The sequence below is a fragment of the Hydrogenobacter sp. T-8 genome, assembly GCF_011006175.1.
GTDB classification, from domain to species: Bacteria; Aquificota; Aquificia; order Aquificales; family Aquificaceae; genus Pampinifervens; species Pampinifervens florentissimum.
Genome location: NZ_CP048795.1, coordinates 163,385 through 218,292 on the forward strand (window position 1 = coordinate 163,385; position 54,908 = coordinate 218,292).

The 54,908-nt window shown below is 45.6% G+C and carries 62 protein-coding genes and 2 tRNA genes (2 of these 64 running past the window's edge); 23 read left to right on the forward strand and 41 right to left on the reverse strand.

Annotated elements, in window-relative coordinates; all coding sequences use genetic code 11:
- The 12 genes in view from G3M65_RS00965 to G3M65_RS01020 are tightly spaced (at most 36 nt apart) and all read left to right on the forward strand, a layout consistent with a single transcriptional unit that may run on beyond the window.
- A protein-coding gene (locus tag G3M65_RS00965) for a hydrogenase subunit MbhD domain-containing protein (protein WP_173832712.1) crosses the window boundary here: on the forward strand, positions 1-559 show its 3' portion. Its footprint begins 308 nt before the window's first position; only the last 559 of its 867 coding nucleotides appear in the window; the start codon falls outside the window, past its left edge; the stop codon is at positions 557-559.
- Positions 556-834, forward strand: coding sequence for a cation:proton antiporter subunit C (locus tag G3M65_RS00970; RefSeq protein WP_173832713.1), 279 nt, complete (start codon positions 556-558; stop codon positions 832-834). The genes G3M65_RS00965 and G3M65_RS00970 overlap by 4 nt, the downstream gene beginning before the upstream one ends.
- Complete coding sequence (locus tag G3M65_RS00975) at positions 834-2,282, forward strand: complex I subunit 5 family protein (protein WP_173832714.1); 1,449 nt, start codon at positions 834-836, stop codon at positions 2,280-2,282. Before G3M65_RS00970 ends, G3M65_RS00975 begins: the two co-directional genes overlap by 1 nt.
- A 1-nt stretch (position 2,283) precedes the next feature.
- Positions 2,284-3,777: a complex I subunit 5 family protein gene (locus tag G3M65_RS00980; protein ID WP_173832715.1), complete on the forward strand. Its 1,494-nt coding sequence runs from the start codon at positions 2,284-2,286 to the stop codon at positions 3,775-3,777.
- Between the two features lie 21 nt (positions 3,778-3,798).
- The gene (gene eno, locus G3M65_RS00985; RefSeq protein ID WP_173832716.1) at positions 3,799-5,082 is read left to right on the forward strand and encodes a phosphopyruvate hydratase; all 1,284 of its coding nucleotides are present in this window, start codon (positions 3,799-3,801) and stop codon (positions 5,080-5,082) included.
- A 28-nt stretch (positions 5,083-5,110) separates the two neighbouring features.
- Positions 5,111-5,353, forward strand: a complete 243-nt coding sequence (locus G3M65_RS00990) for a septum formation initiator family protein (protein WP_173832717.1) — start codon at positions 5,111-5,113, stop codon at positions 5,351-5,353.
- 36 nt (positions 5,354-5,389) lie between these two features.
- Positions 5,390-6,139 carry a tetratricopeptide repeat protein gene (locus G3M65_RS00995; RefSeq protein WP_173832718.1) on the forward strand — a complete coding sequence of 250 codons (750 nt, stop codon included), beginning with the start codon at positions 5,390-5,392 and terminating at the stop codon, positions 6,137-6,139.
- 1 nt (position 6,140) lies between these two features.
- Entirely contained in the window at positions 6,141-6,827 is a 687-nt protein-coding gene (uppS, locus tag G3M65_RS01000; protein ID WP_173832719.1) for a polyprenyl diphosphate synthase, read from the forward strand.
- Entirely contained in the window at positions 6,805-7,515 is a 711-nt protein-coding gene (locus tag G3M65_RS01005) for a phosphatidate cytidylyltransferase (protein ID WP_173832720.1), read from the forward strand. Before uppS ends, G3M65_RS01005 begins: the two co-directional genes overlap by 23 nt.
- Before the next feature lie 3 nt (positions 7,516-7,518).
- Entirely contained in the window at positions 7,519-8,835 is a 1,317-nt protein-coding gene (locus G3M65_RS01010; RefSeq protein WP_173832721.1) for a TldD/PmbA family protein, read from the forward strand.
- A gap of 1 nt (position 8,836) precedes the next feature.
- Positions 8,837-9,442: a hypothetical protein gene (locus G3M65_RS01015; RefSeq protein WP_173832722.1), complete on the forward strand. Its 606-nt coding sequence runs from the start codon at positions 8,837-8,839 to the stop codon at positions 9,440-9,442.
- Positions 9,439-10,749 carry a hypothetical protein gene (locus G3M65_RS01020; protein WP_173832723.1) on the forward strand — a complete coding sequence of 437 codons (1,311 nt, stop codon included), beginning with the start codon at positions 9,439-9,441 and terminating at the stop codon, positions 10,747-10,749. The genes G3M65_RS01015 and G3M65_RS01020 overlap by 4 nt, the downstream gene beginning before the upstream one ends.
- On the opposite strand, the gene G3M65_RS01025 is transcribed toward G3M65_RS01020, so the two are convergent.
- From G3M65_RS01025 to ispE, 9 genes are all read right to left on the reverse strand, one after another.
- Positions 10,742-12,481 (reverse strand): ABC transporter substrate-binding protein, encoded by a 1,740-nt coding sequence (locus G3M65_RS01025; RefSeq protein WP_254426283.1) that lies wholly within the window; start codon positions 12,479-12,481, stop codon positions 10,742-10,744. The two genes, G3M65_RS01020 and G3M65_RS01025, sit on opposite strands and share 8 nt — an antisense overlap.
- Entirely contained in the window at positions 12,478-13,611 is a 1,134-nt protein-coding gene (gene dxr / locus G3M65_RS01030; protein WP_173832724.1) for a 1-deoxy-D-xylulose-5-phosphate reductoisomerase, read from the reverse strand. The genes G3M65_RS01025 and dxr overlap by 4 nt, the downstream gene beginning before the upstream one ends.
- Entirely contained in the window at positions 13,608-14,570 is a 963-nt protein-coding gene (locus G3M65_RS01035) for a KpsF/GutQ family sugar-phosphate isomerase (protein ID WP_173832725.1), read from the reverse strand. The genes dxr and G3M65_RS01035 overlap by 4 nt, the downstream gene beginning before the upstream one ends.
- On the reverse strand, positions 14,570-15,094 hold the full coding sequence (gene ppa, locus G3M65_RS01040; RefSeq protein WP_173832726.1) for an inorganic diphosphatase: 525 nt from the start codon (positions 15,092-15,094) through the stop codon (positions 14,570-14,572). The genes G3M65_RS01035 and ppa overlap by 1 nt, the downstream gene beginning before the upstream one ends.
- 20 nt (positions 15,095-15,114) lie before the next feature.
- Positions 15,115-15,684 (reverse strand): aminoacyl-tRNA hydrolase, encoded by a 570-nt coding sequence (pth, locus tag G3M65_RS01045; RefSeq protein ID WP_173832727.1) that lies wholly within the window; start codon positions 15,682-15,684, stop codon positions 15,115-15,117.
- Positions 15,681-16,250, reverse strand: coding sequence for a 50S ribosomal protein L25/general stress protein Ctc (locus G3M65_RS01050; protein WP_173832728.1), 570 nt, complete (start codon positions 16,248-16,250; stop codon positions 15,681-15,683). The genes pth and G3M65_RS01050 overlap by 4 nt, the downstream gene beginning before the upstream one ends.
- Positions 16,251-16,262: 12 nt before the next feature.
- Positions 16,263-17,198: a ribose-phosphate diphosphokinase gene (locus tag G3M65_RS01055; protein WP_173832729.1), complete on the reverse strand. Its 936-nt coding sequence runs from the start codon at positions 17,196-17,198 to the stop codon at positions 16,263-16,265.
- A gap of 28 nt (positions 17,199-17,226) precedes the next feature.
- Positions 17,227-17,299, reverse strand: a tRNA-Gln gene (locus tag G3M65_RS01060).
- Positions 17,290-18,102, reverse strand: coding sequence for a 4-(cytidine 5'-diphospho)-2-C-methyl-D-erythritol kinase (ispE, locus tag G3M65_RS01065; RefSeq protein ID WP_173832730.1), 813 nt, complete (start codon positions 18,100-18,102; stop codon positions 17,290-17,292). Before ispE ends, G3M65_RS01060 begins: the two co-directional genes overlap by 10 nt.
- A 172-nt stretch (positions 18,103-18,274) precedes the next feature.
- Here ispE and groES point away from each other — a divergent pair, with 172 nt between their 5' ends.
- Positions 18,275-18,568 (forward strand): co-chaperone GroES, encoded by a 294-nt coding sequence (gene groES / locus G3M65_RS01070; RefSeq protein WP_173832731.1) that lies wholly within the window; start codon positions 18,275-18,277, stop codon positions 18,566-18,568.
- A 24-nt stretch (positions 18,569-18,592) separates the two neighbouring features.
- A complete protein-coding gene (groL, locus tag G3M65_RS01075) occupies positions 18,593-20,230 on the forward strand; it encodes a chaperonin GroEL (protein WP_173832732.1) in 1,638 nt (545 codons plus the stop codon).
- Between the two features lie 26 nt (positions 20,231-20,256).
- On the opposite strand, the gene G3M65_RS01080 is transcribed toward groL, so the two are convergent.
- Positions 20,257-22,314 (reverse strand): SulP family inorganic anion transporter, encoded by a 2,058-nt coding sequence (locus G3M65_RS01080; RefSeq protein ID WP_173832733.1) that lies wholly within the window; start codon positions 22,312-22,314, stop codon positions 20,257-20,259.
- Between the two features lie 67 nt (positions 22,315-22,381).
- On the opposite strand from G3M65_RS01080, the gene G3M65_RS01085 reads away from it, so the two are divergent.
- Together G3M65_RS01085 and pyrG are read left to right on the forward strand one after the other, a co-directional pair.
- Positions 22,382-23,116, forward strand: a complete 735-nt coding sequence (locus tag G3M65_RS01085; protein WP_173832734.1) for a carbon-nitrogen hydrolase family protein — start codon at positions 22,382-22,384, stop codon at positions 23,114-23,116.
- A 27-nt stretch (positions 23,117-23,143) separates the two neighbouring features.
- Positions 23,144-24,721: a CTP synthase gene (gene pyrG / locus G3M65_RS01090; protein ID WP_173832735.1), complete on the forward strand. Its 1,578-nt coding sequence runs from the start codon at positions 23,144-23,146 to the stop codon at positions 24,719-24,721.
- On the opposite strand, the gene G3M65_RS01095 is transcribed toward pyrG, so the two are convergent.
- From G3M65_RS01095 to guaA, 8 genes are read right to left on the reverse strand one after another with little or no spacing between them, the layout of a single operon-like run.
- Positions 24,693-25,835, reverse strand: coding sequence for a metallophosphoesterase (locus G3M65_RS01095; protein WP_173832736.1), 1,143 nt, complete (start codon positions 25,833-25,835; stop codon positions 24,693-24,695). The two genes, pyrG and G3M65_RS01095, sit on opposite strands and share 29 nt — an antisense overlap.
- Positions 25,832-26,503, reverse strand: a complete 672-nt coding sequence (locus G3M65_RS01100) for a response regulator (RefSeq protein WP_173832737.1) — start codon at positions 26,501-26,503, stop codon at positions 25,832-25,834. Before G3M65_RS01100 ends, G3M65_RS01095 begins: the two co-directional genes overlap by 4 nt.
- Positions 26,500-28,335, reverse strand: a complete 1,836-nt coding sequence (gene oadA / locus G3M65_RS01105) for a sodium-extruding oxaloacetate decarboxylase subunit alpha (protein WP_173832738.1) — start codon at positions 28,333-28,335, stop codon at positions 26,500-26,502. Before oadA ends, G3M65_RS01100 begins: the two co-directional genes overlap by 4 nt.
- 7 nt (positions 28,336-28,342) lie before the next feature.
- On the reverse strand, positions 28,343-29,269 hold the full coding sequence (gene thiL, locus G3M65_RS01110; RefSeq protein ID WP_173832739.1) for a thiamine-phosphate kinase: 927 nt from the start codon (positions 29,267-29,269) through the stop codon (positions 28,343-28,345).
- A complete protein-coding gene (locus G3M65_RS01115; RefSeq protein ID WP_173832740.1) occupies positions 29,266-29,508 on the reverse strand; it encodes an NIL domain-containing protein in 243 nt (80 codons plus the stop codon). The genes thiL and G3M65_RS01115 overlap by 4 nt, the downstream gene beginning before the upstream one ends.
- Positions 29,509-29,521: 13 nt before the next feature.
- Positions 29,522-30,769, reverse strand: coding sequence for an EAL and HDOD domain-containing protein (locus G3M65_RS01120; RefSeq protein WP_173832741.1), 1,248 nt, complete (start codon positions 30,767-30,769; stop codon positions 29,522-29,524).
- On the reverse strand, positions 30,735-32,021 hold the full coding sequence (glyA, locus tag G3M65_RS01125) for a serine hydroxymethyltransferase (RefSeq protein WP_173832742.1): 1,287 nt from the start codon (positions 32,019-32,021) through the stop codon (positions 30,735-30,737). The genes G3M65_RS01120 and glyA overlap by 35 nt, the downstream gene beginning before the upstream one ends.
- A 10-nt stretch (positions 32,022-32,031) precedes the next feature.
- Positions 32,032-33,561, reverse strand: coding sequence for a glutamine-hydrolyzing GMP synthase (gene guaA / locus G3M65_RS01130; RefSeq protein ID WP_254426284.1), 1,530 nt, complete (start codon positions 33,559-33,561; stop codon positions 32,032-32,034).
- Positions 33,562-33,632: 71 nt separating this feature from the next.
- Between guaA and G3M65_RS01135 the strand changes: the two genes are divergently transcribed.
- Positions 33,633-34,826 (forward strand): class I SAM-dependent methyltransferase, encoded by a 1,194-nt coding sequence (locus G3M65_RS01135; RefSeq protein WP_173832743.1) that lies wholly within the window; start codon positions 33,633-33,635, stop codon positions 34,824-34,826.
- On the opposite strand, the gene G3M65_RS01140 is transcribed toward G3M65_RS01135, so the two are convergent.
- From G3M65_RS01140 to G3M65_RS01155, 4 genes are all read right to left on the reverse strand, one after another.
- Positions 34,805-35,569 (reverse strand): ABC transporter ATP-binding protein, encoded by a 765-nt coding sequence (locus G3M65_RS01140; protein WP_173832744.1) that lies wholly within the window; start codon positions 35,567-35,569, stop codon positions 34,805-34,807. The genes G3M65_RS01135 and G3M65_RS01140 overlap by 22 nt on opposite strands.
- Positions 35,569-36,003: a pyridoxamine 5'-phosphate oxidase family protein gene (locus G3M65_RS01145; protein ID WP_173832745.1), complete on the reverse strand. Its 435-nt coding sequence runs from the start codon at positions 36,001-36,003 to the stop codon at positions 35,569-35,571. Before G3M65_RS01145 ends, G3M65_RS01140 begins: the two co-directional genes overlap by 1 nt.
- Positions 36,004-36,006: 3 nt before the next feature.
- Complete coding sequence (locus G3M65_RS01150; protein ID WP_173832746.1) at positions 36,007-36,582, reverse strand: CDP-alcohol phosphatidyltransferase family protein; 576 nt, start codon at positions 36,580-36,582, stop codon at positions 36,007-36,009.
- Between the two features lie 12 nt (positions 36,583-36,594).
- A tRNA-Ser gene (locus tag G3M65_RS01155) sits at positions 36,595-36,682 on the reverse strand.
- 25 nt (positions 36,683-36,707) lie between these two features.
- Between G3M65_RS01155 and G3M65_RS01160 the strand changes: the two genes are divergently transcribed.
- Entirely contained in the window at positions 36,708-37,835 is a 1,128-nt protein-coding gene (locus G3M65_RS01160; protein ID WP_173832747.1) for an O-antigen ligase family protein, read from the forward strand.
- A gap of 216 nt (positions 37,836-38,051) precedes the next feature.
- Here G3M65_RS01160 and G3M65_RS10445 read toward each other — a convergent pair whose 3' ends face one another.
- The 8 genes from G3M65_RS10445 to G3M65_RS01195 all read right to left on the reverse strand — a co-directional run bounded on the left by G3M65_RS10445 (position 38,052) and on the right by G3M65_RS01195 (position 44,900).
- Entirely contained in the window at positions 38,052-38,171 is a 120-nt protein-coding gene (locus tag G3M65_RS10445) for a restriction endonuclease subunit S (protein ID WP_217422978.1), read from the reverse strand.
- A 25-nt stretch (positions 38,172-38,196) separates the two neighbouring features.
- Complete coding sequence (locus G3M65_RS01165) at positions 38,197-39,072, reverse strand: RpnC/YadD family protein (RefSeq protein WP_173832748.1); 876 nt, start codon at positions 39,070-39,072, stop codon at positions 38,197-38,199.
- 89 nt (positions 39,073-39,161) lie between these two features.
- The gene (locus tag G3M65_RS01170) at positions 39,162-40,094 is read right to left on the reverse strand and encodes a dihydroorotate dehydrogenase (protein WP_173832749.1); all 933 of its coding nucleotides are present in this window, start codon (positions 40,092-40,094) and stop codon (positions 39,162-39,164) included.
- Positions 40,087-41,031, reverse strand: coding sequence for a complex I NDUFA9 subunit family protein (locus G3M65_RS01175; RefSeq protein ID WP_173832750.1), 945 nt, complete (start codon positions 41,029-41,031; stop codon positions 40,087-40,089). The genes G3M65_RS01170 and G3M65_RS01175 overlap by 8 nt, the downstream gene beginning before the upstream one ends.
- Positions 41,028-41,786, reverse strand: coding sequence for a twin-arginine translocase subunit TatC (gene tatC / locus G3M65_RS01180; protein WP_497707018.1), 759 nt, complete (start codon positions 41,784-41,786; stop codon positions 41,028-41,030). The genes G3M65_RS01175 and tatC overlap by 4 nt, the downstream gene beginning before the upstream one ends.
- Positions 41,716-42,045: a Sec-independent protein translocase subunit TatA/TatB gene (locus tag G3M65_RS01185; RefSeq protein ID WP_173832751.1), complete on the reverse strand. Its 330-nt coding sequence runs from the start codon at positions 42,043-42,045 to the stop codon at positions 41,716-41,718. Before G3M65_RS01185 ends, tatC begins: the two co-directional genes overlap by 71 nt.
- Positions 42,046-42,068: 23 nt before the next feature.
- A complete protein-coding gene (locus G3M65_RS01190; RefSeq protein ID WP_173834638.1) occupies positions 42,069-43,196 on the reverse strand; it encodes an aspartate aminotransferase family protein in 1,128 nt (375 codons plus the stop codon).
- An 18-nt stretch (positions 43,197-43,214) separates the two neighbouring features.
- Entirely contained in the window at positions 43,215-44,900 is a 1,686-nt protein-coding gene (locus G3M65_RS01195) for an NAD+ synthase (RefSeq protein ID WP_173832752.1), read from the reverse strand.
- Positions 44,901-44,979: 79 nt separating this feature from the next.
- Here G3M65_RS01195 and hfq point away from each other — a divergent pair, with 79 nt between their 5' ends.
- The 4 genes from hfq to G3M65_RS01215 are packed head-to-tail and all read left to right on the forward strand — an operon-like array spanning position 44,980 to position 48,158.
- Positions 44,980-45,183: an RNA chaperone Hfq gene (gene hfq / locus G3M65_RS01200; protein WP_438616890.1), complete on the forward strand. Its 204-nt coding sequence runs from the start codon at positions 44,980-44,982 to the stop codon at positions 45,181-45,183.
- Positions 45,183-46,289: a GTPase HflX gene (gene hflX / locus G3M65_RS01205; RefSeq protein WP_173832754.1), complete on the forward strand. Its 1,107-nt coding sequence runs from the start codon at positions 45,183-45,185 to the stop codon at positions 46,287-46,289. Before hfq ends, hflX begins: the two co-directional genes overlap by 1 nt.
- Positions 46,286-47,578, forward strand: a complete 1,293-nt coding sequence (locus G3M65_RS01210; RefSeq protein ID WP_173832755.1) for an adenylosuccinate synthase — start codon at positions 46,286-46,288, stop codon at positions 47,576-47,578. The genes hflX and G3M65_RS01210 overlap by 4 nt, the downstream gene beginning before the upstream one ends.
- A 22-nt stretch (positions 47,579-47,600) precedes the next feature.
- Positions 47,601-48,158 (forward strand): CDP-alcohol phosphatidyltransferase family protein, encoded by a 558-nt coding sequence (locus G3M65_RS01215; protein ID WP_173832756.1) that lies wholly within the window; start codon positions 47,601-47,603, stop codon positions 48,156-48,158.
- Here the strand turns inward: G3M65_RS01215 and G3M65_RS01220 are convergent.
- Genes G3M65_RS01220 through G3M65_RS01260 form a run of 9 tightly spaced genes read right to left on the reverse strand, consistent with a single transcriptional unit; the run spans position 48,091 to position 53,907 of the window.
- The gene (locus G3M65_RS01220; RefSeq protein WP_173832757.1) at positions 48,091-49,179 is read right to left on the reverse strand and encodes an MGDG synthase family glycosyltransferase; all 1,089 of its coding nucleotides are present in this window, start codon (positions 49,177-49,179) and stop codon (positions 48,091-48,093) included. The two genes, G3M65_RS01215 and G3M65_RS01220, sit on opposite strands and share 68 nt — an antisense overlap.
- Positions 49,176-49,907 carry a metal ABC transporter permease gene (locus tag G3M65_RS01225; RefSeq protein ID WP_254426285.1) on the reverse strand — a complete coding sequence of 244 codons (732 nt, stop codon included), beginning with the start codon at positions 49,905-49,907 and terminating at the stop codon, positions 49,176-49,178. The genes G3M65_RS01220 and G3M65_RS01225 overlap by 4 nt, the downstream gene beginning before the upstream one ends.
- On the reverse strand, positions 49,904-50,788 hold the full coding sequence (locus G3M65_RS01230) for a metal ABC transporter solute-binding protein, Zn/Mn family (RefSeq protein ID WP_173832758.1): 885 nt from the start codon (positions 50,786-50,788) through the stop codon (positions 49,904-49,906). Before G3M65_RS01230 ends, G3M65_RS01225 begins: the two co-directional genes overlap by 4 nt.
- Positions 50,789-50,828: 40 nt before the next feature.
- Complete coding sequence (locus G3M65_RS01235) at positions 50,829-51,035, reverse strand: hypothetical protein (RefSeq protein ID WP_173832759.1); 207 nt, start codon at positions 51,033-51,035, stop codon at positions 50,829-50,831.
- A gap of 57 nt (positions 51,036-51,092) precedes the next feature.
- Positions 51,093-52,514 (reverse strand): hypothetical protein, encoded by a 1,422-nt coding sequence (locus G3M65_RS01240; protein ID WP_173832760.1) that lies wholly within the window; start codon positions 52,512-52,514, stop codon positions 51,093-51,095.
- Positions 52,515-52,527: 13 nt separating this feature from the next.
- Positions 52,528-52,866 carry a DsrE-related protein gene (locus G3M65_RS01245; RefSeq protein ID WP_173832761.1) on the reverse strand — a complete coding sequence of 113 codons (339 nt, stop codon included), beginning with the start codon at positions 52,864-52,866 and terminating at the stop codon, positions 52,528-52,530.
- Positions 52,867-52,915: 49 nt separating this feature from the next.
- The gene (locus tag G3M65_RS01250; protein ID WP_173832762.1) at positions 52,916-53,182 is read right to left on the reverse strand and encodes a hypothetical protein; all 267 of its coding nucleotides are present in this window, start codon (positions 53,180-53,182) and stop codon (positions 52,916-52,918) included.
- Positions 53,183-53,217: 35 nt separating this feature from the next.
- The gene (locus G3M65_RS01255; RefSeq protein WP_173832763.1) at positions 53,218-53,499 is read right to left on the reverse strand and encodes a nucleotidyltransferase domain-containing protein; all 282 of its coding nucleotides are present in this window, start codon (positions 53,497-53,499) and stop codon (positions 53,218-53,220) included.
- 12 nt (positions 53,500-53,511) lie between these two features.
- Positions 53,512-53,907, reverse strand: a complete 396-nt coding sequence (locus tag G3M65_RS01260; RefSeq protein ID WP_173832764.1) for a nucleotidyltransferase substrate binding protein — start codon at positions 53,905-53,907, stop codon at positions 53,512-53,514.
- An 18-nt stretch (positions 53,908-53,925) separates the two neighbouring features.
- On the opposite strand from G3M65_RS01260, the gene mog reads away from it, so the two are divergent.
- Positions 53,926-54,456 carry a molybdopterin adenylyltransferase gene (mog, locus tag G3M65_RS01265; protein WP_173832765.1) on the forward strand — a complete coding sequence of 177 codons (531 nt, stop codon included), beginning with the start codon at positions 53,926-53,928 and terminating at the stop codon, positions 54,454-54,456.
- A 2-nt stretch (positions 54,457-54,458) separates the two neighbouring features.
- Here mog and G3M65_RS01270 read toward each other — a convergent pair whose 3' ends face one another.
- Both G3M65_RS01270 and G3M65_RS01275 read right to left on the reverse strand, forming a co-directional pair.
- The gene (locus G3M65_RS01270) at positions 54,459-54,698 is read right to left on the reverse strand and encodes a PepSY domain-containing protein (RefSeq protein WP_173832766.1); all 240 of its coding nucleotides are present in this window, start codon (positions 54,696-54,698) and stop codon (positions 54,459-54,461) included.
- Positions 54,699-54,731: 33 nt separating this feature from the next.
- A protein-coding gene (locus G3M65_RS01275) for a DUF3276 family protein (protein WP_173832767.1) crosses the window boundary here: on the reverse strand, positions 54,732-54,908 show its 3' portion. It continues 36 nt past the right edge of the window; 177 of the gene's 213 nt are visible here — the last part of the coding sequence; the start codon falls outside the window, past its right edge — the gene reads right to left on this strand; its stop codon occupies positions 54,732-54,734.

Here is a 54,908-nt window from a genome sequence, read left to right on the forward strand (position 1 = left end):
TACGGTAAGAGAGGAAGAGAGGGTAGGTGGTCTTGTTTTTGAAAAACTTAGTCTCAGCGGTGTGGAGAGCCCTGTAACTGCGGTCCTTCTTAACTTTAGAGGATACGACACGCTCTTAGAAGTTGGTGTTATAACCCTTGCGGTAATTGGTATATTAGCCCTTGAGCCAAAGAAAAAAAGCTATGAGTGGAACGATATAGTGGTGTGGCGCTTTTCTAAGATATTCCTTCCCGTGATAGCCCTCTTTTCTCTTTACATAACCTATCTTGGAGCTTTCTCTGTGGGTGGTGCCTTTCAGGGTGGCTCTCTCTTGGCAGGTGGTCTTGCCTTTTTGAGCCTCTCTGGACAAAAATTGCCAATAAGAGAGAACCCTACCCTTTTCCTCGCCATGCTTAGCCTTGCGGTCTTTGTAGCCTTTGCCTTTGCATACGCCCTTGTAGGACATGGCTTTCTTACCTACCCCCTTGAGCTTTCAACCTTGTCTATAATGCTTATAGAGATTTCCATATGTATTTCCACAGGAATGCTACTATACATAGCCATAAGAGGTAGACTATGAAGGAACTGTATTATCTGCTCTCCTTTCTTCTCATAAGTATGAGCACCTACTACTTTATCACCGCCATAAACTTTGTTAAGAGGCTTATTGCAGTCAACATCTTAGGCTCTGGCGTTTTTCTCTTTTTTGTGGCAACCGCAAGAAATACTCCCTCTGAAAACCCAGACCCCGTGCCACATGCTCTTGTGTTAACGGGCATAGTGGTGGCGGTAAGTGCCACAGCCTTTGCGGTTTCCTTACTTTTGCACCTTAGTAAACAAAGAGAGGAAGAGTGATGCTTGGCTTTGACCTTGGCTATCTTGTGGCAGTGCCTCTTATAGGTGCTATCCTCTCTCTCCTATCTCCTATTAGGCTTTTTGTTGCGGTTGTTTTCAGTCTGCTTTCGCTGACCCTTTCCTTGTATGCCTTTTACATAACCTTAAGCATGTATGAACCCATCTATCAATGGGTAGGAGGCTGGCCTGCACCACTTGGAATTGGCTTTAAGTTAGATGGAGTTTCAGGCTTTTTCCTTATGATGAGCGGGGTGGTGAGCTTTGCGGTGGGAGTATACTCTCTGGGTTTTTTCAAAGAAGGCTACAAGAGACAAGGAAGGTTTTTCTGGTTTTTCTTCTTTTTCCTCTGGACGGGGCTTAATGCTTTTTTCCTCTCTGAAGACCTTTTTAACCTATATGTTGCCCTTGAGGTGCTTTCCCTTACTGCGGTGGTGCTTGTTGCCCTTCCAAGCCACAGAAAAGCCATAAAGGCTTCTGTGAATTATCTGTTTTTGTCTCTGTTTGCTTCCATGTTTTACCTCTTTGGCGTTGCCATGCTATACACCAATTACGGAACTCTTAGCATGTCCTTGCTTGCCCAAAGACTTGCAGGAACTGAAGAATTTGTCTTTGCCCTTTTCCCTCTCCTCTTGGCTCTTTCTATAAAGTCTGCCCTTTTCCCCTTTCACTTTTGGCTTCCACCAGCCCACTCAAGCACGGTGGCACCTGCCAGTGCTCTTCTTTCCGGGCTTGTGGTAAAACCACCTGCATACCTCATACTTAGACTTTGGCTTGATGTTTTTCCAGACAATCTGAGCCTTGAATACCTGAGCTGGGTTTTGGGTGGGCTTGGTGCTCTTGCAGTGCTTTTTGGCTCCTATTACGCCATAAGGCAGAGAACCATAAAGATGCTCTTGGCATACTCTACCGTTGCACAGATGGGATACCTTTTCCTTATGGTCCCTATATACTACAAAGCCCAAAGCCTTGAGGTTAAAACCATTGTCCTTCAGGGTTTTGCCCTTCAGGCTCTTTCCCATGCCTTAGCAAAAGCCAGCATGTTCCTATCCTCTGGAAACGCTATATATGTGGCTAGGAGGGATGAGCTTTCCTACATGCCTGGCTTTGCCCATAGTCATCCCTTTACCTTTTTCGCTCTCTTTTTCTCAGGTGCAACCCTTATAGGTCTGCCACTAAGCGGTGGCTTTGTTGCCAAGTTTCTACTTTTGAAGGCTTCTATACAGATAGGTTTTGTGTTTCAAGGTGTTATATTTCTTCTGGGAAGTTTGCTTGCGGCTATGTATATTTACCCTATCTGGAAGGAGAGCTTCTCTTCTAAGCCAGAAAAACTTTATGACCATCCCATTCCACGCTCTATGGAGCTTTCCGCCTTTATGCTTGGGTTTATTGCCTTTTCCATAGGGCTAATCTCAGGCTTTTTAATACAAGGAATTACGGGAAGAGACTAACATGGACCAGTTTATGGTGCTTAGTTTACTCTTTAGTTCCTTTGTGGCGAGCCTTGTGATAGCGTTTTTAAAGGAGGAGTGGTATACCCTTAGAACCCTTGTAAACATAGGTGCTGCGGTATACAAGCTCTTTGTAATAGGCTACCTTCTTTTAGCTGTGTATCAGGATAGGGTTTTTGAAATAAGCTATCCTATGGTATCCTTTGCGGACTTTCACCTCAAAATAGACCCCCTTGGGCTTTTGTTTGTGAGCCTGTCTTCCTTCTTGTGGCTTCTCACCACCTTCTACGCAGTTGGTTATCTTGAGGGTTCTCCAAACCGTAGGAGGTTCTTCACTTTCTTTAACCTTGCGGTTACTTCTACCATGGGTATTGCTCTCGCAGGTAACCTCTTTACCTTCTTCCTCTTTTATGAACTTCTTACTCTAAGCACTTATCCTCTCGTAGTCCACAGGGGGACAAAAAAAGCTCTAAGTGCAGGTGGTGTTTATCTGCTTTATACCCTTCTTGGTGGAAGCCTTTTCCTTATATGTGTGGTTATCCTCTATGTTTTAGTAGGTGATGGAAACTTTAGTGTGGGTGGTAACACCCAGCTCAAGGCTTGGGCTACTGAAAACACGCATCTTGCAGGTTTGCTTTTCTATGGTCTTTTCTTTGGAATGGCGGTAAAGGCCGCAGTTTTTCCGCTTCATGGTTGGCTAACAAGGGCTATGGTGGCACCGGCTCCAGTTAGTGCCCTCTTGCATGCGGTGGCAGTGGTAAAGGCTGGTGCCTTTGGTGTGGTCAGGCTGGTTTACGACCTATATGGTGTGGAAACGGTTCAGTCTTTAAGCCTTTGGCAACCCCTTGCTTACCTTGCAGGCTTTACCATAGCCTTTGGCTCCCTTATGGCTGTCTTTCAAAAGGAGTTAAAAAAGAGGCTCGCCTACTCCACCATAAGTCATATCTCCTATATAATCCTTGGCACGCTTATACCAGGACCCACTGCCACCATGGGAGCTCTCTTACATTTGGTAAACCATGGTATAATGAAGATAACCCTCTTTATGTGCGTAGGGAACTACTCAGAAGCCTACGGAATACACAGGGTAGAAGAGACAAGGGGCGTGGGCAAAAGAATGCCTCTGACTACCCTTGCCCTTACTCTCGCATCCTTGGGTCTTATAGGACTTCCCTTCACTGCAGGCTATCTTACAAAGGAATACCTACAAAAGGGTGCACAGCTTGCAGGGGCTGAATGGGCGGTCTATTTGCTGTATGCAAGCTCTCTGCTAAGTGCTCTTTATCTACTACCTATAGTCTTCAGTGCATGGTTTGGCAAGAAGGAGTTTAAAGAAGAGAGAAAAACAAGGTTTGAAACAGGACTCCTTATGCTCCTTCCGCCGCTTATAACGGGACTTTTAACCATACTGATAGGTATATCTACGAACACGCCCATAAATCCCTTAGTTTGGGTAAGGCTCATAGCCAAAAGAGAGTATGGAGAAGTGCCATAGGCTATGCTATAATCTATAGCCATGTCTTCCATAGCAAAGGTAAAGGCAAGGGAAGTTTTAGACTCAAGGGGAAATCCTACAGTTGAGGTGGAAGTGGAGCTATCCTCTGGTGCAAGGGGAAGGGCTATAGTGCCCAGCGGTGCATCCACTGGAGAAAAGGAAGCCCTTGAGCTAAGAGACCATGACCCCAAAAGGTATCTTGGAAAAGGCGTCCTAAGAGCGGTGGATAATGTAAACTCCATAATAGCAAAAGAGATAGTGGGGCTTGATGCCAGCAAGCAGTCCCTTATAGACAAAGTGCTTATTGAACTTGACGGAACACCCAACAAAAGCAAACTCGGTGCAAACGCCATACTGGGTGTAAGTATGGCGGTAGCGAGAGCGATGGCACAAGAGCTTGGAATAAGCCTTTACAGATACATAGGGGGTCTAAGAGCCAAAAGGCTACCAGTGCCTTTGATGAATGTAATAAACGGTGGAGTTCATGCGGACAACCCTCTTGACATACAGGAATTTATGATAGTCCCCGTGTGCGGAGGGAGGTTTTCAGAGGCACTAAGGGCGGGAGTGGAAGTCTTTCACCACCTAAAGGCAACTTTAAAGGAAAAGGGATATTCTACCAATGTGGGAGACGAAGGCGGGTTTGCACCCAACTTGAAAAGCACAGAGGAAGCCTTAGATATGTTAATGTATGCCATAGAAAAGGCGGGATATAAACCAGGTGAAGATGTGCTTTTGGCTCTTGACTGTGCGTCTTCTGAGTTTTACTACGAGGACGAGCTGTATCACTTTGAAGGTAAAAAACTTAGCTCAGAGGAGCTGTGCGGTTTTTATGCTAAACTCTTAGAAAAATATCCGATAGTATCCATAGAAGACCCCATGGCGGAGGGTGATGTGGAAGGTTGGAAGCTTATTACACGAGAGCTCGGTGACAAGGTTCAGCTTGTGGGAGATGACCTTTTTGTAACAAACCCAAGCATCTTCCAAGAGGGTATAAGAGAGGGGCTTGCCAATGCCATACTTGTCAAGCTAAATCAAGTGGGGACTCTTACAGAAACACTACAAACCGTAGAAATAGCCCAAAAGGTAGGGTACAAGGCGATAATTTCCCATAGGTCTGGAGAAACGGAGGATACCTTTATCTCACATCTTGCGGTAGGAACGGGAGCAGGACAGATAAAGACCGGCTCTGCATCACGCACAGATAGGATAGCAAAATACAACGAGCTTTTGAGGATAGAAGAGGAGCTTGGAGATGAAGCGGAATTTGGAGGGAAGGGAGAATTTTCGGTTTTTAAAGCCTGAAGGGTTTTCAAAACTATTCTTTTTCCTTATGGTCCTTTACACCTTTTATAATCTTTTCCTTAGCCAGTATAATGTATTTAGGGTCTTTGAACTAAAAAAAGCCAGCGTTGAGCTTAATGCCAAGATATCTCGCCAAAGGGCGGAAAATAGTAATACAGAACAAGTCCTTGAGCTTATAAGGGAAAACCCTGAGCATTTTAAGGATAAATTCGCTCGCGAATACATGCAGTTACAGAGAGAAGGAGAGTATATACTTCTCTTCAGACATTAGAGGGATTACTCCCTTTAGTGTTATAATTTAGAGATTATGAGAAGGACATTTACAGCCTTGTCTTTGTTTTATTTAATATGGTTAGCCTCCTGTGGTGGTATAACAAAAGAGGAGTTTGACAAAAGAATTGCAAGCCTTGAGGGCAGGATATCACAGCTTGAAGAAAGGCAGAGGTCTTTAGAGGAAAGGAACCTTAGGACAGAAGCCAGGGTAGACAACATCTCTGAAAGCCTTGCAAGGACAAGGCTTGAACTGGAAAGGCTTAGAGTTGAAAGACATGGCACTGGTCAGGCTACCAAGTTGCCAGAGCCCGTAAGGGAAGTGCCACAGCCTTCACCAAGTGTTCCAGAAAGGCTCCAAGAAACTCCTCAGGCTCAACGCGACAATCCACAGCAGGCAACTGAAGAGTATCAAAGGGAGTATGATGAAGCCCTAAAGCTTTACAACTTAAGACAGCTACACCAAGCAAGAGACAAGCTCATAGATTTTATAAAAAAGTATCCGAGAACACCTCTCACGGACAACGCCTATCTATGGCTTGGTGTGGTCTACAGAGACCTTGGAGAAATGAACAAAGCGGAAGCGGTTTGGCTTACCTTAGTGGAAAGGTGTCAAAGGAAAGAGATGGTAGACTGCAATAAAGCACCCTCTGCCCTGCTTCAATTGGCAAGGCTTTACGAACAAAGAGGAGACAATCAAAAGGCAAGGGAATACTACGAGGCTATATTGAGAGATTACCCACTTTCTGAAGAGGCGGGGATAGCAAAGACAAAGCTTGGAAGGTGATATGAAAATACCAAAACACTTAGCGGTCATAATGGATGGAAACGGAAGATGGGCGAGGGAAAGAGGTCTACCAAGGATAGCAGGTCATTATGAAGGGGTAAAGAGGGGAGAAGAGCTTGTGGATGCATGCATAGAGCTTGGAATAAGGTGGCTCACCCTTTTCACCTTTTCCACAGAAAACTGGAAAAGACCAGAGCTTGAGGTAAAGGCTCTGATGAAGCTCCTTGAGGGATATCTCAGAGAAAGAAGTCATTTGCTACTGGAAAAGGGTATAAGGGTTTCCTTTATAGGAAGGCGGGACAGATTACCCAAAGGTCTATCAATGGAAATGGAGAGGGTTGAAAAGTTAAGACCCTCTGAAGAAAAAATTCATGTTATCCTTGCCATTGATTACGGTGGTAGAGACGAGATACTCAGAACCTTCAAGAAAATAAGTGAAGCGAGTCTTGAGCCCACAGAGAAGAACTTCAAGCTACTTTCAGACCTGCCAGAAGTGCCAGACCCAGACCTTCTTATAAGAACCGGTGGAGAAAAGAGAATATCCAACTTTCTTCTCTGGCACTTAGCCTACACAGAGCTTTACTTTACGGATACCTATTGGCCAGACTTTAGGAAAGAAGAGCTTATAAAAGCCCTTGAAGACTTCTCAAGGAGGGAAAGAAGGTTTGGAGCTGTCCTTAAGGAGTAGAGAGGCTATTGGAATACTTGTGGGTGGGCTTGCCATAGCCTTGGTTTTGTCTCCTTATCCAATTTTCTATGCGGGTGTGCTTGCCTTGTCCTTGCTTATAGGCTACGAGATTTCTAAGGCTCTAAAGTTTGAACTTTTCTACATGCCACCTATTGCCTTTCTGATTAGCTCCCTTTCCCTTGAACTTGGTCTTGTATCTGTTATGCTTTTGTCCCTTTACGCTGGGTGGAGAGTATGGTCTATGGATGAGCTTTTCAAGGCTCTTTTAATATGCGTGTATGCTGGGGTTCTTCCTGCGTTTTTACTCGGTTTGAAAGAGGACTACGCTCTACTAAAACTTTTGGTTTTTGTTTGGTCTGTGGATGTGTTTTCTTATTATGTGGGGAAAAACTTTGGCAGAAGACCTCTTTCTCCTCGCCTCTCTCCAAAGAAAACATGGGAAGGTCTTGTAGGTGGTGGCTTTGCTGGTGTAATAACCATGTTGGTCTTTAATGGCTTTAAGGGTATTCTTTGGTCTTTACCTCTCATAGCTATAGCCCTTATGGGAGACCTTTTCAAGAGCTTTATAAAGAGACAGGTAGGTATAAAGGACTTTTCCAACGTGCTTGGAGAACATGGAGGGTTTACAGACAGGTTTGATTCTCTACTTTTTACAGCACCAGTTTACCTGTTTCTTTTAAAATTTTGAAGCATGGAAAAGATTAGGGCTTGGATAGAAGAGGCTATTTCCCCGGGTTATGAGTATGAAGTATATATGGAGCATAGGAAAAAGACAACCCTTGAAAGTGCTGATGAGAGCTTAGAAAATCTTCTGAGGGCGGAGGAGGCAGGAATTGGCATAAGGGTCTTCAAAGATAGAAAAATGGGTTTTTCTTACACTACAGACCTTGATAAAGAAGCAATAAAGGAGTGTGTAAAAGTTGCCACACAGGTATGTGATATAACACCAGAGGATTATGGATTTTCTCTTGGTGCTTGTCAGGATTTTGGAAACTTGGAAACATACTACGACAAGGAGGGTCTCAAGAGACCTCTTGAGGAAAAGATAGACTTAATAATTAGCTTGGAACGGAGAGCAAAGGAGCTAGACCCGAGGGTAAAGGGTGTAAGAAAAGTAAGCCTTAAAGAAACAGAGCTTGAAGTAGTTTGTTTTAATTCCTGTGGGCTTTTTTATGAGTATAGAGGAACATGGTATACACTTATTATGGCAGTGCTTGCGGAAGAAGGGGGAGATTCTTCCATATCCTACGAGTATTCTGGTAACAGGTTTCTCTCTGACTTACCTTTTGAGAAACTCGTGGAGGATGTGGTTTTTAAAGCCACCGCAAGCCTTAATCCTTCGCAGATGGAAACCATAAAAATGCCTGCGGTTTTCTTCAGAGAAGCATCTGCGATGCTACTTGAAGCCTTTAGCACTCTATTCCTCGGCGACGCCCTCGTGAAAGGCAAGACCTTCCTAAGGGGTAAAGAAGGGACAGAAGTTTTCTCACAAAAGCTCACCATAGTAGACGATGGCACTTTAAATGGTGGTTTTATGAGCCTTCCAGTAGATGCGGAAGGTTACACTATGAGTAGAAAGGTTTTGGTGGATGAGGGTGTATTTAAGGGTTTCCTCCATAGCACCTACACTGCCCTCAGGTCAGGAGCAAAGCCCACTGGCAACTCGGTAAGAGAGAGTTTCAGAAGCTTACCTCTCTCTGGCATAACAAACCTCTACATAGACCCTGGAGAGAAAAGCCTTGAAGACCTACTCCAGGGAGATGTTTTCCTTATTACAGACCTCATGGGCTTGCACACAGTAGACCCAGTATCTGGAGACTTCTCTCTTGGCGCCTCTGGTATAATATACAAAGGAGGAAGGAGGTTAAAAGGCGTGAGGGGGGTCGTTATAGGAGGAAACATAAGGGACATTTGGAGCTCTGTGATAGAGGTGGGTAATGACCTAAGATTTTATGGAAACGTGGGCTCACCCTCTATTCTTGTTGAAAACATAACCGTGGGAGGTTAAGATGGGAAAAGCCTTATCACCCTTACTGATGGTGCTTGGAGCTCTGATTTTCTTCGCAGGGCAGTGGATAGCCTTTGAAATATATGCAAATACAAAACTTTCAAGGATAGGCGAAAACCTATCTCAGTTTGTGCACGGTCTTTACTCTGGAGATACTCTGATAAAGTTAAACAGGGGGGACGAAAGCATATTTATACTCAGGACAGCAGGAGGTAAAGTCATAACCACGAATAACGCTATGGGTCCTCTTAAGGTAGAGGATTTTATAAGCGCAGGCTATAGCAAAGGCGGGAACCATGCCTATGCCTACATAAAGAGGGTAAGCTTCTCAGAGTATTTGAATGTATTTATTGAAAGACCCTTTGCCTTAGGGGTCTCCATCTCGGGGCTCATCTTATTTTTATCTGGGATAGTCCTGCTACTTAAGAGGGATGTGGGGATTGAAGGGAAAGAAAGATCAGAATTTCTAACGCGGGAAGAGCTGGCAAGAAGGTTAAAGGCTTTGAAAGTAGCCTTTGCCATGAGTGGGGTTATACCTAAGGAGAGTTTGTCTGAAGCAAAAAAAATACTGGACGATATAATTAAAAGAATGGAGGGTAAAACATGAATATACTCATAGTCTCCTTTGATAAAAACTTGGTCAACAAAATTAAAGAGGTCTTAGGTGAGCATAACGTGGTTGACGTAAAAAACGGCGAGGAGGCAATAAACACAGTCTCCTCTTACATGGATGTGGTTATCTACGATGCGGTCTCTGGCTCTATATCGGAAGAAGATATAAACAACATGTATAGACAGAAATTTAAGGATTCAAAGTATATAATCTTAGTGGACGACCTATTTCCCGTAGATATGAACAACATAATGCCCCCAAGAAAAATAAAGTTGATGAGGGATGAGGCAATAGCTAAAGTTAAAGATGCAATACTAAGTGAGCCAGAAGCGGTGGTGGAAGAACAACTTCAGGAGATGTTTTGGGCTAGAGAGTTTGATATTGAACTGCCTACAGAACCTACACTGCCCCGAGAAGAGGAGATATTCCAGGAAGGTGAGAAGGAGAAACTACTTAAAAAATTACTCTTAGTTTCTTTTGATACCACCCTTATAAACAACATAAGAGAAGCTCTCTCAGAGAAGGTGGAGATATTAGAGGCAGGCAACATCAAGGAAGCTCTTGAGAAGGCAAAAGAGGCGGACATAATCCTTTTTGACACTATATCTGGGATGCTTGCCCACAGAACTCTTATGGATATGTCAAAGGACGAATCCCTTGCAAAAAAGCCCTATGTTCTTCTTATAGACGAGCTTTTTACCATAGATGTAGGAAGTATTCCACTTGAGAGGAAATACAGCTTTGCAAGAGAGGCTGAATTGAGTAAGGCGATAGAAAAAGTTATAGAGCTTGTGGAAGAATCTCCTACAGAACAATTTGAAGAAGCAGAGCTGGAAATACCATCTCTTGAGGAGCCCCTGCCTACAGAGCCTCAGCCAGCAACTCTGCAGGAAGAAGAAGGGGGGATTATGAGCCTGCTTGAAGAGATAATAGGGTCTGGTCTTGAGGAAGAGAAACCACCAACTTCCATAAAGGAAGAGACCTCGGAGATTGAAGTGCAAGAAAAACCTGTAATTTCTGAGGGCATAACTCATGTGGAAAACATAGCGGAAAGCCTTGCCACAGCTATAAAGGACGTGATCAGAGAACAGCTATCCCAGGAAAAGCTCTTTTCCGCCCTATCCAATATTCTAAGCCCAGAAGAGATAGGCAGACAGTTGGCTTCTGTTCTTGAAAGAAAACTGGAGGAGGTTTTAAAGGAAAAGGTCAGTGAGGCTTTTTCAAAAATTGATGTGAGCCAGATAGTGAGAGAGGAAGCCTATAAGGTCCTAAGGGAAAGGATAAACGAGCTCATCACCTAAGAAATAAAGCCTCTTCCCTATACCATCCCCAAACGGTGGGAAAGAGGTTTTCAAACTTATTCCTTACCGCAAGCATGCTCTTGGGAGTAGCGAGGAATATCATAGGCTGTTCCTGCGCTATGATACGGTAAGCTCTTCTGTATATATCTACTCTTTTTTCAAAGTTTGTTTCTCTTGCCCCCAAGTCAAAAAGCTCGTCAATATTCTTTTCCCAATGAGTTTGTGGTTTGCCTTGTCTTGGGTTCCACATATGAAGCGTTCCCGAAGAGTGCCAGACGTTTCTTCCAAAATGAGGGTCCATTGAGCCTGTAAGTCCTATTATAACCGCCTCCCAGTCATAGGGTTGAGATGTGAGCCTGCTTACAAGGCTGTTGAAGTCTATGGGTCTGAATATGACCTTTATTCCTATTTTCTCAAGGTCCTCCTTTATCATGTTTCCTATGGCTTCCCTTTCCTTGTTGCCTGCATTGGTAAGAAGCACTATCTCAAGGGTATTGCCTTCTGGGTCTTCAAGCCATCCATCACCATTTCTGTCTTTGAAACCAAGACTTTCAAGTATCGCCCTCGCCTTTTTTAAGTTGTATTCGTAAACTGGGAAAAGCCCTTCTGTGTAGTAGGGTCTGTTGGCAGGGGTTATGGGTCCATATAGTGGGTCTGCCAAGCCGTTGTAAACAAGGTAGCATATACCCTCTCTGTCTATGGCGTGTGATATGGCTCTTCTGAAGTCTCTGTTTTGAAACCATTTGAGCTTATAGTTTGGAACGCCAGAGCTGGGGTTTTGATTAAAGACCAAAAAGGTAGTGGACGGTGTTGGTCCAAGGTCGTAGAGGGTGGTGTTCTTTACTCTGCTCATAAAAAGCACATCCTGAGGTCTTACACCCATGTAGTCAATCTCTCCCAGGGAATACTTCAAAAGGGCAGTGTCTGGGTCTTGCACTATGTATCCTATTTTTCTCTTTATGTAGGGTAGTTGCCTGTTAGAGTTGTCATATTCGTAGTAGTAGGGGTTTGCCTCGTATTCCACCATAACACCCTTTATATACCTTTTGAGCCTGTATGGTCCTGTTCCCACTATCTCCTTTGGGTCTGTGTTCACGTTCCATGCGGTCATAAAGTTTCCTTCTTTTACGAACTTCTCCAACTTGTGCTTGGGAAGTATGGGTGCGGACAGGGCATTCAAGAAGGGTGCAAAAGACTCTGGCAGTCTAAACTCCACTGTGTAGTCGTCTATTTTCTTTACGAAGTTCCCTATGTCCTCTCGGCTTTTTAGAATACCTTTAAACATATCTCCAGTGGAGTTAGGTATTTGAGGATTGAGGTATATATCCCTGTAGGTAAAGACCACATCCTCCGCAGTAAATGGCTCACCATCGCTCCACCTTACATTTCTTCTAAGATGAAAGATATACACTCTTCCACCCTCCTTCTCTTCCCACCCCTCCGCAAGGTCTGGGACTACCCGCATGGTTTTGAGGTCTGTCTTGGTGAGACCTGTAAAGAGGTCAGAAAGCACCGCAGTGGAAGAAGTTTCCTGAGCCAAGGCTGGGTTTAGTGTTCTTGGGTCAGAGCTTAAGACAAACCTTAGCTCTCCTCCTTCTCTACCTTCCCTTATATGGAAGTTCTCTGGCTTTAGCCTCACGAAAGAAACCTCCCCACCCCTTGGTGAAGAGGTCAGATAAAAGGGCAAAAAGGATAAAACTATAAAGCCCAAAGCGAAAACAAAGGACTTCACCCTACCACCTCCAAAAGCTCCAAACCCTTCTTGTATGCCCAATCTATTGCGGAGAGCACGTCTTCAAGGCTTTGTGGGTCTTTTAAACTTACAGAGCTGAGGATTTCTTCCACAAGGTTCACAATATCCAAGAAGCCTATCCTGCCCTGCAGGAAAAGCTCCACCGCTATTTGGTCCGCACCCACCAAAACCGCTGGATACACACCACCCATAAGGGCAACCCATTTACACAGTGGAATGCTCCTAAACTTTTCTGTATCCACCCTTTCAAAGGTTATGGGTGAAAGGTCTAAAAGGCTCTTCCTCTCAAAGGGAAAGGGTTTCCTCTCTGGATAATACAGGCTGTAGAGTATGGGTATCCTCATGTCTGTCTGCGAGGTATGAAAGATAAAGCTACCGTCAATAAGCTCCACAATTCCATGCACTATGCTCTGAGGGTGGATAACCACGTCAAGGCTTTCCACCTCAAGGTCAAAGAGGTTTATAGCCTCTATAAGCTCCATGCCCTTGTTCATGAGGGTGGCCGAGTCTATGGTTATCTTTGCCCCCATCTTCCATGTGGGGTGCTTAAGGGCATCCTCTACGCTCACATGCTTTAGGTCTTCAAGGCTTTTATCTCTAAAGGGTCCTCCAGAGGCGGTTAGATAAACCTTCTTTATCTCTTCTCCTTTTAGTCCAAGCATTATCTGGAAGAGGGCATTGTGTTCGCTGTCTACTGGCACGATTTTTTCTCTGTTTTCCCTCACAAAGTCTCGCAGGCATATGAGGGATTCCTTGTTACTTGCCAGTAGTCTTTTACCCTTCTGAAGGGCAAGGTATGTGGGCAGGATACCGTCCGTGCCAGATATGGCGTTCATAACCATGTCTGAGCCTTCTATAACCGCCACAAGCCCCTCTTCACCCTTAAGAAAGGTGGTGCCCTCTGGCAGTTTAGAGAGCCACTCCTCTGATGGCTCTTCGTAGCAAGATACGAACTTTGGCTTTAGCTCCACCGCCTGGAGCAGAAGCCTTTCTGAAGCCCTTTTTGCCAAAATACCCACAAGCTCAAAGTCTTCTCTGTATGCCTTTACCACCTCAAGGGTTTGACTTCCTACAGAACCTGTAGAACCAAGAACGCCCAACTTTTTCATACTATGCCTGCCCTAAGTATATCGTGCATGTGTATGATGCCAACAGGCTTGTTTTCCTTGTCAACCACAATAAGGACTGTTATTTTATAGTCCTCCATCCTTTTTAGTGCCTCCACCGCAAGCTCCTCCATGCGTGCTGTCTTTGGATTCCTTGTCATTACATCCCTGGCTACACTTGTGTCAAAGTTTCCACCTCTGTTTACAAAACGCCTTAGGTCTCCGTCAGTTATTATGCCTGTGAGCTTTCCCTCTTGGTCTACCACCGCAGTAGCACCAAAGCCCTTGCTGGTCATCTCAATTATCGCCTCCTTCATAGGGGTGTCTTCCCTTACTATAGGAACTTCCTCGCCTTTATGGCAAAGGTCTGCCACCTGTCTTAGCCTTCTTCCAAGAGAGCCAGCAGGATGCCTCAAGGCAAAGTCTTTGTGAGTAAAACCCTTGAGCTCCAAAAGAACCATAGCTAACGCATCTCCAAGCACCAGAGAGGCGGTGGAGGAACTTGTGGGTGCAAGCTGTAGGGGGCATGCCTCTTTTTCCACAGAAAGGAATATATGCACTTCCGAGTGCTTTGCCAGAGTGGAGTTTGGATTGTTGGTTATGGATATAAGGGGCACACCAAGAAGTTTTATGTAGGGAATAAGGGAGTTTACCTCGGGAGACTCACCGCTGTTGGAAAAGGCAAGCACCACATCTCCAGAGTCTATTACTCCAAGGTCTCCGTGAAGAGCCTCCGCAGGGTGCAAAAAGTGGGCTGGCGTGCCAGTGCTTGAGAGGGTAGAGGCAACCTTACGGGCTATATGACCAGATTTGCCAACTCCTGTAGTTATTACCTTTCCTTGACAGTTTAGAATAAGCTCTACCGCCCTTACAAAGTTATGGTCTAGGTTGTCTCTGAGCCTCCCTAAGGCTTGAATCTCTATGTCAAAAACCCTTTTAGCCTTCTGGAGTATCTCATCCATCACTTCTTGTAGTTTTCAATACCCTTCCTTATCTCCTCGTAGGCAAAGTCCACCCCCTTAAAACCTTCCACCTTTACCCACTTGCCCGGTTCAAGCTCCTTATAGTGTTCAAAGAAATGCTTTATCCTATCAAGGAGAGCCTTTGGCAGGTCTTCGTAAGACTTCACATCTTCGTAAGTGGGGTCTAACTTGCTGTGTGGAACCGCAAGTAGCTTTGTATCTACGCCTTCTTCGTCTCTCATCTCAAGCCCACCTATGGGTCTGCACCTTATAACGCTACCGGGTGCCACAGGATAGCGAGATATTACCAAAACATCCACTGGGTCTCCATCATCCGCAAGGGTCTGTGGCACAAAGCCATAGTTAAAAGGATAGTGCATGGCGGTAAAGAGAAACCTATCCACGAATATAGCCCCGCTCTCCTTGTCAAGCTCATACTTTATAGGGCTGTCTTGGGGTATTTCCACCACCACGTAGATGTCCTCTGGTGGGTTTTTGCCTGGGGGTATGTTCCTTATGTCCATCTTCCACCTCCTTTTTTATTTTACACTGGGGCATTGCAGAAGTTCATGCTCTCCTCTATGCCGTATTCAACGCACCTTTGCAAGCATTCGCTTGCCCTCTTTAACACCCTTGCAAGTACTTGCTCCTCCTCTCCGCTAAAGGGCGAAAGCACATAGTCCACCACCTTGTTCCTATCCTTCGGTCTGCCTATACCCACCCTGAGCCTTGGAAACTTCTCTGTTTTTATCTCCCTTATAATGGATTCTATGCCGTGATGGCCTCCGCTACTTCCCTCAGACCTGAGCCTCAGCCTTCCAAGGGGTAGGTCCAGGTCGTCGTAGACCACCAGCATCTCCTCTGGGCTTATGTCATACTCCTCAAGAAGGTTCAGAACCGCAAGCCCGGAGTTGTTCATGTAGGTCTGTGGTTTTACCACGAGAAGCTCCTTGCCTTGAAGCCTTACCCTGTAGAGGTGAGAGAGGCATTCCTCCGAATAGTCCTGAACCCTCAACCTTCTGAGAAACTCATCCACCACCATAAAGCCCACGTTATGACGAGTTTTTTCGTATTTTTTACCGGGGTTGCCAAGTCCAACAAGAAGCCTTATCATTCAGCTGGTGTGGTCTCCTCCACCTCAGGCTCAAGCACCACAGCCACGGTTTCCTCTGGGGAGTCCATGATTACACATCCTTCTGGTGGGACAATATCCCTTACGTGGATGGCATCGCCAAGACCTAAACCGCTTACATCAACAGTTATCTTATCAGGGAGCTTGTCCACCCTTGCCTTTACAGTAAGGCTGTGCATAAGAGGCTCAAAGGTTCCACCAAGGGACACACCCGCAGGCGTGCCAACAAACTCTATAGGCACTTCCACTTCGATTTCGCTCACATGGGTGATGTCCTGCAGGTCCACATGAATGGGATTGTCCCCAAGCCAACCCATCTGCATTTCCCTGAGGAGGCAGACCCTTTTATCTCCGTCAATCTCTGCCTCAATGAGAAAGGTTTCACCCTTCGGAAAGGCTTTTAGGTCCTTTATGCTTATGTATGCATGCCTGTTTTCCACATCTTTGCCATATACTTCCACTGGCACGTAGCCTTGCTTTCTGAACCTCTTTATCTCGCTCTTTTTCCCTATGGCTCTTGGTATGAGCCTTACCTGAACCCTTTTCATCCTTTACCTCCTTTATACAAAAAGTGAACTTATGGACTCGCCCTCATGGGCTCGCTTTATTGCTTCCCCTATAAGCGGTGCCACAGAGACCACCCTTAGCTTTTCAAGGGGCTTATCTTCCATGTTAAGGGTGTTTGTCACTATAACCTCTTCAACTGGGGATTCTCTGAGCCTATCTATTGCAGGACCTGAAAAGATTCCATGGGTCGCAGCCACCAGAACACCTTTTGCACCCTTTGAAATCAACATATTGGTGGCAGCGACCACTGTGCCTGCAGTGTCTATAATATCGTCCACTATTATGGCTTTCTTGTCCCTCACATCACCTATTAGGTCCAGCACCTCCGCCACGTTTGGCTCTGGTCTCCTCTTGTATATTATGGCGATACCACAGCCCAACTTGTTGGCAAGAAGTCTTGCTCTTTCTACACCCCCTGCGTCTGGCGAGACTACAACAAGGTCATCCTTTACCCTGTCCTTTATGTATTCATATAGCACATTCAAGGCGTATAGGTTATCCACCGGTATATTGAAAAAGCCCTGAATCTGAGGAGAATGAAGATCCACCACTATAAGCCTCTGAGCCCCTGCAGTGGTTATAAGGTCTGCCAAAAGCCTTGCACTTATTGGCACCCTCGGTTTATCCTTTCTGTCCTGCCTTGCATAGGCATAGTAGGGAATAACCGCAGTTATTCTTCCTGCGGAAGCTCTCTTGAGAGCATCCAGCATAAGAAGGAGCTCCATTATGCTCTCGTTTACAGGATAACCCAGGGACTGTATAACAAAGACATCCTCACCCCTCATAGACTCGTTTATCTTCACCCTTACCTCTCCATCGCTGAAGCGCCCCACCACCACATCGGAGAGGGGAATGCCGAGATATTCAGAAACCTCCTGTGCGAGCTTTGGATTACTGGTGCCTGTCAGAAGTTTTATAGAGCCGAGCATGTGTCACCTCTTTTATTGTAGTGGAAAGCTGGGGTGCCTGGATTCGAACCAGGAGCCCCCGGATCCAAAGTCCGGTGCTCTGCCAGTTGAGCTACACCCCATAACTTTCCACTCTGTATAGCCTCCAACCTCTTGCCTTGCAGGCAAGCTCCAACTCCTGCGTGGGCTCGCCTGGGCTAAAGACGCTGGAGCCACTACCGCTCACAAGGGCTAACCTACCCAAACCTCTCAAAAATCTGAGCACTTCACCCACCTCTGGGTAAAGCTCTCCAGCCAGCTCACCCAGCCTGTTCTGGAGAACACCAAAGTCTCCAGCCTTTAGGCAATCTATTATTTTATCACCTTCTATATTCTCTGTCAAGATATCCTCTCTTACCATACTGTAGACTCGTGAGGTGGAACACCTAACGCCGGGATGTATAAGCGTAAAGACCATCTTTGGCAGTTCAACCCTCTCAAGAATTTCACCCCTACCCCTCCCTATGGCGGAGCCACCCATGAGGAAAAAGGGTGCATCAGAAGACACCTGACCTGCTATCCTGTAGAGGTTTTCATCGCCCAATGGCTTGCCCATAAGTTCATTCACTGCCCTTAGCACCACCGCTACGTTGGAAGACCCACCACCAAGGCCTCCGCCTTCGGGTATGTTCTTCTGTATGAAGACCCTAAAGGGGACCTCCTCTCTGAGAAGTTCTTCCATAAGCCTTAGAGCCTTGTAGACAAGGTTTTCCTCCATGGGTATGCCCGTGCTGGTTTCAACCTTCAGAGGACCTTCCTCTATAAAGACCTCATCAAAAAGGTCTATAGCTTGATAGATGGTGAAAAGCTCGTGGTATCCGTCAGGTCTCTTTCCAAGAAGCCACAACCCAAGGTTCAGCTTTGCTGGCGAGAGAAGCCTAAGCATGGGTATAAATCATAAGCCTTTTGGAGGCTGTCCGCAAGTCTAACACATTATGCTTATAGGCTCAATAAATTTTAGTCTACATGGCTAAAGATTTTCTCAATAACCTCTTGACAAAAGCCCAAGATGTTAATATAATATCTACCCGTAAAAATCCCTTAGAAGGAGGTGGAACATGGCAAAGCTCAAACCCCTTTATGACAAGATTGTGGTCAAGAGGTTTGAAGAGCAGGAGCAGAGGACTGCCTCTGGCATAATCATACCAGACACCGCCAAGGAAAAGCCCCAAGTGGGTGAGGTGGTGGCGGTAGGTGAGGGAAAGCTCCTTCAAAACGGTCAGCAAGTTCCACCCAAGGTAAAGCCCGGGGACAAGGTGGTCTTTAACAAGTATGCGGGCACCGAGGTGGAGCTTGATGGAGAGAAGTTCCTTATCATGTCTGAAGATGAAGTGCTTGCAATAGTTGAGTAAAAAACTTTTAAAGGAGGTGGTAGCATGGCAGCAAAGAAGGTCATCTATGGAGAGGATGCAAGGGCAAGGCTCAAAGCAGGCGTTGACAAGCTCGCTAACGCAGTTAAGGTCACCCTTGGACCAAGGGGTAGAGAGGTCATCATTGAGAAAAAGTGGGGAACGCCCCTGGTCACAAAGGACGGTGTGACCGTTGCCAAAGAGATAGAGTTTAAAGACCCCTATGAGAACATGGGAGCCCAGCTTGTCAAGGAAGTAGCCTCCAAGACCGCCGATGTGGCTGGCGATGGAACCACCACCGCTACCGTGCTGGCACAGGCTATATTCACAGAGGGTCTAAAGGCAATAGCCTCTGGTGCTAACCCCATGGACCTCAAGAGGGGTATAGATAAGGCGGTAGAAAAGGTCATAGAAGAAATTAAGGCTCTCTCCATACCCGTAAGTGGAAGGAAGGAGATAGAGCAGGTAGCCACCATATCCGCCAACAATGACCCCGAGATAGGAAAGATAATCGCAGACGCCATGGAGGCGGTTGGCAAGGATGGTGTTATAACAGTTGAAGAGTCCAAGTCCGCCCAGACAACCCTTGAGACAGTCCAAGGTATGCAGTTTGACAGGGGATACCTCTCTCCCTACTTTGTGACCAACCCAGACAAGATGGAGGCGGTTCTGGAAGACCCATTCATACTCATCTACGAAAAGAAGATTTCCAACGTAAAAGACCTCTTACCCGTGCTTGAGCAAGTAGTCAGGGCAGGAAAGCCCATCCTCATAATAGCGGAGGACGTAGAGGCGGAGGCACTTGCAACCCTTGTGGTCAATCACATAAAGGGAGTCATTAGAGCATGCGCAGTAAAGGCACCTGGCTTTGGTCAGAGGAGAAAGGACTACCTGCAAGACATAGCCATACTCACCGGCGGAACCGCCATAACTGAAGAGCTTGGTATAAAGCTTGAGAGCGTCACCCTTGATATGCTCGGAAGGGCAGATAAGGTCATAGTGGACAAGGATAACACCACCATAGTGGGCGGTAAGGGCTCAAAGGACAATATAAACGCAAGGATAGAGCAGATAAAGAAGCAAATTGTGGAAACTACCTCTGACTACGACAGAGAAAAACTTCAAGAAAGGCTTGCCAAGCTAGCTGGTGGCGTTGCCATCATAAGGGTTGGTGCGGCCACCGAGGCGGAGCTCAAGGAGAAGAAGGCAAGGGTTGAGGATGCGGTGCATGCCACAAAGGCTGCGGTGGAAGAGGGTATAGTGCCTGGCGGTGGTGTAGCACTGGTGAGAGCCTCAGAAGCCCTTGAAAACCTCAAGGTAGAAAACCCAGACCAGCAGGTGGGTGTGGACATAGTAAAGAAGGCATGTAGGACACCTCTCAGGCAGATAGCTTTCAACGCAGGATTTGAGGGTTATGTGGTGCTTGAAAAGGTTCTACAGCTTGGCAAGGAAAAAGGCAAGAACTGGGGCTTTGACGCGTCGGTGGGTGACTACAAGGACATGGTGGAAGCTGGGATTATAGACCCCACCAAAGTGGTAAGGACTGCTATACAGAACGCAGCTTCTGTGGCAGGAACCATGCTCACCGCTGAAGCTCTCGTGGCAGAAATACCCGAAGAGAAGAAGGAAAAGGCACCAGCACCTGAAATGCCAGAGCTTGACTAAAGAACCGCCCCCGTAAGGGGGCTTTTTTATTTTAGAATGCTTAAGAGCTTTTCCACTATCTCCTTCGTATCCTTTCCAAGATAAACAAAACCGTTCTTCATCTCACAACCTTTATTACTACATAACCCACCAAAGGAAACAACTTTACCGTCATACTTCATATACTTTGTAGCAGGCACATATATACCCTTTCCATCTGTGTAGAAGTCTTCTGCTTTAAGGTCTATTTCTTTTCCCTCTAACCTGAGAAGAAGATGCTTGTATGCTCTTCCTACATAGACCTCTATATCTTCATAATTGGAGAATGCTTCGTATATTTCTCTTATGGGGTTTTTAGCGGGCTCAAACTTCACATAATCCTTAACCGTATAGCACTCGTTAAAGACCGCATAAGGACATATCTTTGCACAGTATCCATGGTCTATACTCTTGAAAAGTTCGCCAACCGCATAACCCTTGGATGGCATGAGGTTTTTCTTGCCAAGTTTTTCAAGGAATCCAGACCGCCTCATAACCTCCTCAACAGGAGCCTTTGCGTTCACAAGGACTAAGTTCACTCCCTTCTTTTTCATGTCTTCAAGAAAATCGCTTAGGGCATCAAGAGCGGTCCCATCCATGTAGTTTACAGACTCGCAGTCTATTACAAGGTGTTTTAGGGCTGGTTTCTGACTTACTATCTCCCTGAGCTCCTCAAGGATGTTCTCCGTGTTGGCGTAGTAAAAGGATGCCTCCGGTCTAACCATCTCAATCTGTGGACAGGTGGGTAGGCTGTTGGTCTCTGCGTTCACAAAGGTTTTGCTAACGGGGTCCCTTGACATTCTTACTATCCTGGGGTATAGGCTCCTCCAAAGGAAGAGGGAGAGAGACAGAAACATACCTATAAAGATGGCATAGTCTGGCTTCATGATAAAGGAGAGGGAGAAGGTGGTTATGGCAGATATTCCATCGTATCTATTGGTCTTCCAAAGATGGGTAAAGTAGTGGGGCTTTACGAGACCCACTACCGCGGTTATAACCACCGCAGAAAGCACAGCCCTGGGAAGGTAATACAGAATGGGTGCCACCAGAAATATGGTAGCTATCACAAAGCTGGCACTTATGATGTTTGCCATACCAGTTTTTGCACCTGCTTGGAAGTTTACCGCAGAGCGGGAGAAGGAACCGCTAACGGGGAAGCTCTTAAAAAAGGAACCCACAAGGTTGGCAAGCCCCTGACCCACAAGCTCCTGGTTCACATCTATCTTCTGCTTTGTCTGGCTTGCTATAAACTTGGCTATGGCGTAGGCTTCCATAAAGCCCACAAGGGCTATGATAAAGGCTTTGCCCAGTATCCTGTCAAGGAGATCCCAGTTCACAGAGGGCAGAGAGGGCAAGGGAATGCCCCGAGGTATATCCCCGACCACCCTTATGCCGTAGCTCTCAAAGGCAAGGAAGTAAGAAAGGGCGGTAAAGAGAGCCACGGTGAGCAGTGCGGAGGGGAAGTTTTTGTTTATCCTTTTGAGCCCCACTATAAGCACTATAGACACCAACCCCACCGCAAGGGTGTAGGGATTGGTCTGAGAGATGTTCTTTGCTATCTCATAGAGGTTCTGGAATATGAGCTCCTTCTGTTCCACCTTTATACCGAGGAGCGCCGGAATTTGAGTGGTCATTATTATTATGGCGGCGGCGTTGGTAAAGCCTATAATCACCGAATGAGACACAAAGTTTACAAGAAAACCCAGTCTGAAAAGCCCGATTGTTAGTTGTATGATACCCACAAGAAAAGCCATAAGGATAGCAAGCTCTATGAATTTTTCTTCTCCCGGCTTTGCGTAGCTTGTAAGAGACACGAAGGTAAGGAAAGCCACTATAGCAACGGGACCTGTGGCGAGCTGGGCGGAGCTTCCAAAAAGTGCAGCAACTATGACCGGTATGGAGGCAGCGTAAAGTCCATACACAGGCGGAAGCCCCGCTATAAGGGCGTAAGCCATAGACTGGGGGACGAGCACTACTGCCACAGTAAGACCAGCAATAAAGTCAGAAGTGAAAGTCTTTCTGTCGTAGCCTTTTAGCCACCTGAGAAAAGGGAAAAACCTCTCCATAGTTCTAAAATGCTAACATAAATCATAAAAACCTCTGCTTAGTTATTCCCTTATAATCTTATAAGTTATGCTTAATCTTGCGGTCTTGCAGTTCAGTCCCCTATTGGGAAAGGTAAAAGAAAACCTAAGAATGGTCTTGGAAATGCTCTCTCATGTAAAGGAGGGTTCTTTGGTGGCACTGCCAGAGATGTGGCAGTGCGGTTTTGACTACGAAAACATGGAAAGGCACGCACAGGCAACCGAGGAGGTTTTGCAGGAGGTCATAAGGATATCCAAAGAGAGGAATTTAACCATCGTGGGCACCTATCCCATAAGGACCGAGGGTGGCATACACAACTCTGCGGTGGTGGTGGACAAGGGGAAGGTTGTAGGCAGGAGGCATAAGATAAAACTATTCCCACTCTATGAAGAGCCAAGGCACTTCCTACCGGGATATGAAAACCCAGTCTTTGAAACCTCTTTGGCAAAGGTGGGCATTCTTATATGCTTTGAGCTAAGGTTTCCAGAGCTTTCTTGGGCTTTGAGAGATGCACAGCTTTTAGTTGTTCCCTCTATGTGGGGGAAGAAGAGAAAGCTTCACCTTATGACCCTCTCAAGGGCAAGGGCAATAGAGAACCAGTGCTTTCTCATGCTTTCCAACACATGGGGTGATGTGGGAGGGGAGGAATACGCAGGCTCTTCCGCCATATACGGACCTTGGGGGCATGTGCTTGCCTTCTCAGAGAGGGGCGACAGCATACTTCAGGTGGGGGTAGACTTAGAGGAGGTACAAAAGGTAAGGAGACATATTCCCGTCCGATAACGGTGGGCTGTTATAAAATATCCATACATGGCATATTACATCTTTGTGACGGGTGGTGTACTTTCATCCCTTGGAAAGGGGGTAGCCTCCGCTTCCATAGCCTCCCTCCTTGAAGAGCAAGGTCTTAGGGTGAACATACAAAAGCTGGACCCATACCTTAATGTAGACCCAGGGACTATGAGCCCCTACCAGCATGGAGAGGTCTATGTGACAGAAGATGGTGCGGAAACGGACTTAGACCTGGGACATTATGAGAGGTTTACAGAGACAAAAATGAGTAAAAAAAATAACGTAACCGCGGGAAAGGTTTACTACAATGTCATACAAAGGGAAAGAGAGGGAGGATATCTCGGTGCTACCGTTCAAGTTATACCTCACATAACCGACGAGATAAAAAGGCTAATAAGGGATGTGGAAGATGGGTATGATGTGGTGATAGTGGAGGTGGGTGGGACTGTGGGAGATATAGAGGGTCTTCCTTTTCTTGAGGCGGTCCGTCAACTATCAGTAGAGTTAGGTAGAGACAAGGTTCTTTTCATACACATCACATATGTTCCCTATGTAAAAAGTGCAGGTGAGTTAAAGACCAAACCCACACAGCACTCGGTCAAGGAATTAAGAGCCATAGGTATTCAGCCAGACATAATCCTGTGTAGGTCTGAGGTGGAAATCCCAGAAAGCATAAAAGAGAAGATAGCCCTCTTTACCAACGTGAAAAAGTCTGCGGTCATATCCGCACAAGACGTAGAGTATATATACCAAGTGCCTTTGATACTCAAAAGTCAGGGTATAGATAGGCTCATTATTGAACACTTTGGTTTTACCTATAAGGAAACAAGGAGCAAATGGGAGGACATAGTCCAAGTTTTAAAATCCGCAGAGAGGAAGGTAAGGATTGCTATCGTAGGAAAGTATGTCTCTTTAAAGGACTCCTACAAAAGCATAATTGAGTCTCTTACGCACGGTGGAATAGCCAATAGGTCAAAGGTGGATATAATCTGGGTAAACTCAGAGGACTATCAAGAGGATATTTTAGAGCAAGCGGATGGCATACTTATTCCAGGAGGCTTTGGAGAGAGAGGAATAGAAGGCAAGGTTAGGGCTTTGAGGTATGGAAGAGAGAGGAAAAAACCTACCTTTGGTATATGCCTTGGCATGCAACTTATGTGTGTGGAGTTTGCAAGGAATGTGCTTGGTCTAAGAGATGCCAACTCCACTGAGTTTGACCCCTTTACGCCTCATCCTGTAATAGACATAATGGAAGAGCAGAAAAATATAAGGCATCTCGGTGGGACTATGAGGCTTGGCTCTTATCCCTGCAGACTTGTGGAGGGAACAAAGGTAAGAGAAATATACGGACAAGAGATGGTTTACGAGAGACACAGGCACAGATATGAGTTTAACAACCGTTATAGAGAAGTTTTTGAATCCGCTGGTATGGTTTTCTCGGGGCTTTCGCCAGATGGAAAACTTGTAGAGATAATAGAACTAAAAGACCATCCTTGGTATATAGGCTGTCAGTTCCATCCAGAGTTCAAAAGCAAACCCTATAAACCACATCCTCTTTTCGTGTCTTTTATTTCCGCTTGTTTACAAGTTCAATGATCGCAACATCTGGCGGAGAAAAAAGTCTCATAGGTGGTCCGCCAGTTCCTACCCCCTTGCTTATGTAAAGGTAAGAGTCTCCTAACTTATGAAAACCTCTATCGCTGATAAATAGCCTTGTAAGTATGAGCTTTCCTACAGGGTAATACACACCACCATGAGTGTGCCCCGAGAGCATAAGGTCAAAGAGCTTTTCCGCACCCTCTTGTAGGCGCGGTTTGTGTTTGAGATATAGGACAAAACTGTTAGGATTTGCCTTTTCTAATAGTTCCCTGTCGGAAAGAGTGCCTTGGCACTTTTTGAAAAACCTACAGTCATCGTCGTCAATTCCAACCACAGTTAAGTTTACTTCCCTTATCTGTGCCAAGTCTCCCCTTAAGAGCCTAAAGCCAGCCCTTTGGGTAAATTCTATAGCCTGTTCCAGACCTCTATAGTATTCGTGGTTTCCCAAAACCGCATACTTTCCCAAGGGTGGTTTCATCTCAGACAAAGCGTCAGCCAAGTGGAGTTTGTCCCTCATATTCCCATCCACTAAATCTCCCGTAGAAACCACAAGGTCTGGCTTTTCCCTTTCATACACCTCAAGCACAAGCCTTATTTTGTCCATCCCCATTACAGGACCAAGATGTATATCCGATATGTGGAGCACCTTTAGCCTTTGGACATTTTCTGGAAGTTTATCGGTGTATAGAGTATATCTTTCCACTTTGAGATTGAGGGTTTCGTAATAGCTATATGCAGACAAAGTTATGGAAAGTAGCAGAATGGTTATGGTTGTGGCTTTTGTGGGTGGCACAGGCAGGGGGTTTATCTTAAAAACCTTCTTAGAAATGTAAACTACGCCTTTGTATAGGTCCAAAGTCAAGCCTAACACAACCAAATACACGAGAAAACCCATCCAAATTAGACCACCTAAAGCAGTTATATAGGCAATGTGAGAGTTCATATTAGCATCCGCATAACGCCATATAAAGGGTGAGAAGAATCCAAAAGAAAGCAACAAGGCAATGACCCATCTTCCCCTTTTTCCAAGTGCAGGTTTAAAAACCCTTGAGTAAGCATAAAGATGCATAAGGGCAAAAAGGGTTAGAAAGACCAATATAAACCATCTCATATTTCCAGCTTATACCCAAAGCCCCTCACTGTCTGAATCGCTTTTCCCTCTTCACCGAGTTTTTCCCTTAGCTTCTTTATATGCACATCCACCGTTCTATCGTATACATCTCTCTTTAGCACCCTTTCTATAAGGTATTCTCTGCTCACGGGCTTGCCATAATTTTCAAGCAAGGCGGACAATATTAGAAACTCTGTGGGTGTAAGTTCAATGACTTCTTCGCCCCTTTTAACCTCTTTTTTTTCCAAGTCTATATGAATGCTTCCGAGCTTGAATTGGGTTTGTTTTTTCTCCTTCCCTACCCTTCTTAGCACCGCCTTTACCCTTGCAAGGAGTTCCTTTAAGGAAAAGGGCTTGGTTATGTAGTCGTCCGCACCGAGAGAGAAACCCTTTAGCTTATCCTGTTCCATGTCCCGTGCGGTTACGAATATTATGGGTATATCCTTAAGACCTTCTTTTCCTCTCACATACTGGGCTATCCTAAAGCCATCGTAGTCTGGAAGCATCACATCAAGGAGCAAAAGGTCTGGCGGGTTTTCTTCAAGGTATTTTATGGCATCCGCACCCCTAAGACAAACAAGGGCTTCGTAGCCTTCTTTCCTTAGATTGTAAGCTATCAACTCCGCAAGGTCATTCTCATCTTCTACCACAAGTATCTTCAAGCTCATATCTTTATGGGTTTTATCTTTACAGCCACCTCATCTGGATTTATCACATCACCCACAGATATAAGCACTTCCTCCACTATACCTTCTACAGGACTGTGAACCTCATTTTCCATCTTCATGGCTTCCACCACAAAGAGCACATCACCCTCTTTCACAGTCTGTCCTATACTTACCTTCACGTTTACCACCTTGCCGGAGATGGGTGAGGTTATGTCTCCAACACCCACAGGTCTTGGTCTTTTTGGCTTTACCTCCATGGCAGAGGTTATTTCACCGTAGGGCGATGGTATGCTTTCCACCTCCTTGAGAGGTCTGAGTATCACCTCCTCTAACTTTCCATCAAGCCTGATAAAGAAAGGTCTCCCTTCCGCAGTAGGCTCTCCCCTTCCTGCTATCTGAACATGATACTGTTCTCCATGAACCGTCACTATAAACTCTACTGGTATGTTTTCTCTTTTTTCTTCAATAAACTCTTCTGGAGGGAGCTTTTCTCCTTTTTCTCTGAATTCAAAAAACTCTTTGGCAACGAGAGGAAAAAGAGCATAAGAAATGATATCCTCCTCGCTCTTTGCACCAGCCTTTATAGCCTCTTCTCTGACCTTTGGTAATTCTGGCTCAAGTAAGTCCGCTGGTCTTACATGATATATAGGCTCTTCCTCTCCGAGGATTTTCTTTATAAGCTCTTCACTGATGGGTGCGGGTGGTCTGCCATATAGCCCCTTTACATAGTCCTTTGTTTCCTTTGTAACCACTTTGTATCTTTCTCCATGTAGCACATTAAGAAAAGCCTGAGAGCCTACTATTTGGCTTGTGGGCGTAACAAGAGGTGGATATCCAAGGTCTTGACGGACCCTGACAACCTCCTCAAGCACCTCTGGTAGTTTTTCCTCCATACCCTGCTCTCTTAATTGGCTTATAAAGTTGGATATCATACCCCCGGGAACTTGATGTAAAAGAACTCCTACGTCTGGATAAGGTGGCAGAACATCGTATTTCTTATACTTTGTCCTTATACTTGCAAAGAGGTCTCCAGCCTTTTGATAGAGCTTTTCGTCCACCTTAACCTCATAGCCAAACTCCCTTAGCACATAGATCATGGTCTCGCCGGGTGGGTGAGAGGTTTGACAAGAAAGGCTATAAAAGACCGTATCTATCATGTCCGCACCCGCTTCTATACCCTTGAGCTGTGCCATCTCTGCAAGGTCCGCAGTGGTTTGAGTATGGAGATGGACAAGATAGTTTGGAAACTCTAACTTGAGGGCTTTTACCAATTCGTAGGCTACCTTTGGAGACAGCAGTCCTGCCTGGTCTTTTATGGAAATAATGTCTATTCCCATATCCACCAGTTCTTTTGCAACATTAACGTAATACTCCACCGTATGCACTGGGCTTATGGTATAAGAGAGCACTCCTTTAACTATTGCCCCCACCTTCTTGGCGGTTTCTATGGATTTTCTCATATTTCTTGTATCGTTCAGAGCGTCAAAGATCCTAAAGACCTCTATACCATTATCGTATGCCCTTCTTACAAATTCCTCTACCACATCATCAGGATAGTGCCTGTAGCCTACTACATTTTGTCCTCTTAGGAGCATTTCAAGTTTTGTGTTTGGAGCATGCTTTTTGAAAAGTCTTAGCCTTTCCCACGGGTCTTCTTTTAGATACCTGAGACACACATCGAAGGTCGCCCCACCCCATACCTCAAGAGACCAGAAACCACACTTGTCAAGTATGCTTACTATTTCAAGCATATCCTCCGTTCTTACCCTTGTGGCAAGCAATGACTGAATACCATCCCTCAGAGAAACATCTGTTATGAAAATCTCTCGCATAGGAAAATTATACCACCCTAAAGTGGTCAAAACCTGTAGGCTTGAGGGGTTTACCGTCAATGAAGATACCTTCCCCTTCCTCCACAAAACCTATTTGAACCATACTGAGAAAGGGGTTCAACCTCTCAGGAGGATGGGTAAACAAAAGCTCATAGTCTTCCCCACCAGAAAGTGCATACTCAAGTGGGTCCTTGCCATGTCTTTTGCAAAAGCTCACAAGTTCTTGAGATATGGGTATCTTATCAGAAAAAAGGCTAATCTTTACTTGGCTTGCCTTTGAGAGTTTTTCCACATCCGAGGAGAGCCCATCGCTTATATCCATGCTGGCATTGGCGTATTTGGATATGTGTTTTATAAAGTCTATCCTTGCGGTGGGTCTTAGATGTTTCTCTATGAGCCTTAGTTCAAAATCTTCGTAGTGCTTTTTCTCCATTTGAAGAAGTTCAAGCCCAGCCTTTGAGTCTCCCAAGGTTCCAGAGACAAAAACTCCATCCCCTATTTTTGCACCACCTCTTCCCACAAACCTTTCTGCTTTCCCCACCATAAAAACGTCTATACATAGCTTATCGCCCTTGCTTACATTTCCACCCACAACCTGACAGGAATAAAATTCACAGGCTTTTTTTATTCCCAGGTATATCTCCTCCACATACCTCACCTCTAAATCTGGCAAAGTTAAAGAAACAAGGCAGTAAATAGGCTCTCCACCGTTTGCTACCACATCGCTCACATTGATGGATATGGCTTTCCAACCCACTGCAGAGGGTGGATAGTGGAGTTTAAAGTGTCTGTCTTGGAGAAGAAGGTCGCAGGTAAGTAGGAGCATACTTTTGCCAACGGTGATGGGAGCGGTATCGTCCCCTATTAGCTCACTCTGCAATATGCTTTTGAGCCTCTCTATAAGACCGAACTCCCCTATATCTGAAATTCTCATTCTGTGAATATCTGACCCTCTATAGGTTGGACCATAACACCTTTATCCTCTATAAACTTCATAGCTTTTTCTATTTCCTCTGCTTCACCATCCATTTCAACGGTAAGTATGCCCGTATCCTTTGTAACCTTTGCGGTTCTTATGTTTACTACCACATCAAAGTTTTTGCAGACCATACATAGAACAGGCTCTTTCACCTTTTCCTCTGGGTATATGAGCTGAAGCCTTATCAAGTTCATGAAAAGTATTATATCAGACCTTCAGGATATAGTCAGCCATATCAAAGGAAGACTTAGCTATGGAAATCAAAACCTGACGGTCTATACCTGTTAGCCTTTCTAAGTTCACAAGGATATCACTCTTGGTTGGGTCTTGCATGTTCAACAATTCTGGAAATTTTTCCTCCAACATGATGGAGTAATCCAGTATACTCCTAAGGTGCACATTCTTTCCAGTATAACCATCAATAATTTCCTGCTCTATCTTGACATCCTTCAAGAAAGCTATCTTATCCATGCCGAGGATTTCATCTATAAGAGAAAAGAGACCGATTAAGTAGGCTTCAGATTCGTATTGAGGATGTATAAATTCTGCAATTTTTTGAGCTATTAGAGCTCTTACGAGTGATTTCTTCCATAATTCTGGGTTTTCCACAGATACATAATCATTCATGGCGAGAACAAGCAGAAAATTCCTTAAATTCCTCAAGCCTATCATGGCACAAGCCTGCTCCACGCTCCTTATCTCCTTTATAGGAGAATAGTAAGCGGAATTTACAAGCCTAAGAATCTTTGCAGTCATGCCAACATCTGTGGCTATTAGGTTCGCAATTTCTTTTGGACTCTGGGCGGAGTGGGCTACCGCTATGAGTTTGAGCAAGGTATTCTTTAGGTAGGGTGCGGTCTGGAATTCCTTTAGTATAAAGGGACCTTCTAAGTATTTACCTTGAAAGAGGTCCCCCACTCTACTGACTCTACTATACTCTTCCGCATCCTCTATCTTTGAGATTAAAAGGGTTTTTGACTTAGACTTTGAGAGGTCTAGGATCCTCTGATTGAGTCTCTTTGCATCCACGGAAATTATGCTTATCTTATCCAGAAGACCAGCTATCTTTTCATTTTCCAAATTCCTTTCACTTATACTGAACAGCACACCCCGTTCCGTGTATTTATCAACAGCATTTAGTATCTGTCTATAAACCATCTCACCCACTGGCACTTGAGGTTCTATTATCTCTATTATCAATTTTTTAGGGTCAAGGGCCTCAATGGCTTTGTTTATAAGGGAGTCAAGGGATACATTTATCATCACTCTCTTCCCTTCCCCTACTCTCTCTATGCCTTGTTCTAGTATTATTTCTATTACTATGTATGTTGCCCTGCTGTAGGGAACTTCTTTAGGATACTCATACATATTATCTCTTTTTCTAAGGAAAACTTCAAAGGCAAACCTCCTACCCTCTTTGTTAAATATGGGTTGCTTTGCTATAAGAAAGCTCATCCATAACCTCTCTCAGTTCGGGATATAGGGGAAATTGTTGACAGAGCTCTATAACCTCCCTGCCCACTCTTTCAATCACATGGGAGTCCTCTATGTTCTGTATCACTTGGGCTATAAGTCTTGCGATCAGCCTCATTTCCTCTTCCTTCATGCCTCTGGTGGTCATGGCGGGCGTTCCAATCCTTATACCGCTTGTCTTTGTAGGGGGCAGTGGATCAAAGGGAACTGCGTTCTTGTTTACCGTTATGTTTGCCCTGCCGAGAGCTTCCTCCGCCTGTTTACCAGTTATGCCCTTGTCTCTCAGGTCAAGAAGCACTATATGGCTGTCTGTTCCATTAGAGACCACCTTAAAGCCAAGCCTTATGAATTCTTCCGCCATAGCTTGAGCGTTTCTGACCACCTGCTTTGCATACTCTTTGAACTCTTCTGTCATTGCTTCCTTAAAGGCTACCGCCTTGGCTGCGATTACATGCATAAGGGGTCCGCCCTGTATCCCTGGAAAGACGCTTTTGTCTATCTCTTTGGCAAACTCCGCCTTGCAGAGGATAAAGCCTCCTCTTGGACCTCTTAGGGTCTTGTGGGTTGTGGAGGTAACGAAGTGTGCATATGGCACGGGGTTTGGGTATACACCGCCAGCGATAAGCCCCGAGTAGTGTGCCATGTCCACCATGAGGTATGCACCGACCTCCTGGGCTATATGGGCAAACTTTTCCCAGTCTATGACCCTTGGATATGCGGACGCACCTGCCACTATAAGCTTTGGCTTGTGTTCTTTTGCCAACCTATAGACTTGGTCGTAGTCTATAAGCTCTGTCTCGGGGTTTAGCCCATAGTAGACCACGCTATATATCTTTCCAGAGAAGTTTACCTTTGCACCGTGAGTAAGATGTCCTCCGTGAGCGAGGTCCATACCCAGTATGGTATCTCCCGGCTTTAGGACCGCCATATATACCGCCATGTTTGCCTGAGAGCCAGAATGAGGCTGGACGTTGGCATGCTCCGCTCCATAGAGTTCTTTTACTCTCTTTATGGCAAGGTCTTCCGCAATATCCACAAACTCACAACCACCGTAATACCTCTTGTGTGGCAATCCCTCCGCATACTTGTTGGTAAGCACAGAGCCTTGTGCTTCCATAACCGCAAGTGATGTGAAGTTTTCTGAGGCTATAAGCTCCAAGTGGTAGAACTGCCTTTTGTATTCCTTTACTATGGCTTCGTATATCTCTGGGTCTGTATGCCTAAGGTGTCTCATTTTTAATATTTTACTCCCATTCTATGGTCGCTGGTGGTTTTGAGGATACGTCGTAGACTACCCTGTTTATCCCCTCTACCTCGTTTATTATCCTTCTCATCACATGGTCAAGGAACTCATAGGGAAGTCTTGACCAATCTGCAGTCATTCCGTCAGAGCTGTCCACAGCCCTGAGCCCCACTACCCTTTCGTATGTCCTCACATCACCCATAACACCCACACTTTTTACCGGCAAAAGTACCGCAAAAGCCTGCCAAACCTTATTGTAAAGACCCCACCTCTTTAACTCTTCTATGAAGATGTGGTCTGCTTCCCTTAGTATTTCCAGGTCCTCCCCTTTTACCTCACCCAATATCCTTATGGCAAGACCCGGGCCGGGGAAGGGATGTCGCATGAGAAGCTCCTCTGGCACTCCCAAAAGTCTTCCCACCTGACGCACCTCGTCTTTAAAGAGTTCCCTGAGGGGCTCAAGAAGCCTCAGTCTCATCCTTTCTGGAAGACCTCCCACATTGTGATGGGTCTTTATGACTTTGGCACCGGGGACGCCGGCGCTCTCCACCACATCTGGATATAAGGTTCCCTGAAGGAGAAACTCCGCTCCAGATTTCTGTGCCTCTCTTTCAAAAACCTCCACAAAGGTATGCCCCACTATTCTCCTTTTCTCCTCTGGGTCTTCTACACCCCTCAGCCTTTCCAAAAACAACCCATCCGCATCTACCCTGTAAAAGGGTAGCTCCATTCTCCTAAAATAGCCCTCCACCTCTTCCGCCTCTCCCTTTCTCAAAAGCCCGTGGTTCACAAACACGCAGGTGAGCTGGTTTCCTATCGCCCTATATGTAAGAAGCGCCGCCACCGTTGAGTCCACACCTCCAGACAGAGCGCATATGACCTTTGCATCTTTGACCTCCTCCTTTATTTCCTCTATCTTTTCCTCAACAAAATTACCCATGCTCCAGTTTCGCTGGGCTTGAGCAACCTTAAAGAGGAAGTTTCTCAGAAGCTCCTTCCCATATTGGGTATGGGCCACCTCTGGGTGAAACTGCACACCATATATGGCTTTGTTTCTATGTCTTATGACCGCATAGGGAGAGTTTTCTGAGCTTGCGAGAGCTTCAAAGCCCTCAGGAAGCCTTACCGCCTTGTCCGCATGGCTCATCCATACGTCAAATTCCTTTGGTAAACCTTCAAATAGTGGGTCTTCCTTTAGAACTTTTAGCTTTGCTCTTCCGTATTCTTGTTTTTGAGACCTTTCCACCACACCGCCAAGTTGATGCACTATAGACTGAAGCCCATAGCATATGCCCAGGATGGGAATGTTAAGGTTGTATAGCTCTGGGTCTGGAAGGGGTGCGTCCTGCTCGTATACAGAGGCGGGACCGCCGGAGAATATAAGGCAGTAGGGGTTTCTCTCCCTTACCTCCTTGTGGCTTATGTGATAAGGCACGATTTCGCTGTATACACCAAGCTCCCTTACCCTTCTGGCAATAAGCTGAACATACTGAGAGCCGAAGTTTAAGATAAGGGTTGGTCTCTTTATCACAATATTAATTATACATTGCCTTGACAGATAAAGAGCATGTACCTATACTAACAATTGAGGAGGGCTATCAAATGGTAGAAAAAATCATAGCAAAGATAAACGAGGGATTTAGTGAAGGCTTATGTGTGGAGCTACCTGATGGGGTTTGCATAGGAAAAGGACAGCATAGGATAAGGGTCTTAAAGAAGAGCGTCTTAGGGGAAGTTTTGAAAGACCCTGAGATGGGTTTCTGCGAAGCCTACATGAGGGGTGACATAACTATTGAGGGTGATTTAGAGAAGGTCTTGATGGCATGCATGGAGTATGTGGAATCTGAGGGCAAGAAGGAACCTAAGGCTATCTTTGCTTCTCTCCTCAGAAGTATTTTGAAGGGCATAGGGCTTATAAAAAGGCTTGAAGGTAAGGAGGTAAGAAGGCACTACGACCTGGGTAACGAATTTTATCAGCTTTGGCTTGATAAGTCAATGACTTATTCCTGTGCCTTCTTTTCAGACCAAAACATGAGCCTTGAGGAAGCACAAAGCGAAAAGAGAAAGATAATATACGAAAAACTCCAGCTAAAAGAGGGAGACAGGCTCATAGACATTGGCTGTGGATGGGGTTCTATAATTCTTGAAACCGCCCTAAACTATGGAGTCTATTCCGTAGGCATAACTTTGGCAAAAAATCAATATGAATATGTAAAAGAGAAGATAAAAAGCCTTGGTCTGGAGGGAAGGGCTGAGGTGTATCTTATGCACTACGAAGACTTGCCAAAGATCGGTAGAAAGTTCAATAAAGTAGTGTCAGTAGGTATGTTTGAGCATGTAGGAAAGGGAAGGCATAGGAAGTTTTTTGAAGTGGTCCGTGAAATAATGGAAGATGGCGGACTTTTCCTGCTCCATACCATAGGAAAGGTTCACACCTCAAGCCAGAGCAGGTGGATAAGAAAATACATATTTCCAGGTGGCTACCTGCCCTCCATAGAAGAGGTGATCGGAGCTTCCAAAGGGCTTGGTTTCAACCTTATAGACATAGACAACTGGAGGCTTCACTATTATCTAACTCTGAAGGAATGGAAGAAGAGGTTTTTGACTGTTAAGGACTGGGTTGTTAAGCGGTATGGGGAGGAGTTCTATAAGATGTGGGAGCTTTATCTTACCGCTTCTGCGGTTTCCTTCTACTTAGGTAGCAATCATCTTTTCCAGTTTCTCTTCTCAAAGGGTGTGCTAAACACCTACCCAGTTATGAGAAGATGCTTAGGTCAACCGCTTTTTGCCTCGTAAAGCTCACCTAGACCCTTTTTTATAAACTCCCTTACAAAGGGTATGTGAGAGTTCAGGATTTCTTCTTTTGTGCCTGTTTGAACCACTTGACCTTCTTTTATTATCATTATCCTGTCTGATATGGAGAAGGCGGACACAAGGTCGTGAGATACCACTATAGCGGTAGAACCTGTCTTTTCTCGGAGGTTAAGGATAAGTTCGTCAATGAGCCTGCTGGTGATAGGGTCAAGCCCTGAGGTTGGCTCGTCGTATATGATAAGCTGTGGCTCTGTGGCTATAGCCCTTGCTATTCCCACCCTCTTCTTCATACCGCCCGATAGCTCGGAAGGATAGAGGTCAAGCTCTTCTCCCGATAAGCCCACCATGCTTAGATACTTGAGGGCGGTAGCCCTAAGCTCTTCTCTCTTGTGCTTTCCATGTTCTAAGTGATAAAAGACCACGTTTTCCCAGACGGTGAGGCTATCAAAAAGGGCCGCTCCCTGAAAGACATAGCCTATGCCCTTTCTTACATCATCCAGCTCCATCTGGGTAAGGGATGAAACATCTTTGCCAAAGACCTCCACTTTACCGCTCGTTGCCCTCAAGAGACCCACAAGACACTTGGTTATTGTGGTCTTACCGCTACCGCTCCCACCCAGTATGGTAAAGACTTCGCCCTCATACACCTCAAAGCTCACATCTTTGAGGATGGGTCTTCCATTCAGCTCAAGGCTCAGGTTTTCTACCGAGACTACCTTCTTCATCAAATCTTTAAGGCATCAAGCACCAATTGATCAAGCTCTCCAGCCTTTTGGAGGTCTCCAGTGTGCATAAAGGGTATGGTGCCAGTTATTGTGCCACCCGGGAAGAGGTTGTTCTCCACGCTGTTTATCCTTATCTCAAACACGGAGACGGGAAACTTGACTTCCTCTATTCTGTCCTGAAGGAGGCTTGCGGTGCCATAGCAGGCAAGGGCTTTGTCCTGAGCTATGAGCATAAGGCATGCCTGCCCAGTCTGTTGCATGTTTTTAGAGCTTTTGGCGTTGGAGCTGAGGGCAACCCTTATGGTTCTCTCGTCAATAGGGTATACCCATGTGATAAAGGTAAGGTGTATATTACCCTCTTTGTCAGAAGTGGCAAGCACCACAGGGAAAACGCCCAGATTACGCATAAGGTCCATAAGCTCCTTTGGAAGCATCTTTCACCTCCTGGTTAGTTTTCTAAAAATATAAACCCTCTGCAGGGTAGTAATCAAAGACCCCACCGCTATGAGGACAACCGCAGGAAAGACAAGGTCAAGGGCTATGCCCGCCAGAAGGATAAACCACCTTTCGGGTCTTTCAAAGGTGCCCACCTTTAGCTCATAGCCAAGCCCCTCCGCCCTTGCTCTGGAGTAGCTAACTGTAAAGGAAAAAAGCATTGCCATGAGGGCAAAGAGGGACAGAAGTTTGTCTTCAGAAGACAGGGCTATGGCTATGAAGGGGAGAGCATCAGAGAGCCTGTCTAACAAAGAGTCAAGAAAGGCTCCAAGGTCTGAGTTTTTGCCAAGCCTTCTCGCAAGACTTCCATCCAGTGCATCAGACAGAGCTCCCAAGAGGAGAAGCACAAAGCTCAAGAGCAGATACCCAGAGTACAGAGCTAAGGAGCCAAAAAGCACAAAAACAAGCCCCATAAAGGTTATCATGTTTGGAGTAGCACCAATCCTCTCCAAGAACACAAGGAAGGGCTCTGTTAACTTCTCAAAGGTAGGCTTTAGCTCTCTTACAATATAGCTCATACTCTTCTCCTACGGCGAGGGAGGGATTCGAACCCCCGGTGGGCTCTGAACCCACAGCGATTTTCGAGACCGCCCCGTTCGACCACTCCGGCACCTCGCCTCTTTTATAATTATAAGGCTTTGCCATGCTTATAGTCCTCTTTGCTTTGGGCTTGCTTTCCATAAGCCTCTTTGAGGCTTTGGTGGTCCTTATTCTTTTCTACCTTCTGTACAAGGGTTTTAAGGGTTTTCGGTGTAGGGGAAGTCTGCTTTTGCCTCTCACTTTGCATGCCCTTGTGGTTTTGGTCTCTACTACTCTTTTTCATACCTCTCAGATAGGCAAGGCTATAGAAAGGGGCGTGTTTTTACTCTCTTACTGCTATGGTGGACTGCTTAGGGTGGACGAAGGAAGTCTATATAGGTTTAATCTCTTTTTGGTGCTTTCTGGTCTGGCTCTTTTACCCTTGGTGTTTTACAGATACAGCCAAACAGGTCAACCTGCCATGTTTTGGGGTGGGTGGTTTGAGGTAGGAGCCTTTTACAGCATCTTTGCGGTCGCAAGCCTTTCTCTGCTCTTTTATTCAAAAAGGGTCTACTACCTTTTGCCCTTTCTACTTTTTGTGGGCGTGGTCTTTTTTACCATGAGAAGGTCTGCCATGCTGGGGCTTGCCTTTGCCCTTTTGGTTTTTGCCCTCCTTGTGGGACAGAAGGTTTCCAAAAAAGCCTTTTGGGGTATTTTGCTTACCCTTTTTGTTGGCTTTGCGGTAAGCACTGCCATTCTTGCACAAAAGGATATAAGGTATAAGACCATGTATGAAATGGTGCTGGGACGAAGACCTATAAATGACGAGACGCTAAACCACATATCCAGCTACCGTTGGGAGATAGCAAAAGCAGGCGTGCAGGTAGTAAAAAAAGACATACAGGAAAGAAACTGGCTTGCCCTTGCCATAGGTCATGGCATAAATTCTGGCTACTACCTTGAGCCAAAGAGCCCTGTGGGTGGGGTCTACGAGTCGGTATTCTTGCTTTCAGAGCTTATTGAGAAGGGTCTTTTGGGGCTTTTTGCAGTCCTTTGGGTTTATTATGCATACTTTAAGTTTTTGTTGGGCTTTAGGATAAGGGAGAGCATGGACTACCTTCTTATGCCCCTTTTACTTGCTCTTGGCTCTCACCTTGTGGGGACGGTCTTTACCTTTTTCTGGGATGCTATGCTACCCTTATATCTTGTGCTTTTTATGGTGGTAGAAAGGTTTAGGTCTTACAAACTGTGATTTTTTGAAAATCCGAAAAAAAAGTAGATACTACAAAATATTTAAACATATGGTTTTTGGCTTACGCATGCTTAAAAGTCAGTTAATTTGTTTTTCTCCTCACCCTTATCTTACCGCTCATAAGATGGCGAAGTAGGCTCTTAAATAGGTTCTGAAGTGCTTTCTTATACTCTTCTTCTTTTTGAAGTTTGTCGTCTATGGCTCTTAGGACTTCCGCTATGGCTTTTTGCTCTTCATCTCCGCCACCTCCCCCAATCTCACCACCTTCCAATCAACAGGCAAAGGACCCAGCTCTGTATCTTTGAAATCCCTCTCCTCGTAAAACTCAAAACCCATAGCAGAAAATTATAAAACTTTGGCTTTATATACCAAGCTCTTCCTTCAAAACTTTCAATACATCCTCTGCAACTACCAACCTTTTAGCCAAAGCACGCAAAAATTCCCTATCTTTCACAGACCTTATCTTATCGCTTACACCCTCTGGCACATACCCAAGTCTACCTTCTATAAGGGTCAACACCATCTCCTGTGCAGACCTCAATAGCCCCTCCTCAAGCCCAATCTGCTTACCCTCTTCAAGACCAAGCCTATATAGAATGTCCTTTTTCAGTTCTTTCTTTGGCAATTTTATATCTTCAGGTCTGACCACTATAGGCATATGCCTAACCTCCTCCGTGAACCTTATCCTTAAGTTAGGTCTTAGCTCCGTCAATGTCAAGGCTTTCAGAAAATACTCCTTCCTTTCCTCTTCACTCATACCCTCCATAGTCTTTATTATCCTGTATATCAAATAATCCTCATCCTCTACTTTACAAAGACACGCCAGCAGTATATCCATGGGGTCTGAGCTTTCTAAAAACAGTTTGCAGTCTATCTGTCTTATGTCAAGTACTTCATAGCTAAAGGTCAGGTTTTTGAGCTTTAGTTTGGACTTCATCCTTAGTTTTTTGTTTCCCACATAAACGAGAAGTTGCTTTATGTTGTGGGTTTGGTATTTTTCTGCGATTAATGTATAATAGCGTAGCATTCTCCAAGGCATAGTAGGGTCGTTAAAGGATTGGAATTCCATATGCAGTATGCTTTCATCTTGAAGTTTTGCCAAGAAGTCTACCCTTAGCTCTGTGGATGGCAGGTTAGTAGGCAGTAGTTCCTTTATAGGTTTGGGTGAGAGAAGTTTACTGAACCTATAAGGGACTTCTTCAAAAATATCTTTCAAAGCTATGTCTTTTGAAGACACAAGGAGATTATAGCATAATCCTATGTTATAAATTTTAGACTTTCCTCGTAAAACTCAAAACCCATAGTGGAAAGTTATAGCAAAAGACATCAAGCGCGCACCACAAGGCGGTGAGCCCTACCCACAAGGTCGGTAAACCTTTCTATAGACCTCTCTCTCATGTAGTCTTCTACGCCTTCTATGACCTTAAGGGGTGCATAGGGGTCAAAGAAGTTAGCGGTTCCCACTTGAATGCATACCGCACCTGCAAGGATATGTTGTAAAGCGGAATCCGTGTCGTATATGCCACCAACGCCTATTATAGGGACAGAGTGTCCAAGCTCTGAAAAAACCTCCCAGACCATTCTTACCGCTATGGGAAGTATGGCAGGACCAGAGAGACCTCCCATAAGTGTAGAAAGTTCAGGTCTTTGGCTTTTTGTGTCTATTTTCATACCAAGAAGGGTGTTTATGAGAACGAGCCCATCCGCACCCGCATCTACACAAACCTTGGCAAAGCCCTTTATATCTCCCGTATTGGGTGAGAGTTTTACAAGCACTGGCTTTTTTACCTTGGCTTTTACCCTTTCCACAAGCCTTGAGAGCACCACAGGGTCATGTCCAAAGAGCATACCTCCCTTTTTCACATTAGGACAAGACACGTTGAGCTCATAGGCTACCACCTTCTTGGCATCTTCAAGTGCAAGGCATACCTCCACATACTCTTCTTCTGTTTCTCCAAAAACATTGGCTATAAAGTGGGTGTCTATCTTCTCAAGGTTTGGGTATATCTTTTTCAAAAAGCCTTCCACTCCCGGGTTTTGAAGTCCTATGGAGTTTAACATCCCGCAGGGGGTTTCCGCAATCCGTTCTGGTGCGTTGCCTTCGCGAGGCTTTAGAGATATACCCTTTGTAACCACCGCACCAAGCCTTGATATGTCATATATCTCCATAGCCTCAAGCCCATAGCCAAAAGTTCCCGATGCTACCCAAACAGGGTTTTTAAACCTTACGCCAAAAAGCTCCACAGAAAGGTCAAGCATTTATCTTCCTCCTAAACTCTTCCAAACTCCACCTTAGAGATTCTTCGTAAGAAATTGGCTCTCTTCCACAGAGCTTTTCTACACCTTCCTTTTCCACCTCAGGGTCAAGACCACATATATTATCCCTCCACATCATAAGCATCTGGTCTGAGCTAAAGGGTGGTGGCTGAAGGACCCTTTCTACCACCAAACCACCTACATACATAAGGCTTTTTGGCACAGGTAGGAGCAAGACCTTCCTTTTCCAGTAGTCAAAAATGTCCTCCAAAAGCTCCCTAAAGCTCACCCTCCTGTTTCCGCACAGCTCGTAGGTTTTACCCTCGCTCTCTTCTAAGATAAGAGCCTTCACAAAGGCACAGGCAACATCTCTAACATCCACAGGCTGAAAGAGATAGCCACCGCCACCGGGCAGGGCAAAAAGCCTCAAAAACTTGGTAATGCTCCATAGGTCATAAAAGAGCTTTTGCTCAGGACCGAGTATGAGAGAGGGTCTCATTATGGTATAGCTTAGCCCCGACCTTTTTAGCTCCTCTTCCGCCATAAACTTGGTGCGATGATACATGGAGGGGGCATCCTTGTGGGTACCGAGAGAACTCATATGAACTACCCTTTTGAGCCTTCCATACTCCCTTGAGACCTCGTATAGGTTCTTTGAATACAGATAATGCACCTTCATAAAGGTCTGTCCATGTCTTTTGCTTTCTACAAGTATACCTACCAGATGCACCAAGTAGTCTGGCTGAAATTCCTCAAAGACCTTCCTGAGAGATGGCTTGTCCGCAAGGTCCACCCTGTAAGGATATACCTTATCGCCAAAAAGCCTCTCTAACTTAGCCACATCCCTAACACTACAGCCTACGGTATAACCCTTTTTTAGAAGCTCTCTTACTATATGTCTTCCTACAAAGCCTGTGGCACCAGTTATGAGAACCTTCATCCTTGAGCCACCTCTATGGCAGTTTCCTTTTGTTTGCGTCTTGCCAACTTTCCAGCAAGGAGCGAAAGCTCATAAAGAATTATCAGAGGTATAGCCATTATCACTTGCGTGGTCACGTCAGGGGCTATGAGAGCACCCGCCACAAAGGCAAGCACTATAAAGTATTTTCTAAAGGCTTTCAATTGTCTCTCCGTCACAAGCCCTGCCCTCTGCAGGAGGAATATGACCACAGGAAGCTCAAAGGCTATGCCAAAGCCTATTATCATCTTGAGAAGAAAGGATATATACAGGTTCACAGAAAGAAAGGGTGTTGCCTGAAGCTGAGAAAGCCCTATGCCCAGCAGGAACCTTAGAGCCATAGGAAGGGCTACAAAGTAGGAAAAGGCTCCGCCAAGAAGAAAAAGAATAATAGAAAAAAGGGTTAGGGGAAGAACAAGTTTCTTCTCATTGGGATACAGGGCAGGCTCTACGAACCTCCAGAGCTGAAAGAGTATAACAGGAAGCGACAGGATAAAGCCAAAGACTATGGAAATCTTCAGCAGTATGAAAAGAGGCTCCGTAGGGGAGAGGGTCACAAGCTCTACCTGTGGGTATGACCTCCTTACTGGCTCTTTCAGTATTTCAAATATCTGGCTCGCAAAGTAGAAGGCTACACCCGTGCCTACAAGGAAAGCTACTATGGACTTAATCAGCCTGCTTCTTAGCTCCCTCAGATGCTCCGTCAGAGGCATCTTGGGAAGTTCGTGTTGTTCCATTATCCTCTTTTACCTCCTCACTTTTTTCCTTTTCTATTAAATCGTAAACACTTTCATCTTCAGGAGGGGTCGCATCCTTGCTCTCCTCCATTATTTTCTTGTTTATGCTTTCCATGTATAGCTGATATCTAAGCTCATCCCAAGTTTCTCTAACCTTTCGTAGAAACTCGCCTAACTTGGTAGCCACTTCCACCATCTTCTCGGGACCCAAGAAGACGAAGGCTACCGCAAGTATCACCAAGAGCTCGGGAAAGTCCATGATTATAAATATAAACCAAAGCTTTAGAGAATATGCCTCAGTATCTCAATGGCTTGATCTATGTGTTTTTCCTCAACTATAAGGGGTGGGACAAACCTCAAGACCCTTTCTGCGGTGCAGTTTATAACAAGACCCTTTTCAAGTGCTTTTTGCACAAGCTCGGAGCAGTTCCTCTCAAGCTCCAAACCAAGCATTAGACCCTTGCCTCTGACCTTTCCCACTCCAAGCTCTTGGAGTTTTCTCTTGAAGTATTCTCCTACCCTTTGAACCTGTGGTAGGAGCTCCCTTACCCTGCGAACCACCACCATAGAAGCTCTGCAGGCAAGTGGGTTTCCACCAAAGGTAGAACCGTGTGAGCCTGCCTTAAAAGCCTTAGCGACCTCATCTCTGGCGAGCACCGCACCTATGGGGACTCCACCACCCAAGCCCTTTGCAAGGGTTATTATGTCTGGTTGTAAACTGTAGTGCTCGTAGGCGTAGAATTTGCCAGTCCTTCCTATGCCCGTTTGGACTTCGTCCACAATAAGCAGAAGACCCTCTTTCCTGCATAGTTCCTGAATTTTCTGCAAAAACTCTCCCTCTGCCTCCCTTATGCCACCTTCTCCTTGTATAACCTCAAGCATTATTCCAGCGGTTTCTTTCTTTAGAGCATTCAAGACAGAATCAAAGTTGTTTAGCTCCGCATAGTCAAAACCTTCAAGGAGTGGCTCAAAGCCCTTTTGTATCTTTTCCTGTGCGGTTGCGGACATGGCACCAAAGGTTCTTCCATGAAAGGAGCTATAAAAGGTGATAATCCTGTATCTTTTCTCACCCTTCTCGTAAAAGTATCTTCTTGCGAGCTTTATAGCTCCTTCGTTTGCCTCCGCACCACTGTTGCAGAAAAAGACCTTCCCAGAAGTCCAAAAGCTATCCACAAGCTCCTTTGCCAAATCTTCCTGCCATGGGTTTTCAAAGAGATTGGAAATGTGCAAAAGGCTTTGTGTTTGGTCGCATATGGCTTTTGTAAGCTCTGGGTCTGCGTATCCAAGGGCGTTTACCGCAATGCCTGCAAGAAAGTCAAGGTATTTTCTACCTTGGTCGTCATACAAATATACTCCTTCGCCTTTGACAAACCTTACAGGAAGTCTTTTGTAGGTTTCCATAACATACATGGCTATATAGTTTAGCATTTAAAAGTAGCTACCGCTTATGGGCATCCTCCAGTCCTTTCCGAAGGCTCTTTTTGTTAGCTTTGGACCAATGGGTGCTTGTCTTCTTTTGTATTCTGCCCTTCTTACCATTCTAAGAACCTTCTTGACAAGCTCCCTATCAAAGCCCAAGGCTACTATCTCCTCCAGTCCCATGCCCTCTTCTATGTGTAACTCCAAGACCTTATCAAGAAGCTCGTAAGGTGGCAATGTATCTTGGTCTGTTTGATTGGGTCTTAGCTCTGCGGTAGGTGGTCTTATAAGGACTCTCTCTGGTATGTCTGGCTTTATGGAGTTTCTGTATCTTGCCAGTTTGTAGACCCACGTCTTATAAAGGTCTTTGATGGGAGCAAAGCCTCCAGCCATATCTCCGTATATGGTGGTGTAGCCTACTGCAGACTCGCTCTTATTGGAAGTAGAAAGCACAAGCCAGCCATATAGGTTGGAAAGGTAAAAGAGTATATTAGCCCTTATGCGTGCTTGCAGGTTTTCTTCTGCCACCGTCAGCTCCCGAGAGCCAAAGGTCTCAAGGTATGTCCGGTATATTTCAGAGATGGCATACTCAAGAAGCTCAATTTGGAGGTTTTCAGCGAGCTCGTAGACATCCTCTCTGCTTTCTGTGGAGGTATATTCCGAAGGCATAAAGACGCCCACAACCCTATCCCTTCCAAGGGCATCTACCGCAAGACAGGCAACCAAAGAGGAATCTATACCACCAGAAAGTCCCAGCACCACCTTTTGAAAGCCATTTTTTCCCACATAGTCCCTTATTGCCAGCACAATAGCCTTGTAGAGCTCCTCCTCTTGTTTTGGGGATGCCTCCACCCTTGCATCCTCTATCCCCTTCTGTAAAGTGTTCTCAAAGGAGACCACCCTTGTCTTCTCCACTTGCCTCTCCCTAAGCCTTAAGTCAAGAAGCCTTTTCCTTCTTACCCTTTCTATGTCAAGGCTTACCAGGAGCAGGTCTTCCTCAAAGGAGCTTGCCCTTGCAATAACCTTACCCTCTGGGTCTATCACCACGCTCCTGCCATCAAAAACCAGCTCATCCTGTCCTCCCACCATATTCACATAGACCACATAGGCTATGTTGTCCTGAGCCCGGGCTCTTAGAAAGTTCTCTTTAAACTCATACTTTCCTCTGTAGTAGGGGGATGCGTTTATGTTTACCAGCACCTCACAACCTGATAGGGCATAGAACCTTTCCCACCCGTCGGGATGCCATATGTCCTCGCATATGGAAAAACCCACCTTTACGCCATTTATCTCAAGTATAAGAGGCTCTTTTCCAGCCCTAAAGTATCTCTTTTCGTCAAAGACCGAGTAATTGGGAAGGAAGGTCTTTTTGTATATGCCAAGAAGTTGACCCCTACCTACAAGCACAAGGGCGTTATATAGGTCTCCTTCGTAATAAGGCATTCCTACCGCAAGGAGCGAGGACATACCCTCAGAAACCCTTAGTAATTCTTTAAGGGACCTTTCGCAGGACCTCACGAAGTCCAACCTTAGCAGTAGGTCCTCCGGCGGATAGCCACAGAGAGAAAGCTCTGGGAAAACAACAAGGTGGGCTTGGGTATCTACCCTTTCCCAGATACCTTCTATCTTCTGAAGATTTACCCTTATACCTCCTACCACTGGGTTTATCTGACATAAGGCTATGTTGAGGAACATGGCTTAATATTTTAGAACCTTAGGATCTTGACTGGTGCAAAAAGTTTTATAATTTATACTGGAGGTCGGTAGGATGTTTATGGAGAAGAATACAAACGTGCAGGACGAATACATTGAGGAGCTCAAAAGAAAGTCTGCCACTGTAACTGTCTTCCTCACAAGGGGCAACAGGATAACGGGCAAGGTGCTTGACCATGACAAGTATACCCTCTTGCTTGAGGTAGAGGGTGAGCCAAACCTCATATACAAACACGCCATAAGCACCATAGTGCAAGGGGGTTAATGAAGAGCATCCTCGTAAGCCTTATAGAGAACAACAGGCGAGAAAGCAGAGAATCCCTTGAGGAACTAAAGGAGCTGGTAAAGGCTGTTGGGGGCAGATATATAGGATACATAGTCCAGAAAAAGGCTCATCCAGACCCAAGATACCATGTGGGTGCGGGAAAGGTGGAAGAGATAAAGCAGGTGGCGGAGGGAACTGGTGCGGATGCGGTCATATTTGATGCCTTTCTTAGCCCCTCCCAGGTGGCAAACCTTGAAAAGGCTATAGGTAAAAGGATAATGGATAGGGCGGACTTGGTGTTGGAGATTTTCTCCCGTAGGGTTAGGTCAAAGACTGCAAAACTGCAAGTGGAGTTGGCTAAACTTACCTATGAACTTCCAAGGCTTTATGGAAGAGGTAAGGAGCTTTCAAGGCTTGGCGGTGGTGTGGGAACAAGAGGTCCTGGTGAGCAGGAGGCGGAGATAAGAAGAAGGTGGATAAAGCGGAGGATACAGCAGATAAAGGAAGAGCTTGAGGACATAAAAAGGCAAAGGAGGGAGCAAAGGAAAAGGAGGGAAAGCTCTGGAGATCTAAAGGTTGTAAAGGTTGCCCTTGTGGGCTATACCAACGTAGGCAAGTCAAGCCTTATGAGGATTCTGACGGGTAGAGAAACCCTTGTGGCGGACATGCCCTTTGCCACCCTTGACACCACCACCTCTGCGAGGTTTCTCTTCCCAGACATAAAGGTGCTAATCACGGACACGGTGGGCTTTATAAGAAAGCTCCCTCCGGAGCTAATAGAGTCCTTTAAGGCGACCCTTGAGGAGGTGCAAGAGGCGGACATAATCCTGCATGTTATAGACATATCTGACAAAAACTGGCTTGAGAGGGTAAAGGTAGTAAAGGATATACTAAAAGACCTCTCCGCAGAGGACAAGCCAGTTATATATGTTTTCAACAAGGCGGACAAGGTGGTGGAAAGAGAAGAGGACATAAGGTATCTTACAGAACCCGCCTTTATGGAGGGCAAGTCTGTGGTGGTCTCTGCGGTAAAGGGTTGGGGGATAAGGGAACTGCTTGAGGCAATAAGGGAGAAGGTGGAAGAACTTCAAGGAGCGGTTGGATGAAAAGACATCTTGTGATACTGGGTGCCCAGTGGGGTGACGAAGGAAAAGGCAAGGTGGTGGACCTGCTCTCTGCGGACTTTGACATGGTGGTGAGGTATCAGGGTGGGAGCAACGCCGGACATACAGTGATGGTGGGAGGGGAAAAGTTTGTCCTACATCTTCTGCCCACGGGTATCCTGCACCAGCACACAGCGGGCGTGGTAGCCCAGGGTATGGTAGTGGACTTGGAGCTACTTGTGAAAGAGATGGAAGAGCTACAGCAAAGAGGTCTCAAGGTTTGGGACAGGGTCTTCATAAGCGATAGGGCACATCTTGTGCTGGAATACCATAAACTACTTGACTCCCTCTTTGAAAGAAAGGGCAAGATAGGCACAACCCTCAGAGGCATAGGACCCTCCTATATGTTCAAGTATGGCAGGAGAGGTCTCAGGGTCTGCGACCTTCAAGACCCGGACAGGACTTACAAGATAATAAAGGAAAACATTGAGTTCGTCTCTGACATGTGCGAGAAGGTCTACTGTGAAAACCACAAGCTGGATGCGGGGGAAATCTTTGAAAGAACGATGGAGAATTACAAAAAGATAAGAGATAGGGTAGCGGACACCACACGCCTACTCCTGAACTTTGGAGGTAGGGTTCTCTTTGAAGGTGCCCAGGGCACCATGTTAGACATTGACATGGGCACTTACCCCTATGTGACCTCCTCCAACGCCTCTGCTCTGGGGCTTTCCAACGGCACGGGGCTTCCGCCAAGGTATTTCTCAGAGGCTAACTTCTGGGCGGTTTCAAAGGCATACACCACAAGGGTAGGAGAAGGTCCCTTTCCCACAGAGCTGGAAGGCAGGGAGGGCGAGCTTCTCAGGGAAAAAGGAGGCGAATACGGTGCTACCACCGGAAGACCAAGGAGGTGTGGATGGCTTGACCTTGTAGCTCTCAAGCATGCGGTGGACGTGAACGGGCTTGATGGGCTTATAATCACCAAACTTGACGTGCTGGATGCCTTTGAGGAGATAAGGGTATGCACCGCCTACGAGGTAGATGGTGAGTTAATAGACCATTTTCCTGCCAGCCTGAGCCTTCTTCAGAAGGTAAAACCCGTGTATAAAACCTTCAGAGGCTGGCAAAGGGACACGAGGGGAGCAAAAAGCCTCTCCATGATGCCCTCTGAGGCTCTGGAATACATTGACTTTATTCAAGAATACCTGCATGTGCCCGTGGTAATGCTCTCCACAGGACCAAAGAGGGAAGAATACTTCTGGCTTTATGAACCTGTAGGTAAAGAACTATAAAGTTCTCCACTGGGGATATGGTTTGAGAAGCGAGAAGCTGAGGGTAGTTCTCAACGCTATAAGTCTTTCAAGAATACCACTTGGGTTAGTGTTCCTTGTGCTGATTTTAAGAGGCGCACTTACAGAGGGTTTACTGGTTTTCCTTCTGGGTGTTTCCAGCGATAAGGTGGATGGTTTTCTCGCAAGAAGGCTAAGACTTGAAAAAATCGGACTGGGTAGGGTGCTGGACCCTATTTCAGACAGAATCTTTATTTCACTTTCCTTTCTTGCCCTTTGTCTTGCAGAACTGAAGGTTGATATAAGCTGGTGGGCTGTTCTTCTCACAGTAGGGCAAGACCTTATCCTCGCACCCGTGGGTGCCTACGCTACCTTTAAGAAACATAGGGTGAGTGTCTCGGCTCTCGGCAAGCTCGCCACCTCATATCAGTATGTCTTTGTGAGCTTCCTACTTCTTCTTAACCTCCTCGGCTTCAGCTTAAATTTGCTACCCCTTGAGCTTATGCTTGTGAGCCTTAACCTCCTCTCCGCAGGGCATCATATATACCTCTGGCTACTGAAAGGGAAGAATGGGGCTTCCTAAGCCTCTTTATATTTTCCAAAAGTGTTTCCCTCAGGCTACGCTCTCTAAGAAAGGCTCTTAAAACTCTCCGTAGCTCTTCGCTGTTATTGGCAACCATACCTGCCTCGTTCTTCAACAGGTAAAGGGTGTTGTAATACTCCTGACCGGGAAGAGGTTTGTATATGAGAAGAGGTGTTTCCGCAGAAAGGGCTTCCGAGGTTGTTATACCACCAGCTTTAGAGATGAGAAGAATGGACCTTCCCATATATCTTGCCATCTCCTCATGTGTAAGAACTCCCTCAATAGCCTCTATTCCCCTGAACTTTCCCTTTACCTTTTGGCAGAGCCTCTTGTCAGTGCCACACAGTAGCACGGTTCTTATGTCCCCCGGCACAACCTCTTCAACCGCCTCACATATTTCTATGACGGAGGGAGTCATGCCAAACATGCCCGCACTTATGAGAAGAGTATCCCTTTTCTCTTCTCTAAACATGTCAAACTCGGGGTTTATGGGTATTCCCGTAACCTCAACCCTTCCACAGACCACACCCTTTCTGTGTATGTGAAATTCCACTTCCCGTGAAGGTACAAAGTAAACATCTACACCGTCGTGAAGCCACTGCACGTGGGCGACAAAATCTGTAATTACAACAAAAGCCTTCGGAACTGAAAAACCACTGCGTCTAAGTATCTTAAGCATACCTGCGTATGTGGGATAGACCGCAACAACCGCGTCTGGTTTTTCCTCTTCAAGGAGTTCTTTGAGCTTACCAATTCCCGGCAGGGAAAGGAGAAAGTTAAGGATGTTATCCTTCTCCATGTCGTATGTAGAGTTATAGAAGAGTCCATAGATTCTTGGGAAGTATTTCATCATGTAAACGTAGAACCTTGCGTTAAGATTGTTAAGTTTTGGGTTCATGAGAAGGTAAGGGTCTTCTATCTTTACGCTCATAGAGTAGTTTTCTTCCAGAGCTCTTTTGATAGCCTTTGCTACGCTGTTATGCCCCCCACCGAAGGAAGAGGTAAGTATTAGCACCCTCATCTGATTAGCTTTATTATAAACACAGCAAGACCCACAAGAGCCTGCAAAAACACAAGGCTGTAGCCTGTGGGAAGGTCTAGCCAAAAGGATAGGGCTATGGCTAAAAAGCTCCAAAAACTACCCCACACCCACGCAAAGATAAGACCTTTGCGGAGGAGCAAAGACACAAGTGCTGGAGATACAAGTAAAGAAAAAACCACTAGCACACCAGCCAACTTTACAGAGCTGGCAAGTGTAAGAGAAAATAAAGCAAAGAAAGAAAGCTCTTGCCAAAGTCCTCTAAAATGCCTGCGAAGGTATAGCAAAAGTCCTATAAGGGAGTATATGAGGGCAGTTTTGAAAACCTCCTCCAGCCGGACAAAGAGTATGTCGCTGGCGGTGAGTTTCTTTAGCTCCTCCATGCCATGAGCAGAAAAGGACAGCACAAGCACCACAAGGGAAAAGCCAAGAGCATACAGAAGTCCGATAAAAGCCTCTGAGTATTCTTTTAACCTCTGAGAGAGAGCAATAAGAAGGCTGGCAGAAAGTCCAAATAGGAGAGAAAAGAAATAGGCATATCTTCCATCAAGAAGCACAAGGGAGAGGGCAATACCCACCCCAGAGAGCTGAGCCACTGCAATGTCTGTAAAGATTATTCCCCTTTTGACTATTTCCCTTCCAAAGTAGGCATGAATGCCCACAAGCACCACAGAGAGCAGAAAACTGGAAAAAAAGAGGTCCCATATCACTGTGAGAGCCTCCTTAGGATAAGGTCATACATGTCAAAGAGATTTTTTGCATTCTCTGAGCCCACATCGTTAGGAAGCACTAACACCCTTGCACCTATTGGCTCTGCCACCCTTTGTGCGGTCCTTATCTCTCCCTTTCTGAAGCCCTCAAGTATCACAAACTTCACACCTTGACCCCTTGAGCTTTGTACAAGACTGTCTAAATGCCTCGCAGTAGGTGGTATACCCGGTAGAGGCTCAAGGGTTCCTACCTCTTGAATGCCATAGCGATTAAGCAGATAATTATAGGTCTTGTGCCACTGTATTACCTTTAGACCTCTGAGCTTTGAAAAGCCTTCGTCCCATTCCCTTAGCTTTGCGTTCCATTTTCTGAGAAAGTCTTCAAGGTTAGCGTTGTAGAAGGAGCAGTCTTTTGAGTTTAGTTCACACATCTTCTCCTTTATAGCCCTTGCAAGAATGGGAATGTTGTGGGGGTCAAAAACATAGTGAGGGTTTCCCTCAGGATGCACGTCTCCCATTTCCCTTGATACCCTTTCTGGCTTTTCAATAATGTTTATGAACTGAGAAAGGTCCAAAAAGCCTTCTCTTCCGGGTTGAATTCTTGGATTGTTAGACTGCTGAATAAGGGGTGGCAAAAAGCCTATTTCAATACCTGCACCGTTTATTACCACAAGGTCTGCATCCCTCATCCTTGCTATATGAGAGGGTCTTGGCACCACAAAGTGGGGATCCTCATCCGGTCGGGCTATAACATGCACTCTCACTTTGTCCTTTCCTATCTCCTTTACGAGCTCTCCTATCCATGGATAGGTGGCAACCACTTTGAGCTGGGCAAAGGCAAAGGAAAGGCTAAACAGTAGCAGAGCTAAAAGGTTCTTCATGGCATGCACCTCCTTTCAATATTGAATTTGACATTGTATATCATAAACTACCCTCCTCCTTTTTGTCAAGTCTTTTGCCTGCGGACTCTAAGAGCTTTTTAGCACCGAGGTATACCGCCATTCCTACTACCATTGCAGAAGAGTCTATACAGGCAGGGCAGTGTCCACATCCACAAGCGGACATATAGCCAAAGGCTCCTACAGAGGGAGCAAGGGGAAGGGTTTTTATAAGGGTTTTCTTAAGCATGATGTATCTCATCTTAGGCTGTTTAAAGGCGGGGGCAAAAGCCCCCAGATTAGAGCCTTAGAAGGGGTGAGCACCGTGAGCACCTATGGCGAAGTTAAACTGCAGGATAACTTCCTTAACTGGCTTTCTCTTTTGACCCTCGTAGAAGGCTCTGTTTTCCCCTACCTGTAGCCTTATGCGAGAAAACTCGGTGGGAGTGTATTCCAACATGGCATAGTATGCAGGCAGGTTATCTGGAGCCCATACAGAGTTTCCTCCGACCTTTACGCTGTTTTTGTTTATGAGCTCGTATCTGACACCTGCCCTCCACTGCTTGTGAAACCTACCTACAAGTTGAGCGTAAAAGCCTGCCTGTTTTTTACTTACATTTTCAGACACAAGACTTCCACTATCAAATTCATACTCTAAACCCTTCTGGTCTCTATACATGTATTCTCCCTGCAAGGCTATATACCTTACGCTGTCTATCTGATATCTGGCGGTAAGGTCAAGACCGTAGAGCTTTGTCTTTGCATCAAGCCCGTGGTCTCCGTGAGAGTGTCTGTGTTTTCCTTGAGCGTATGAAAGTCCTGTGAGGATAGAGAGGTTTCCTATATCAAAGGAGGTCTTTAGGTATCCCACATAGAGGTTTGGCACGGGCTTGTCTTCAAGCTCAAAGGTGTTGCCCGTATTTGAGTCAGTTATGGTAAAGCCCTTGTAGTTAAAGCTTTGGTCGTTTTCACCTTGTAGCACCTCTACACCAAAGAGGAGATAAAAGGGTGTGGGTGCAAGCCATGTTATGCCTATACCCTTTTCCGTAAGACCGTCATCTCCAAGAAAGACCTTATTTGGTAGTGGCACCGTTGCAAAGTCCCAAGCGTGTGGGTGTTGTGCGTTTAGCCTTCCAAAGCCACTTCTAAACTTACCCACTTTGAGTTGAAAGCCCCCAGGCAAGCCCCTCGTAACCGCATAAGCCTCTTCTATCTCCGCACCATGCTCTGAGAAGGGTATGGTCGCATAAAGGTCAAAGTATGGGTCAACGGGTGCATAGAGGTATAGCTCGCCGTAGTTGAGATTAAAGCCTCTCCTTTCGTTAAGCATGCCGTGTCCATGTCCTTCTTCTCCGTGTGGATGCCAAAGTATGGGAATTTCAAGCTGTTTGTATTCATTATCCTTTCTATTTCTTGCTACCGCAGAAAAGTCCAATATAAAGGAAATGTCTGGCAAAAAGGCGGTCTGCCTGAAAGGAGAGACCTGATAAGCCCTTAGCCTCTCGTCAAACTTAGCCCTTAACTGAAGGCTCCTGTCCGCAGGCTCTGGCTTTTCTGAGAGTTTTTCCTCAAGTTTTGCCTGCTGAGCTTTTTCCAGAGCCTGTATTTTCCTCTCAAGCTCTTGGATAAGTCTTCTTTGTTCCTCTAACTGACGCTTTAGGTCCTGAAGGTTTTCCTGTGCAAAGGTAAAGCTAAATATTCCTCCAAGGAGCAATAGAGCTTTTTTCATGCTTATGACCTCCTTACAGTGTTATTACTTGCTCAACGCCTAATTGCTGGGCTTTTCCATATAGGTTTGGAAAGCACCCTATGGTTGCACCCTCCACCAGCTTGTCTGCAATGTTTCTCTCATAGCAACACTGGTCGCACCCCATAAGGAAGCCTATCTTGCCATCTCTTAGTAGTTTGGCAAGCCTTTCACCTATGGGATTGCCCTTAACTAACACATAGTTGTTGTCAAGAAAGAAAAACATTCCTGCCACCTCTACAGGGTGGGCGTCGTTCTCCAGCTGTGGGAGTATCATCCTCCCAAGTATGTAGCTGGCACTGTTTGGTGTGCTAAAGATATACAAAACTTTCATGGCAAGCACCTCCTTTGGTAGTTTTTAGATGTAAGGGGTCGGTAAGTGCCTAAGAGGTTGGAGGTGCCCGCCCATAGGTGGTCTTTAAGAGAGGTCTAAAGGGTAAAGTTTGAAGGTAAGGCTCAGTCTTTACAAAAAAGGTTATAAGCCTAAGTTTTACTGAAGGTTGATAGCTTGGAGCATCTGTCTGAACATGCTGGATTATGCAAAGAGAACAGTCTATATGAAGCTCATGGTCTTCGTGGTGGTGCTCCGCAGAGGCAAAGTCCGCAAAGAGCAATAAGAGGACGCTTAGAAGTGAGACCAATAACCTCATATTGAAAGTGATTTTAACATTCATAATGTCAACTGTCAAGGCTCTCTTGAGTATATCTCCACCGCCTCCTCCGTAAGCTCCTTATCCTTTATTAGGTCTATCTCATATGGTAGGTCAAGCTCCTCAAGGTTTGAATAGAGTCTTAGGTATTCTGAAAAGCTCATCTGAGGTGCAACAAGCAAAAGGTCTATGTCAGAGCCCCTTGTATAATAGCCTTTAGCCCTTGAACCAAAGAGATATACCTTCTCCACCTTTGGATACTCTTTGAAGAAGTCTCTCAGAAGCTCAATAGTTTTTTCGTCAAGCCCTATCTCCATATTCCCTTTCCCTTATTTCCATGAAGGTTTCCAAAAGTTTGGAAAACTCTTGAAAAAATCCTTGACCACCTTATCCACTACCTGCTCCGCAAGGCTTTGGTCATAAGCATGTAAGGTTAGATTCCTTGCCTTTAACATATCCAGCCAAAGCTCTCCCTTTTCTATCAGACCATACTTAAAAGCTGTCTTGATAGCATCCCTTGAGCCTTTTATATCTGTATGACCTTGATAGAGAAGGTAGTCCCTCATTAGGTTCCAGGCAAGCTCAAAAACATACTCAAAAGCATGAATGAGTCCCTGCTTTTCCAAGTCCGTAAGCTCTCTACTTTTATATAGCTCCACCGCACTTCTCAATTGTTCAAGTGCCTTCTGGTAGCTGTCAAGCCTATATACCCACCTCGGTGTCATAGCTTATAATATAACCTCATGGAAAAGGCAAAAATTGGAGTGCTTACCATATCAGATAGGGCAAGTAGAGGAGAATACGAAGACATAAGTGGTAAATACATTATAGAGTATATAAATGAAGTTGTCACCTCACCCTTTGAGATAGTATACCGTATAGTCCCTGACGAGAGAGACCTAATAGAGGGTGCTTTGATACACATGGCGGACGTGGAGGGTTGCTGTCTTATACTTACCACCGGTGGGACAGGACCTGCACCAAGAGATGTGACGCCAGAAGCTACAGAGGCGATATGTCAAAAAATGCTCCCAGGCTTTGGCGAGCTCATGAGAGCGGTATCATTAAAACAAGTGCCTACCGCAATCCTTTCCCGTCAAACCGCAGGCATAAGAAACAAAACCCTCATAATAAACCTACCCGGCAAGCCCCAATCTATAAAGGTCTGTCTTGATGCGGTTTTCCCTGCAGTCCCCTACTGCATAGACCTAATAGGTGGACCCTATATAACCACAGACGAGAGCAAAGTCAAAGCCTTCAGACCCTCCAAGTAGCCCTACCTTTTTCTGGTAAACCTTAGGAGCTTTCCATCCTTTGCGTCAATTACCGCTGTGCCTTCCGTCCCTCTAACTCTATAAAAACACTCTCCTGTTTTCTTATTCTGAGAAAGCTGAGCGGACTGCACAGTTCCTACATGCTGTCTTGCATTGTTTATAGCCTGCTCAAGGCTTATAGAAGGTCTGCAATCCTCAAAGGCAAAGCTAAGGAAGGGAATAAAGAGGATAAACTTCTTCATAGCTCCCACCTCCTGCAGAGTATTTCAAAGCCTTTACTTTACTTCCTTCATCTTGCCCACCGCCTCCTGCAGGACGGACATAAAGGCTTCCGCCTTGTCCTCAAAAACCATGAGCCTGTTCTTCTTGTCTTCTGTTTGCTCTGTTATCACCAAGTAAGCGGAGCCATCCCTACCCTTCTTGATATCAAAAAAGTATGTTCTCTTGCCAGC

Excerpts from the sequence above, each read along its gene's own strand:
- G3M65_RS01150 (WP_173832746.1), bottom strand. The coding sequence starts at position 36,582 with ATGAGCTATATTGTAAGAGAGCTAAAGCCTACCTTTGAGAAGTTAACA.
- G3M65_RS01195 (WP_173832752.1), bottom strand. The coding sequence starts at position 44,900 with ATGTTCCTCAACATAGCCTTATGTCAGATAAACCCAGTGGTAGGAGGT.
- G3M65_RS01190 (WP_173834638.1), bottom strand. The coding sequence starts at position 43,196 with ATGTATGTTATGGAAACCTACAAAAGACTTCCTGTAAGGTTTGTCAAA.
- G3M65_RS01120 (WP_173832741.1), bottom strand. The coding sequence starts at position 30,769 with ATGAGCTTTCTTATAGCAAAGCAACCCATATTTAACAAAGAGGGTAGG.
- hfq (WP_438616890.1), top strand. The coding sequence starts at position 44,980 with ATGGAGAAGAATACAAACGTGCAGGACGAATACATTGAGGAGCTCAAA.
- G3M65_RS01220 (WP_173832757.1), bottom strand. The coding sequence starts at position 49,179 with ATGAGGGTGCTAATACTTACCTCTTCCTTCGGTGGGGGGCATAACAGC.
- G3M65_RS00990 (WP_173832717.1), top strand. The coding sequence starts at position 5,111 with ATGGTCCTTTACACCTTTTATAATCTTTTCCTTAGCCAGTATAATGTA.
- G3M65_RS01260 (WP_173832764.1), bottom strand. The coding sequence starts at position 53,907 with ATGACACCGAGGTGGGTATATAGGCTTGACAGCTACCAGAAGGCACTT.
- G3M65_RS00995 (WP_173832718.1), top strand. The coding sequence starts at position 5,390 with ATGAGAAGGACATTTACAGCCTTGTCTTTGTTTTATTTAATATGGTTA.
- G3M65_RS00980 (WP_173832715.1), top strand. The coding sequence starts at position 2,284 with ATGGACCAGTTTATGGTGCTTAGTTTACTCTTTAGTTCCTTTGTGGCG.
- G3M65_RS01170 (WP_173832749.1), bottom strand. The coding sequence starts at position 40,094 with ATGCTTGACCTTTCTGTGGAGCTTTTTGGCGTAAGGTTTAAAAACCCT.
- dxr (WP_173832724.1), bottom strand. The coding sequence starts at position 13,611 with ATGAAAAAGTTGGGCGTTCTTGGTTCTACAGGTTCTGTAGGAAGTCAA.
- G3M65_RS01230 (WP_173832758.1), bottom strand. The coding sequence starts at position 50,788 with ATGAAGAACCTTTTAGCTCTGCTACTGTTTAGCCTTTCCTTTGCCTTT.
- G3M65_RS01270 (WP_173832766.1), bottom strand. The coding sequence starts at position 54,698 with ATGAAGAAGTTTATCCTCTTTATTCCCTTCCTTAGCTTTGCCTTTGAG.
- eno (WP_173832716.1), top strand. The coding sequence starts at position 3,799 with ATGTCTTCCATAGCAAAGGTAAAGGCAAGGGAAGTTTTAGACTCAAGG.
- thiL (WP_173832739.1), bottom strand. The coding sequence starts at position 29,269 with ATGAGAATTTCAGATATAGGGGAGTTCGGTCTTATAGAGAGGCTCAAA.
- G3M65_RS01210 (WP_173832755.1), top strand. The coding sequence starts at position 46,286 with ATGAAAAGACATCTTGTGATACTGGGTGCCCAGTGGGGTGACGAAGGA.
- G3M65_RS01235 (WP_173832759.1), bottom strand. The coding sequence starts at position 51,035 with ATGCTTAAGAAAACCCTTATAAAAACCCTTCCCCTTGCTCCCTCTGTA.
- G3M65_RS01135 (WP_173832743.1), top strand. The coding sequence starts at position 33,633 with ATGGTAGAAAAAATCATAGCAAAGATAAACGAGGGATTTAGTGAAGGC.
- pth (WP_173832727.1), bottom strand. The coding sequence starts at position 15,684 with ATGATAAGGCTTCTTGTTGGACTTGGCAACCCCGGTAAAAAATACGAA.
- G3M65_RS10445 (WP_217422978.1), bottom strand. The coding sequence starts at position 38,171 with ATGGGTTTTGAGTTTTACGAGGAGAGGGATTTCAAAGATACAGAGCTG.
- G3M65_RS01160 (WP_173832747.1), top strand. The coding sequence starts at position 36,708 with ATGCTTATAGTCCTCTTTGCTTTGGGCTTGCTTTCCATAAGCCTCTTT.
- G3M65_RS01055 (WP_173832729.1), bottom strand. The coding sequence starts at position 17,198 with ATGCTCGGCTCTATAAAACTTCTGACAGGCACCAGTAATCCAAAGCTC.
- G3M65_RS01015 (WP_173832722.1), top strand. The coding sequence starts at position 8,837 with ATGGGAAAAGCCTTATCACCCTTACTGATGGTGCTTGGAGCTCTGATT.
- G3M65_RS00970 (WP_173832713.1), top strand. The coding sequence starts at position 556 with ATGAAGGAACTGTATTATCTGCTCTCCTTTCTTCTCATAAGTATGAGC.
- G3M65_RS01175 (WP_173832750.1), bottom strand. The coding sequence starts at position 41,031 with ATGAAGGTTCTCATAACTGGTGCCACAGGCTTTGTAGGAAGACATATA.
- G3M65_RS01145 (WP_173832745.1), bottom strand. The coding sequence starts at position 36,003 with ATGCTTCCAAAGGAGCTTATGGACCTTATGCGTAATCTGGGCGTTTTC.
- pyrG (WP_173832735.1), top strand. The coding sequence starts at position 23,144 with ATGGCATATTACATCTTTGTGACGGGTGGTGTACTTTCATCCCTTGGA.
- G3M65_RS01080 (WP_173832733.1), bottom strand. The coding sequence starts at position 22,314 with ATGGAGAGGTTTTTCCCTTTTCTCAGGTGGCTAAAAGGCTACGACAGA.
- G3M65_RS01140 (WP_173832744.1), bottom strand. The coding sequence starts at position 35,569 with ATGAAGAAGGTAGTCTCGGTAGAAAACCTGAGCCTTGAGCTGAATGGA.
- G3M65_RS01115 (WP_173832740.1), bottom strand. The coding sequence starts at position 29,508 with ATGAACTTGATAAGGCTTCAGCTCATATACCCAGAGGAAAAGGTGAAA.
- G3M65_RS01240 (WP_173832760.1), bottom strand. The coding sequence starts at position 52,514 with ATGAAAAAAGCTCTATTGCTCCTTGGAGGAATATTTAGCTTTACCTTT.
- G3M65_RS01020 (WP_173832723.1), top strand. The coding sequence starts at position 9,439 with ATGAATATACTCATAGTCTCCTTTGATAAAAACTTGGTCAACAAAATT.
- tatC (WP_497707018.1), bottom strand. The coding sequence starts at position 41,786 with ATGGAACAACACGAACTTCCCAAGATGCCTCTGACGGAGCATCTGAGG.
- mog (WP_173832765.1), top strand. The coding sequence starts at position 53,926 with ATGGAAAAGGCAAAAATTGGAGTGCTTACCATATCAGATAGGGCAAGT.
- G3M65_RS01185 (WP_173832751.1), bottom strand. The coding sequence starts at position 42,045 with ATGGACTTTCCCGAGCTCTTGGTGATACTTGCGGTAGCCTTCGTCTTC.
- G3M65_RS01250 (WP_173832762.1), bottom strand. The coding sequence starts at position 53,182 with ATGAGGTTATTGGTCTCACTTCTAAGCGTCCTCTTATTGCTCTTTGCG.
- G3M65_RS01095 (WP_173832736.1), bottom strand. The coding sequence starts at position 25,835 with ATGAGATGGTTTATATTGGTCTTTCTAACCCTTTTTGCCCTTATGCAT.
- ispE (WP_173832730.1), bottom strand. The coding sequence starts at position 18,102 with ATGCTTAGGCTTCTCTCGCCAGCAAAGCTGAACCTTGGGTTGTGGCTT.
- G3M65_RS01255 (WP_173832763.1), bottom strand. The coding sequence starts at position 53,499 with ATGGAGATAGGGCTTGACGAAAAAACTATTGAGCTTCTGAGAGACTTC.
- G3M65_RS01100 (WP_173832737.1), bottom strand. The coding sequence starts at position 26,503 with ATGAGCTTGAAGATACTTGTGGTAGAAGATGAGAATGACCTTGCGGAG.
- G3M65_RS01050 (WP_173832728.1), bottom strand. The coding sequence starts at position 16,250 with ATGAAAAGGGTTCAGGTAAGGCTCATACCAAGAGCCATAGGGAAAAAG.
- glyA (WP_173832742.1), bottom strand. The coding sequence starts at position 32,021 with ATGAGACACCTTAGGCATACAGACCCAGAGATATACGAAGCCATAGTA.
- groL (WP_173832732.1), top strand. The coding sequence starts at position 18,593 with ATGGCAGCAAAGAAGGTCATCTATGGAGAGGATGCAAGGGCAAGGCTC.
- hflX (WP_173832754.1), top strand. The coding sequence starts at position 45,183 with ATGAAGAGCATCCTCGTAAGCCTTATAGAGAACAACAGGCGAGAAAGC.
- G3M65_RS01010 (WP_173832721.1), top strand. The coding sequence starts at position 7,519 with ATGGAAAAGATTAGGGCTTGGATAGAAGAGGCTATTTCCCCGGGTTAT.
- ppa (WP_173832726.1), bottom strand. The coding sequence starts at position 15,094 with ATGGACATAAGGAACATACCCCCAGGCAAAAACCCACCAGAGGACATC.
- G3M65_RS00975 (WP_173832714.1), top strand. The coding sequence starts at position 834 with ATGCTTGGCTTTGACCTTGGCTATCTTGTGGCAGTGCCTCTTATAGGT.
- G3M65_RS01245 (WP_173832761.1), bottom strand. The coding sequence starts at position 52,866 with ATGAAAGTTTTGTATATCTTTAGCACACCAAACAGTGCCAGCTACATA.
- uppS (WP_173832719.1), top strand. The coding sequence starts at position 6,141 with ATGAAAATACCAAAACACTTAGCGGTCATAATGGATGGAAACGGAAGA.
- G3M65_RS01085 (WP_173832734.1), top strand. The coding sequence starts at position 22,382 with ATGCTTAATCTTGCGGTCTTGCAGTTCAGTCCCCTATTGGGAAAGGTA.
- groES (WP_173832731.1), top strand. The coding sequence starts at position 18,275 with ATGGCAAAGCTCAAACCCCTTTATGACAAGATTGTGGTCAAGAGGTTT.
- G3M65_RS01035 (WP_173832725.1), bottom strand. The coding sequence starts at position 14,570 with ATGGATGAGATACTCCAGAAGGCTAAAAGGGTTTTTGACATAGAGATT.
- oadA (WP_173832738.1), bottom strand. The coding sequence starts at position 28,335 with ATGCGAGAGATTTTCATAACAGATGTTTCTCTGAGGGATGGTATTCAG.